This is a genomic window from Streptomyces roseirectus (assembly GCF_014489635.1).
GTDB classification, from domain to species: domain Bacteria; phylum Actinomycetota; class Actinomycetes; order Streptomycetales; family Streptomycetaceae; genus Streptomyces; species Streptomyces roseirectus.
Window position 1 is genome coordinate 630713 of record NZ_CP060828.1, and the last position, 56769, is coordinate 687481.

General features: G+C 73.1%; 50 protein-coding genes and 2 pseudogenes (1 of these 52 running past the window's edge). 24 read left to right on the forward strand and 28 right to left on the reverse strand.

From position 1 onward, the window contains the following. Positions 1-768, reverse strand: partial view of a TauD/TfdA dioxygenase family protein gene (locus IAG44_RS02370; RefSeq protein ID WP_187745473.1) — the 5' portion only. 159 nt of this gene lie to the left of the window's left edge; the window shows 768 of its 927 coding nt (coding positions 1-768); the start codon lies at positions 766-768; its stop codon lies beyond the left edge, outside the window. 101 nt (positions 769-869) lie between these two features. Here IAG44_RS02370 and IAG44_RS02375 point away from each other — a divergent pair, with 101 nt between their 5' ends. Then, a complete protein-coding gene (locus tag IAG44_RS02375) occupies positions 870-1289 on the forward strand; it encodes a cupin domain-containing protein (protein WP_187745474.1) in 420 nt (139 codons plus the stop codon). A 5-nt stretch (positions 1290-1294) separates the two neighbouring features. On the opposite strand, the gene IAG44_RS02380 is transcribed toward IAG44_RS02375, so the two are convergent. The 3 genes from IAG44_RS02380 to IAG44_RS02390 form a co-directional block, all read right to left on the reverse strand. Next, positions 1295-2077, reverse strand: a complete 783-nt coding sequence (locus IAG44_RS02380) for a phosphotransferase (RefSeq protein WP_246561386.1) — start codon at positions 2075-2077, stop codon at positions 1295-1297. A gap of 175 nt (positions 2078-2252) precedes the next feature. Further along, on the reverse strand, positions 2253-2717 hold the full coding sequence (locus IAG44_RS02385) for a peroxiredoxin (RefSeq protein WP_187745475.1): 465 nt from the start codon (positions 2715-2717) through the stop codon (positions 2253-2255). Between the two features lie 35 nt (positions 2718-2752). Beyond that, positions 2753-3514, reverse strand: coding sequence for an AraC family transcriptional regulator (locus IAG44_RS02390; protein ID WP_187745476.1), 762 nt, complete (start codon positions 3512-3514; stop codon positions 2753-2755). An 81-nt stretch (positions 3515-3595) separates the two neighbouring features. On the opposite strand from IAG44_RS02390, the gene IAG44_RS02395 reads away from it, so the two are divergent. Further along, positions 3596-4735 carry an MFS transporter gene (locus tag IAG44_RS02395; protein WP_187752458.1) on the forward strand — a complete coding sequence of 380 codons (1140 nt, stop codon included), beginning with the start codon at positions 3596-3598 and terminating at the stop codon, positions 4733-4735. Here the strand turns inward: IAG44_RS02395 and IAG44_RS02400 are convergent. The 5 genes from IAG44_RS02400 to IAG44_RS02420 all read right to left on the reverse strand — a co-directional run bounded on the left by IAG44_RS02400 (position 4696) and on the right by IAG44_RS02420 (position 8776). Continuing rightward, positions 4696-5196 (reverse strand): MarR family winged helix-turn-helix transcriptional regulator, encoded by a 501-nt coding sequence (locus IAG44_RS02400; RefSeq protein ID WP_187745477.1) that lies wholly within the window; start codon positions 5194-5196, stop codon positions 4696-4698. The genes IAG44_RS02395 and IAG44_RS02400 overlap by 40 nt on opposite strands. 46 nt (positions 5197-5242) lie before the next feature. Then, positions 5243-6418 carry an NAD(P)/FAD-dependent oxidoreductase gene (locus IAG44_RS02405; protein ID WP_187745478.1) on the reverse strand — a complete coding sequence of 392 codons (1176 nt, stop codon included), beginning with the start codon at positions 6416-6418 and terminating at the stop codon, positions 5243-5245. Beyond that, complete coding sequence (locus IAG44_RS02410) at positions 6415-6609, reverse strand: ferredoxin (protein ID WP_187745479.1); 195 nt, start codon at positions 6607-6609, stop codon at positions 6415-6417. The genes IAG44_RS02405 and IAG44_RS02410 overlap by 4 nt, the downstream gene beginning before the upstream one ends. 38 nt (positions 6610-6647) lie before the next feature. Next, positions 6648-7856, reverse strand: a complete 1209-nt coding sequence (locus IAG44_RS02415; protein ID WP_187745480.1) for a cytochrome P450 — start codon at positions 7854-7856, stop codon at positions 6648-6650. 158 nt (positions 7857-8014) lie between these two features. Beyond that, positions 8015-8776: a response regulator transcription factor gene (locus IAG44_RS02420; protein ID WP_187745481.1), complete on the reverse strand. Its 762-nt coding sequence runs from the start codon at positions 8774-8776 to the stop codon at positions 8015-8017. A gap of 172 nt (positions 8777-8948) precedes the next feature. On the opposite strand from IAG44_RS02420, the pseudogene IAG44_RS02425 reads away from it, so the two are divergent. From IAG44_RS02425 to IAG44_RS02445, 5 genes and pseudogenes are all read left to right on the forward strand, one after another. Beyond that, positions 8949-9896, forward strand: a pseudogene (locus IAG44_RS02425) (sensor histidine kinase). A gap of 125 nt (positions 9897-10021) precedes the next feature. Further along, positions 10022-10279: pseudogene (locus IAG44_RS02430) on the forward strand (response regulator); the annotation flags it as partial. Between the two features lie 194 nt (positions 10280-10473). Continuing rightward, complete coding sequence (locus tag IAG44_RS02435; RefSeq protein WP_187745482.1) at positions 10474-11250, forward strand: NPP1 family protein; 777 nt, start codon at positions 10474-10476, stop codon at positions 11248-11250. A 153-nt stretch (positions 11251-11403) separates the two neighbouring features. Next, on the forward strand, positions 11404-12339 hold the full coding sequence (gene hemC / locus IAG44_RS02440; protein ID WP_187745483.1) for a hydroxymethylbilane synthase: 936 nt from the start codon (positions 11404-11406) through the stop codon (positions 12337-12339). A 918-nt stretch (positions 12340-13257) separates the two neighbouring features. Then, positions 13258-14460, forward strand: a complete 1203-nt coding sequence (locus IAG44_RS02445) for an IS110 family RNA-guided transposase (RefSeq protein ID WP_187745214.1) — start codon at positions 13258-13260, stop codon at positions 14458-14460. Positions 14461-14633: 173 nt separating this feature from the next. Here the strand turns inward: IAG44_RS02445 and IAG44_RS02450 are convergent, their stop codons facing one another. From IAG44_RS02450 to IAG44_RS02465, 4 genes are all read right to left on the reverse strand, one after another. Beyond that, positions 14634-15170 carry a hypothetical protein gene (locus tag IAG44_RS02450; RefSeq protein ID WP_187752459.1) on the reverse strand — a complete coding sequence of 179 codons (537 nt, stop codon included), beginning with the start codon at positions 15168-15170 and terminating at the stop codon, positions 14634-14636. Positions 15171-15347: 177 nt separating this feature from the next. After that, positions 15348-16196 carry an ABC transporter permease gene (locus IAG44_RS02455; RefSeq protein ID WP_187745484.1) on the reverse strand — a complete coding sequence of 283 codons (849 nt, stop codon included), beginning with the start codon at positions 16194-16196 and terminating at the stop codon, positions 15348-15350. Continuing rightward, positions 16156-16974, reverse strand: a complete 819-nt coding sequence (locus IAG44_RS02460) for an ABC transporter ATP-binding protein (RefSeq protein ID WP_187745485.1) — start codon at positions 16972-16974, stop codon at positions 16156-16158. Before IAG44_RS02460 ends, IAG44_RS02455 begins: the two co-directional genes overlap by 41 nt. A gap of 54 nt (positions 16975-17028) precedes the next feature. Then, positions 17029-17487: a MarR family winged helix-turn-helix transcriptional regulator gene (locus IAG44_RS02465; RefSeq protein ID WP_187745486.1), complete on the reverse strand. Its 459-nt coding sequence runs from the start codon at positions 17485-17487 to the stop codon at positions 17029-17031. Between the two features lie 126 nt (positions 17488-17613). On the opposite strand from IAG44_RS02465, the gene IAG44_RS02470 reads away from it, so the two are divergent. After that, the gene (locus IAG44_RS02470) at positions 17614-18393 is read left to right on the forward strand and encodes a VOC family protein (protein WP_187745487.1); all 780 of its coding nucleotides are present in this window, start codon (positions 17614-17616) and stop codon (positions 18391-18393) included. Here IAG44_RS02470 and IAG44_RS02475 read toward each other — a convergent pair whose 3' ends face one another. Further along, on the reverse strand, positions 18394-18858 hold the full coding sequence (locus IAG44_RS02475) for a pep a2 (protein ID WP_187745488.1): 465 nt from the start codon (positions 18856-18858) through the stop codon (positions 18394-18396). A 298-nt stretch (positions 18859-19156) separates the two neighbouring features. Between IAG44_RS02475 and IAG44_RS02480 the strand changes: the two genes are divergently transcribed. Further along, positions 19157-21070 (forward strand): AMP-dependent synthetase/ligase, encoded by a 1914-nt coding sequence (locus tag IAG44_RS02480; protein WP_187745489.1) that lies wholly within the window; start codon positions 19157-19159, stop codon positions 21068-21070. Positions 21071-21085: 15 nt separating this feature from the next. Here IAG44_RS02480 and IAG44_RS02485 read toward each other — a convergent pair whose 3' ends face one another. Further along, positions 21086-21457 carry a PRC-barrel domain containing protein gene (locus IAG44_RS02485; RefSeq protein ID WP_187745490.1) on the reverse strand — a complete coding sequence of 124 codons (372 nt, stop codon included), beginning with the start codon at positions 21455-21457 and terminating at the stop codon, positions 21086-21088. A gap of 241 nt (positions 21458-21698) precedes the next feature. Here IAG44_RS02485 and IAG44_RS02490 point away from each other — a divergent pair, with 241 nt between their 5' ends. The 3 genes from IAG44_RS02490 (at position 21699) to IAG44_RS02500 (ending at position 26823) form a co-directional block, all read left to right on the forward strand. Continuing rightward, on the forward strand, positions 21699-23060 hold the full coding sequence (locus IAG44_RS02490) for an NAD(P)/FAD-dependent oxidoreductase (protein WP_187745491.1): 1362 nt from the start codon (positions 21699-21701) through the stop codon (positions 23058-23060). Between the two features lie 784 nt (positions 23061-23844). After that, positions 23845-26061, forward strand: coding sequence for an FUSC family protein (locus tag IAG44_RS02495; protein WP_246563561.1), 2217 nt, complete (start codon positions 23845-23847; stop codon positions 26059-26061). A 315-nt stretch (positions 26062-26376) separates the two neighbouring features. After that, positions 26377-26823, forward strand: coding sequence for a cyclic nucleotide-binding domain-containing protein (locus tag IAG44_RS02500; RefSeq protein ID WP_187745492.1), 447 nt, complete (start codon positions 26377-26379; stop codon positions 26821-26823). Between the two features lie 9 nt (positions 26824-26832). Here the strand turns inward: IAG44_RS02500 and IAG44_RS02505 are convergent, their stop codons facing one another. Together IAG44_RS02505 and IAG44_RS02510 are read right to left on the reverse strand one after the other, a co-directional pair. Continuing rightward, the gene (locus tag IAG44_RS02505) at positions 26833-28119 is read right to left on the reverse strand and encodes an MFS transporter (RefSeq protein WP_187745493.1); all 1287 of its coding nucleotides are present in this window, start codon (positions 28117-28119) and stop codon (positions 26833-26835) included. Positions 28120-28172: 53 nt separating this feature from the next. Then, a complete protein-coding gene (locus IAG44_RS02510) occupies positions 28173-28787 on the reverse strand; it encodes a LysE/ArgO family amino acid transporter (RefSeq protein ID WP_187745494.1) in 615 nt (204 codons plus the stop codon). Between the two features lie 69 nt (positions 28788-28856). On the opposite strand from IAG44_RS02510, the gene IAG44_RS02515 reads away from it, so the two are divergent. Beyond that, positions 28857-29744, forward strand: a complete 888-nt coding sequence (locus IAG44_RS02515) for a LysR family transcriptional regulator ArgP (protein WP_187752461.1) — start codon at positions 28857-28859, stop codon at positions 29742-29744. A 726-nt stretch (positions 29745-30470) separates the two neighbouring features. On the opposite strand, the gene IAG44_RS02520 is transcribed toward IAG44_RS02515, so the two are convergent. Continuing rightward, positions 30471-31184 carry a TetR/AcrR family transcriptional regulator gene (locus IAG44_RS02520; protein WP_187745495.1) on the reverse strand — a complete coding sequence of 238 codons (714 nt, stop codon included), beginning with the start codon at positions 31182-31184 and terminating at the stop codon, positions 30471-30473. A 111-nt stretch (positions 31185-31295) separates the two neighbouring features. On the opposite strand from IAG44_RS02520, the gene IAG44_RS02525 reads away from it, so the two are divergent. Next, positions 31296-32513: a saccharopine dehydrogenase family protein gene (locus IAG44_RS02525; protein ID WP_187745496.1), complete on the forward strand. Its 1218-nt coding sequence runs from the start codon at positions 31296-31298 to the stop codon at positions 32511-32513. Positions 32514-32517: 4 nt separating this feature from the next. Here IAG44_RS02525 and IAG44_RS02530 read toward each other — a convergent pair whose 3' ends face one another. Both IAG44_RS02530 and IAG44_RS02535 read right to left on the reverse strand, forming a co-directional pair. Then, positions 32518-33288: a L,D-transpeptidase family protein gene (locus IAG44_RS02530; protein WP_187745497.1), complete on the reverse strand. Its 771-nt coding sequence runs from the start codon at positions 33286-33288 to the stop codon at positions 32518-32520. A gap of 63 nt (positions 33289-33351) precedes the next feature. After that, positions 33352-34734 carry a M1 family metallopeptidase gene (locus IAG44_RS02535; protein ID WP_187745498.1) on the reverse strand — a complete coding sequence of 461 codons (1383 nt, stop codon included), beginning with the start codon at positions 34732-34734 and terminating at the stop codon, positions 33352-33354. 138 nt (positions 34735-34872) lie between these two features. On the opposite strand from IAG44_RS02535, the gene IAG44_RS02540 reads away from it, so the two are divergent. Further along, on the forward strand, positions 34873-35220 hold the full coding sequence (locus IAG44_RS02540; RefSeq protein ID WP_187745499.1) for a DUF488 domain-containing protein: 348 nt from the start codon (positions 34873-34875) through the stop codon (positions 35218-35220). A gap of 7 nt (positions 35221-35227) precedes the next feature. Here the strand turns inward: IAG44_RS02540 and IAG44_RS02545 are convergent, their stop codons facing one another. Both IAG44_RS02545 and IAG44_RS02550 read right to left on the reverse strand, forming a co-directional pair. Next, positions 35228-36901, reverse strand: coding sequence for an FAD-binding dehydrogenase (locus IAG44_RS02545; RefSeq protein ID WP_187745500.1), 1674 nt, complete (start codon positions 36899-36901; stop codon positions 35228-35230). Between the two features lie 13 nt (positions 36902-36914). After that, complete coding sequence (locus IAG44_RS02550) at positions 36915-37529, reverse strand: TetR/AcrR family transcriptional regulator (protein ID WP_187745501.1); 615 nt, start codon at positions 37527-37529, stop codon at positions 36915-36917. 151 nt (positions 37530-37680) lie between these two features. On the opposite strand from IAG44_RS02550, the gene IAG44_RS02555 reads away from it, so the two are divergent. Further along, a complete protein-coding gene (locus tag IAG44_RS02555; RefSeq protein ID WP_187745502.1) occupies positions 37681-38916 on the forward strand; it encodes a DUF4032 domain-containing protein in 1236 nt (411 codons plus the stop codon). On the opposite strand, the gene IAG44_RS02560 is transcribed toward IAG44_RS02555, so the two are convergent. Then, complete coding sequence (locus IAG44_RS02560; protein WP_187745503.1) at positions 38917-39771, reverse strand: universal stress protein; 855 nt, start codon at positions 39769-39771, stop codon at positions 38917-38919. Positions 39772-39902: 131 nt separating this feature from the next. Between IAG44_RS02560 and IAG44_RS02565 the strand changes: the two genes are divergently transcribed. The 7 genes from IAG44_RS02565 to IAG44_RS02595 all read left to right on the forward strand — a co-directional run bounded on the left by IAG44_RS02565 (position 39903) and on the right by IAG44_RS02595 (position 49395). Beyond that, entirely contained in the window at positions 39903-41579 is a 1677-nt protein-coding gene (locus IAG44_RS02565) for an NAD(P)/FAD-dependent oxidoreductase (protein ID WP_187745504.1), read from the forward strand. Further along, positions 41576-43018 carry an ATP-binding protein gene (locus IAG44_RS02570; protein WP_187745505.1) on the forward strand — a complete coding sequence of 481 codons (1443 nt, stop codon included), beginning with the start codon at positions 41576-41578 and terminating at the stop codon, positions 43016-43018. Before IAG44_RS02565 ends, IAG44_RS02570 begins: the two co-directional genes overlap by 4 nt. Beyond that, the gene (locus IAG44_RS02575) at positions 43015-43368 is read left to right on the forward strand and encodes a UBP-type zinc finger domain-containing protein (RefSeq protein WP_187745506.1); all 354 of its coding nucleotides are present in this window, start codon (positions 43015-43017) and stop codon (positions 43366-43368) included. The genes IAG44_RS02570 and IAG44_RS02575 overlap by 4 nt, the downstream gene beginning before the upstream one ends. 156 nt (positions 43369-43524) lie before the next feature. Continuing rightward, positions 43525-44733 carry a serine hydrolase domain-containing protein gene (locus IAG44_RS02580; RefSeq protein WP_187752462.1) on the forward strand — a complete coding sequence of 403 codons (1209 nt, stop codon included), beginning with the start codon at positions 43525-43527 and terminating at the stop codon, positions 44731-44733. 67 nt (positions 44734-44800) lie between these two features. Further along, positions 44801-46471: a CAP domain-containing protein gene (locus tag IAG44_RS02585; RefSeq protein WP_187745507.1), complete on the forward strand. Its 1671-nt coding sequence runs from the start codon at positions 44801-44803 to the stop codon at positions 46469-46471. Positions 46472-46617: 146 nt separating this feature from the next. After that, complete coding sequence (locus IAG44_RS02590; RefSeq protein ID WP_187745508.1) at positions 46618-48216, forward strand: serine/threonine protein kinase; 1599 nt, start codon at positions 46618-46620, stop codon at positions 48214-48216. A gap of 144 nt (positions 48217-48360) precedes the next feature. Then, on the forward strand, positions 48361-49395 hold the full coding sequence (locus IAG44_RS02595; protein ID WP_187745509.1) for a hypothetical protein: 1035 nt from the start codon (positions 48361-48363) through the stop codon (positions 49393-49395). 3 nt (positions 49396-49398) lie between these two features. On the opposite strand, the gene IAG44_RS02600 is transcribed toward IAG44_RS02595, so the two are convergent. Next, positions 49399-50382: an aldo/keto reductase gene (locus IAG44_RS02600; protein ID WP_187745510.1), complete on the reverse strand. Its 984-nt coding sequence runs from the start codon at positions 50380-50382 to the stop codon at positions 49399-49401. A 127-nt stretch (positions 50383-50509) separates the two neighbouring features. Between IAG44_RS02600 and IAG44_RS02605 the strand changes: the two genes are divergently transcribed. Next, complete coding sequence (locus IAG44_RS02605; RefSeq protein WP_246561390.1) at positions 50510-52183, forward strand: cholesterol oxidase substrate-binding domain-containing protein; 1674 nt, start codon at positions 50510-50512, stop codon at positions 52181-52183. 37 nt (positions 52184-52220) lie between these two features. Here IAG44_RS02605 and IAG44_RS02610 read toward each other — a convergent pair whose 3' ends face one another. From IAG44_RS02610 to IAG44_RS02625, 4 genes are all read right to left on the reverse strand, one after another. Further along, positions 52221-52781: a TetR/AcrR family transcriptional regulator gene (locus tag IAG44_RS02610; protein WP_187745511.1), complete on the reverse strand. Its 561-nt coding sequence runs from the start codon at positions 52779-52781 to the stop codon at positions 52221-52223. After that, complete coding sequence (locus IAG44_RS02615) at positions 52778-54283, reverse strand: MFS transporter (protein WP_187745512.1); 1506 nt, start codon at positions 54281-54283, stop codon at positions 52778-52780. Before IAG44_RS02615 ends, IAG44_RS02610 begins: the two co-directional genes overlap by 4 nt. 90 nt (positions 54284-54373) lie before the next feature. Beyond that, complete coding sequence (locus IAG44_RS02620) at positions 54374-55573, reverse strand: FAD-dependent monooxygenase (RefSeq protein WP_187745513.1); 1200 nt, start codon at positions 55571-55573, stop codon at positions 54374-54376. A gap of 87 nt (positions 55574-55660) precedes the next feature. Further along, on the reverse strand, positions 55661-56377 hold the full coding sequence (locus IAG44_RS02625; RefSeq protein WP_187752464.1) for a ribonuclease H family protein: 717 nt from the start codon (positions 56375-56377) through the stop codon (positions 55661-55663). Positions 56378-56769: the final 392 nt, after the last annotated feature.

Below are 56769 nucleotides of genomic sequence, written 5' to 3' on the forward strand. Positions count from 1 at the left end.
GAAGGCGACGCTGCCGGGTTCCCAGCGGAAGCGGACGGTGTATTCGGGGCGGACGGCTTGGTCGAGGAGGAGGTCGAGGAGGGCTCGGCTCTCGGTGCGGGAGAGGTCGTGGATGTGGTCGACGTAGTAGCCGTTGACGGAGAGGATCCGCTCGCCGGTCAAGGGGTGGACGCGGATCAGGGGGTGGACGGAGGCTACTTGGTGGTCCAGGAGGTGGCGGACGTAGGCGTCGTCGCCGGGGCGGGGCTGGTAGCCGACGCCGAGCCGGTGTTCGGCGCGCAGCCCGTCGACGAACCGGCGGACCGGCTCGGAGAGCCCGGCGTAGGCGGCGGCGAGGTTGGACCAGGTGGTGTCGCCCCCGTAGGGGGGAACCGTCTCGGCGCGCAGGATCGTCGCGGCGGGAGGGTCGATGCGGGCGCCGTGGTCGCAGTGCCACCCCCGCAGGAGGGTGTGCCGGCGCCGGTGGAGCCATTCCTCGTGGTCCATGCCGAAACTGCCGCCGAGTTCCAGCCGGTCGGCGGTGGTCTCGACCTCGGGGAAGCCGGCCGGCGAGGCGCTGCCGCGCTTGCGCAGGGCGACCGGCCGTCCGAACCGCCGCGCGAACGCGACGTGCGAGGCGTGATCGAGTCGCTGCTCGCGGAAGAAGACGACCTTCCAGCGCAGCAGCGCGTCCCGGATCCCCGCGACCGTCGCGTCGTCCAACTCCCCGGCGAGATCGACTCCGTGGATCTCCGCCCCGATGTGCCCCGCGACCGGCTTGACCTCCATGAACCCTCCAAGATCGGTTTACGGCCTCTCTACCCGGAATCCCCCTCGCCTGCCCCTGCCGTTCGATAGGGTCCGCCCGACACCCCCTCAGGAGGCCCTTCATGCGTACCCGTACCGTCCTCGCCGCCACCTTCGCCGCGCTCGTGCTCGGCACCTCGGCGGCCCAGGCCACTCCCCCCGGCCCGGGGGTGACCGCGAAGCTCCTCGCGCAGTGGACGATCGGTGACAAGGACTACTTTCTGCGCGAACTGACCATCCCGCAGGGCCAGTCGACCGGCTGGCACTACCACGACGGCATGGTCTACGGCCTGGTCGAGGAGGGCACGCTGAGCCACTTCGAGGCGACGTGCGCGTCCGACGGCGTCTACCACAAGGGCCAGGTCATCCAGGAGGGCCCGAACTACGTGCACATCGGCCGCAACCTGGGCGACACCCCGCTCGTGTTGAAGGCTCTGTACGTCCTGCCGCACGGCGCCCCGTTCTCGGAGGACGCCCCGAACCCGGGCTGCGACTTCCAGTAACCGGATCAGCCGGCGAGCAGGGCCCGCACCCACTCGTCCTCGCGCTGCTCGATGTACTCGGCGTCGCCGCGCCAGGCGTCGCCGTGGCCTTCGGCCCACAGTGTCGCCCAGGGCTGGACTCCCTGGGCGGCCCGGTCGCGCAGGAAGTCGTGCATGGCCCGCGTCCGGCGCCCCAGCAGCGGGACCGTGTGCCGGCGTTCGGCCTCGTCGAGGCCGTAGGCGTCGGCGAAGACCCGCAGTCGGCTCGCGGCGTCGGCGCGTCGCCAGTCGGGATGCGCGGACAGCGGAACGAACCCGTGCATGGCGTAGGCGACGTCCCACAGACGGGAGCCGGGGCCGGCGGTGTCCCAGTCGATGAAGGCCCACTGCCCCTCGTCGCCGGCCACGAGGTTCCACGGCGCCAGGTCCTGATGGGCGATGATGTCGCCGCCCTCGGCGGGCACCAGCACCTGCCACTGCGCGTCGGGCGGCGGCGTGAAACCCCGCACGGCCTCGTGGAAGTCCCGGATCAGCCGCGCCACGTCCGCCAGCCGCCGCTCGGCGTCCAGCAGGGCGAACCGGTCGGGCCAGACCACGTCTCCCGGCACGAAGGTCAGGACTTCCCGCCCCTGGTCGTCGGTGCCCAGCGGCCGGGGCGCCGCCCGGTACCCCACCTCGTACAGGTGGGTCAGCAGTGCGTGCACAGCCGGGGTCCACGGCCCGCTCGGGCGGCGGACGGTGTCCCCGACCCGGACGACACCGGCGCTGACGTTCCCACCGGACAACGGCTGTTCCTCATCACGCTGCACCGAGCCAGCATGTCCGACCAGCCCGCCCGCGCTCACCCGCCTTCGTCGAAAGCGTGGGCCCGGCACAGGTGATGAGGGCGAACTCACGTCGGACACCTCGCAGTTGAGCGTCCGGCCGCGTATCAGCCGGAGCCGGACGGGCGGTCCGCCGGGTCGCGGCGACAAGGCAGGGGGCTCAGCCCCGGGCGCGCAGGACCTCCAGCGCCCGGTCCGCGTGCTGGTTCATGCGCAGCTCGCTGCGGACGACCTCCAGGATCCGGCGGTCCTGCCCGATGACGAACGTGACCCGCTTGGTGGCCATGAGCGCGAACCCGCGCTTCACCCCGAACCGCTCGCGCACGGTGCCGTCCTCGTCGGACAGCAGCGGCATCCCCAGCGCGTGCTTGCCGACGAACTCGTTCTGCTTGTCGACGGTGTCCCCGCTGATCCCGACCGGGCGGGCGCCGACGGCCGCGAACTCGGCGGCGAGGTCCCGGAAGTGGCACGCCTCGGCGGTGCAGCCAGGGGTCAGGGCGCCGGGATAGAAGAAGAGGACGACGGGACCGTCGGCCAGCAGCTCGCTGAGACCGCGCACGGTTCCGGTCTCGTCCGGCAGCGCGAAATCGTCGACGACATCACCGGTCTCAGGGGCGCGGCTCATTGCCAGTCCCTCCTTCACATGGGTTGCGCGCGATGCTACTTGACCTCCGAACTCCCGCCCCCGGCGCCCCTCGCGTACTGTCCGGGCGTGATCCCGAAGGCCCGCCGGAACACGTCGACGAAGGCGCTCGCGGACGCCCATCCGCAGCGGTGCGCGACGGCCGTGACGGGTTCGCCGTCCGCCAGCATCCGCAGCGCGTGGTACAGCCGCGACTGCGTGCGCCACTGCGGGAAGCTCATCCCGAGGCCGGTGCGGAAGAGCCGGCTGAGCGTGCGCTCCCCGACGCCGGTCGCCGCCGCGAGCTGGGCCAGGGTGTAGGGGTCGGCCGGGTGCGCGTGGACGAGGTCGCAGACGGCCGCGAGCCGCGGGTCGGCCGGGGTGGGCAGCAGCAGGGGGCGCTGCGGGGAGGCGCGGAGCTGGTCGCGCAGGACGTCCAGGAGCCGGGCGCGCTCGGGGCCGTCGTCGGCGGGGTCGCGGGTGTAGGCGCGGATCAGTTCGCGCAGCAGGGGGGAGACGGCGAGGACGGTCGGGGTGGTGAGGCCGAGCGGGTTGTCGTGGGCGGGCAGGCCGACGAGGTGCAGGTCGAGGGTGCCGTGGGCGCGGTGGGCGTGGACGGTCCCGGCGGGGATCCACAGCGCGCGGGTGCCGGGCGCGAACCAGGTCCCGGCGTCGGTGGTGACGGCGAGGACGCCGGAGCCCGCGTGGACGATCTGGTGGTCGTCGTGCCGGTGGGCGTCGATGCGTTCGCCGGGGGCGAGGTGCCGGGCGGCGGTCGGGGCCTGGCGGATGTTCGACACGATCAGGCAGGTTATCGGAAGCGGGACAGGGGGCGCGGGCGCGAGGCTCGCGGGGTGTCCACACGCCGCACGATCACCCTCATGTCCCTGGCCCACGCCTGTGTCGACGTCTATCAGGGCGCCGTCGCCGCGCTGGTGCCGTTCTTCGTCGCCGAACGCGCCTACGCGTATGCCGCCGCCTCGGGCGTCGTCCTCGCCGCGTCCCTCCTGTCGTCGGTGGCGCAGCCGTTGTTCGGGCTGCTCACCGACCGGTGGGCGCTGCCGTGGCTGCTTCCCGCGAGCACGCTCGCGGCGGCGGGCGGGGTCGCGCTGAGCGGGGTCGGCGGTTCGTACGCGCTGACGCTCGCGGCGTTCGCGGTGTCCGGGGTCGGGGTCGCCGCGTACCACCCGGAGGCGGCGCGGGCTGCGCGTGCGGCGGGGGGTGACGGGCATCGGGCGATGGGGTGGTTCGCACTGGGCGGGAACGTGGGGTTCGCGCTGGCGCCGCTGCTGGTGGCGGGGGTGGTGGTGCCGTGGGGGCTGGCGGCCACGCCGGTGCTGGCGGTGCCAGGGGTGGTGGGGGCGGTGCTGTGCGGGGTGACGGCGAGGAGGCGGGGCGCCGTGGTCGCGCCGGCCGGTGATCACGCGCGGGGACGCGCCGACTGGCCCGCGTTCCTGCGCCTGTCCGGCGCCGTCGTCTGCCGTTCCCTCGTCTTCACCGGCCTCAGCACCTTCGTCGCCCTGTACGTCCGCGAGCGCACCGGTGGTGGGGCCGCGGCCGGGACGCTCGCGCTGTGCGTGCTGTACGCGGGCGGCGCGGTCGGCACGCTCGCGGGCAGCCGGCTGGCCGGGCGGTACGGGCGCCTCGCGGTGGTGCGGGCGTCGTACGCGGTGACGCTGGTCGCGGTGGCGGGGGTGCTGGTGGTGCCGGGGCCCTTGCTGTACGGGTGCGTGGCGCTCGCGTCGGCGGGACTGTACGTGCCGTTCTCGCTGCACATCACCCTCGGCCAGGACTGTCTGCCGGGGCGGGTGGGGACGGCGAGCGGGGTGACGCTGGGGCTGACGGTGAGCGTCGGGGGGATCGCCGCGCCGGCGCTGGGTGCGCTGGCCGACGCGACGTCGTTGCGGGCGGGGCTGGTGCCGTTGCTGGTGCCGCCCGTGGTGGCGTGGGTGCTGGTGCGTGGGGTGCGGGAGCCGGGGGGTCAGGGGGTGGCGGGTTCGGGGTCGTCGTCCGACGCGTAGGCGAGGAAGTCGTCGACCATGCGGTGGAAGAGGGTCGCCAGTTGTTCCAGTTCCTGGGGTGTCCAGTTCTGGAGGGCGAGTTGCATGCCCCGGGTGCCGGCGGCGCGGATCCGTGCGACGGCGCCCTCGCCGGCGTCGGTGAGCTGGATGCGCTGGGCGCGGCCGTCCAGCGGGTCGGGGACGCGGGTGACGTAGCCGGACTTCTGGAGCTGCTGGACGGTCCGCGTGACGTGGGACGCCTCGACGCCGAGCCGCTGGGCCAGTTCGCCGGGGCGCAGCGGGTCGGCGTCGGCGACCTGGCGCAGGAGGGCGACGGCGGCGCGGTCGAGGGGGACGCCCGCGACGGCCATCAGCCGGTCGTGCTGGCGGGCACGGGTGCTCAGGTACGTGATGCGGGTGAGGGCCCGCTCGATCTCGATGACTTCGGGGGAGGTCGAGTCGGGGAGCGGTTCGGTCGGCATGCGCGCCACTTTACCATATCGTTGCGTAACTCAAGTAAGTTACGGCCTACGTTTCCTTCCCCGTACCGCCCACGGACGACAGGAAGGGCGCACCCTTCGCGACGGCCTGCCGCCACTCCCGGATCACCTTCGGCGCCACCCCGACCCCGAGGACCCCGCTGACCCGGTCCCCGGTCCGGTAGACGGCGACGAACCGCCGCTCCGCCAGGTCCCCTTCGACGACCGCGACCTCCTCGTGGCCGCGCAGGTGCCCGAACGCCTGGATCTTCATGTCGTACTGGTCGGACCAGAAGTACGGCACGGGCGCGAACGGCTTGCGCGCCCCGGGGTTGAGGAGGTTGCGGGCGGCGGCCATGCCCTGCTCGGCGGCGTTCGTGCGGTGCTCGATCCGCATCGAGACGCAGAACAGCGGGTGGGTCCAGCGGGCGACGTCCCCGGCGGCGTACACCCCCGGCGCGGCTTCCAGATACTCGTCGCACAGCACGCCGTCGCCGACGCCGAGCCCGCTGCCGGCCAGCCACTCGGTGTTGGGCAGGGAGCCGACGGCCACCAAGGTCTCGTCGGCCGCCACCAGCTCGCCGTCCGCGAGCCGCACCCCGGCGCCGGTCACCTCGGCGACACTGACGCCGGTCCGCAGGGTGACGCCGTGTTCCTGGTGGGCCCGCGACAGCACGCGGCCGACCTCTTCGCCGACGGCGTGGGCGAGGGGGACCGGCGCCGGTTCGAGGAGCGTCACCTCACAGCCCAGGCCCCGGGCGACGGCCGCCGCCTCGGCCCCGAGGAACCCGGCACCCACGACGGCCAGGTGCCGTCCGGGGCGCAGCCCCGCACGCAGGGCGAGGGCGTCGTCGAGGGTGCGCAGAACGTGCCCGCCGCCGGGCAGCCGCCGGGGGCGCACGCCGGTCGCGACGATCAGGCCGTCGTAGGGGACGTCGGTGCCGTCGGCGAGGCGGACCGTGCGGGCGGCCGTGTCGAGGGCGGTGGCCTCGGTGCCCAGGCGCAGGTCCGCGTCGAGGGCGGTCAGGTCCTCGGGGCGGCGCAGGGTGAGGCGGTCCGGTTCCCACTCGGCGGCGAGGAGCTGCTTGGACAGGGGCGGGCGGTCGTAGGGGGCGTGCGGTTCGTCGCCCACGAGAGTGAGGGCGCCGGTGTAGCCCTCGCGGCGCAGGGTCTCGGCCGCCGCGAGTCCGGCGGCCGAGGCTCCGACGACGACGATCCGCCTCACTTCTCGACCAGCCGGATGGCGGCGGCCGGACAGACGGCGACGGCCTCACGGACGTCGTCGAGCTGGTCGGCGCCGGGCTCCTCGGCGAGGAGCACCACTATGCCGTCGTCGTCCTGGTCGAAGACGTCCATCGCGGTGAGCACGCACTGGCCGGACGCCACGCACTTGTCGGTGTCGAGTTCCACCTTCACGGCGGTTCTCCTTTCTGTGGGGGGAAGTTGGCGACAGGTCACCAGGTCACGGGCAGTTCGTGAACACCATAGATGAACGCGTCGTTCTTGAAACGGACGTCTTCGAAGGGGATCGCGGCCCGCAGACCGGGGAGGCGTTTGTAGAGGGTGCCGTAGACGACCTGGAGTTCCACGCGGGCCAGCGGCTGGCCCAGGCACTGGTGGACGCCGAAGCCGAAGGCGACGTGGCGGCGGGCGTCGCGGGTGAGGTCGAGGCGGTCGGGGTCGGGGAACACCTCGGGGTCGCGGTTGCCGATCTCGTTGACCAGGATCACGCCCTCGCCGGCCTTGATCGTGCGGCCCGCGATCTCGATGTCCCCGGTGACCGCGCGGCGCCGGCCGAGGTGGGTGATGTGCAGGTAGCGCAGCAGTTCCTCGACGGCGCCGGCGACGAACTTCGGGTCGTCGCTCTCCCGCAGGAGGGCGAGCTGGTCGGGGTTCCGCAGCAGGGCGAGGGTGCCGAGGGCGATCATGTTCGCGGTGGTCTCGTGGCCCGCGATCAGCAGGAGGAGCGCCATCTCGGTGGCCTGGCGGTGGTCGAGTTCACCGGCGGTGATCCTGGCCGCGATGCCGGAGATCAGGTCGTCGCGGGGGTCGGTGAGGCGCCTGCCGATCAGCTCGCCGAGGTAGCCGCCGATCTCCCGGCTCGCGGCGGCCCGCTCGTCCGGGGTCGCGGTCCGGCGGACCATCGTCTTCGTGTTGTCCTGGAAGAAGTCGTGGTCGTCGTAGGGGACGCCGAGGAGTTCGCAGATCACCAGGGACGGCAGGGGCAGGGCGAACGCCTCGACCAGGTCGGCCGGGTTGGGGCCGGCGAGCAGGTCGTCGATCAGGCCGTCCACGATGGTCTGCACGGCGGGGCGCAGGGCCTCGACCTTCTTGATGGCGAAGGGGGCGGTGACCATCCGGCGCAGGCGGGCGTGTTCCGGGTCGTCCATCATGACGAAGCTGAGCTTGCCCTCGCCGGCGGCGGGGGTCGCCTTCGTGGGGTAGCCGGGGGTGTCCGGGTCCGCGCTGACCCTGGGGTCGCCGAGCAGGGCGCGCTGCTGCGCGTACGTCGTGACCAGCCAGGGTTCGGTGCCGTCCCAGAGGCGGACCTTCGTCAGGGGGCCCTGTTCCCGCAGCTTCGTCAGCTCGGGCGGCGGGTCGAAGGGGCACTTCGCCGACCTCGGCATGGGGAACTCCGGGGCGGGCAGCGGCGTGTCGGCCATGGTTCTCCTCGGTGGGGGGAGTCGGTGGGGGGAATCGGTGGACGCATGCAAGCAGAGCGCTCTGACGCCGTCCGGTCAGGAACCTGACGTCTTCCTGACGTGGCCCGGATCACTCCTTCACGCCAACTCCCTTCTCTTGAAGGGTTGGTGAGGGGGCGTCAGCATTCACTCTCGGTCCGGCCCAGCCAGTACCCGAAACCCCGGCGCGTGTGCAGCAGCGGCCGGGCGCCCTGGTCCACCTTGCGCCGCAGCCTCGACACGAGCTGTTCGATCGCGTTCCCCTCCCTGAAGTCGCCCCACACGCACCGGCTGATCTGCTCCTTCGACAGCACGCGGTGCGCGTTGACCAGGAAGTGGCGCAGGAGGCGGTACTCGGCGGGGGTGAGGTCGAGGGGGCGGCCGGCGCGGACGGCGCGGCATGTCGCGTCGTCGAGCAGCAGGTCGTCGTAGCCGAGCGTGCGGTCCGCCCGCGCGGGGCCGGCCGCGCGCAGCAACACCCGGATCCGGGCGAGTACTTCGGCGACCCGCAAGGGCGTGGTGACGTAGTCCCGCTCCCCCACGTCCAGCGCGGGCAGGATCACGTCCAGCCGCTCGGGCGGCAGCAGATACAGCACCGGCGGCGTCCGCCCCACCGCAGGCCGCCCCCGCTCCGGCAGCCCCGGCAACCCCAGGTCCACCACCGCCAGCTCACACCCCTCCAACCGCCCCACCGCCTCCCCGAAACTCCCGGCCAGCCCCACCTTGTACCCCGCCAGCTCCAGGCTGACGGCCAGCAGTTCGACCACGGCCACCTCCCCCGCGGCGACCAACACCCGCTGCCCGGAACCCCGGACGAGAGCAGGCGGGGTGAGGGGGATCGGGGAGGGGGTGTGACAGAGGGGGCACAGCGGGGCGGGGGCGACAGGGGGGTGATGAGGCATTGGGGGGCCTCCTTGAGCGGGCAGGGGTGGCGGGCCCTGGTGGGGGTGCTCGGTGGGGGGACGTAAGAGGGGCATGGCGTTCAGCGTAGCGCGCTGGTTGCGTTACTCAAGCAAATCCCGATCACTTGCCTTACTCAAGTAACGCCCGAGCCCCCCGCCCCCAGGACCCCTCATGCTCGCGCCCCTCCGTCAGGCCGCCCGCGCCTCGGCCCACCTCGCCCTCGCAGCGGTCGTGGCGTTCCTGTCGTACCTCTTCGTCACGGTCCTCCTCATCACGGCCGTCTTCGTCGTCGCCGTGATCGGCGTCTGGATGCTGACTGATCTCGCTGTGGCCGCTCGGTCTCGCCGTGGACGGCGTGTGGTGCGGGCTCCTGCGGCGCCCCGCCGTTGTCCTGCCGCTGATCACACGACTCGCCGACCTGGAGGCGAGCTGGTCGGCGACGCTCCTGCGCCCCTCCCCCCCGGGGCCCTGCTCGAAGCGAGGGTGGAGCGGCTGACGGCGACCCGGGCCGACGCGGTCGCCGCGCACGGCGCCGAACTGCGCAGCATCGAACGCGACCTCCACGACGGGGCCCAGGCCCGCCTGGTCGCCCTGTCGATGCGCATCGGCCTGGCCCGGCGCGCGTACGAGGCGGACCCGGAGCAGGCCCGCAGACTCCTGGACGACGCCCTCGACCAGGCGGAGGAAGCTCTCGCCGAGCTGCGGCACGTCGTGCGCGGCATCCATCCGCCGATCCTCACGGACCGGGGCCTCGCCGACGCCGTCCGGGCGCTCGCGGGCGGCAGCGGCCTCACGGTCGACGTGCGCGCCGACGGCCTCGACGACGCCGTGCGCCCGCCCGCGGCGGTGGAGACAGCGGCCTACTTCGTCGTCGCCGAAGCCCTCACGAACGTCGCCCGGCACAGCGGTGCGAAGCACGCCGGGGTGCACCTGACCCGCACGCGGCGCGGCCTGCGCGTCGAGGTCCGGGACGAGGGCGCGGGCGGCGCCGACGAGCGCGCCGGGTCGGGCCTGGTGGGGATGCGGCGCAGGGTCGCGGCGCTGGACGGCACGGTCGCGGTCGTCAGCCCGCCGGGTGGTCCGACGACGGTGACTGCGGAGCTGCCGTGCGTGTGGTGAACCGGCTCGATCCGACGGCGACACCCGACGCCCACGTCCGCACGATCGACACCATGCCGGCCGTCCTGCTGTTCGCCGCGTTCCTCTTCGACAACGAACTCACCATGCCCCGCGCCGGACGGTCCGACGTGGCCCTGATGGACATCCGCATGCCGGGCACGGACGGGCTCGCGGCGACGACGGCGATCCGCGCGGACCCGGCGCTCGCGGACACGAAGGTCCTGATCCTGACGACGTTCGAGACCGACGAATACGTCGCCAGGGCCCTCAGGGCGGGCGCGAGCGGGTTCCTCGGCAAGGACGTCACCGCTGACGAACTCCTCGACGGCATCCGCACGGTGGCCGCCGGGGAGCGGCTGCTGTCCCGCTCGGCGCCCGCGACCGGGCCCAACTCGTCGTCATGGCCTACCGGTCGGGGCTGGTCACGGCGGATTTCCGGACGAACCACGCCTGAGCGCCCGCTGTTGGCCCGCGCTTCACCACGGATACACACGGCACCTCTTGGCGCGGGCGGGAAAAGCGGGGAAGCTGAGCTGCCCCTCACGACTTCCCCCCTCTCCCCCACCCGGAGGACGCCGTGTCGTCACCCAAGTCCCCCTCGCGCCGCAGGAGATGGCTCGCCGTCACGGCCGCCGCCGGCGCGCTCGTGCTCGCCGTCCCGACGGCCGCGTACGCCGCTCCCCCCAAGGCGCTGCCGCAGAACGCGGAGGCCGCCGAACTGACGTTCCTGCCGGCGTTCGACTACGACACCGACGGCTGCTACTCGACGCCCGCGATCGGCCCCGACGGGACGATCAACGGCGGGCTGAACCCGACGGGTCCGCTCAGCGGCGAGTGCCACGACGCCTCGGACCTGGACAACACGAACAGCTACTCGCGCTCCAAGTGCAACAACGGCTGGTGCGCGTACATGTACGGCCTGTACTTCGAGAAGGACCAGGCTCTCGCGAACAGCAGCATCGGCGGGCACCGCAACGACTGGGAGCACGTCGTGATCTGGGTGCGGAACGGCGCGGTCGAGTACGTCGCGACGTCCAACCACGGCTCGTTCACGATCAGTCCGGCGTCCTCGGTGCGGTTCGACGGGACCCACGCGAAGGTCGTCTACCACAAGGACGGGATCAGCACGCACTGCTTCCGGCTGGCGGGCGCGAACGACGAGCCGCCGGAGAACGACAAGCACACCTGGCAGTACCCGCCGCTGGTCGGCTGGAACGGGTATCCGGCGGGGCTGCGGGACAAGTTGAGCGCGTACGACTTCGGGAGCGCCAACTTCGGCCTCAAGGACGGGAACTTCGTGAACCACCTCACGAAGGCGAAGCCGTCGGGCATCGCGTTCGACCCGGCCGCGTGACGTCCCGGTGAGCGTCCCCCTCGAACCCGGGTCCATCCGGGTTCGAGGGGTGGTCGAAGCGTTCCGGGGCCTTGCGGCCGTGACCTGCGGGGACGTTCCGGCGGGTGGAACCCGCGTCCGTCCCGGGTGTCCCGAGGGGCTATCGTGTCTCACATGTCGGTACCCGAACTGATCCGTATCGTCTCCCGCGACTCGCCCATGGCGCTGGCCCAAGTGGAGCGCGTGCGCGCCGAGTTGGGCGCCCTGCATCCCGGGGTGCGCACCGAGGTCGTGCCGGTGAAGACGACCGGTGACAAGTGGATGGGCGACCTGGCGCAGGTCGAGGGGAAGGGCGCGTTCACCAAAGAGGTCGACGCGGCGCTCCTCGCCGGAGAAGCGGATCTCGCCGTCCACTGCGTGAAGGACGTGCCGGCCGACCGTCCGCTGCCGGCCGGGACCGTGTTCGCGGCGTTCCTCAAGCGGGACGACATCCGGGACGCGCTGGTGCACCCCGGCGGGCTCACGCTGGACGAGCTGCCCGAGGGGACACGGATCGGCACCTCGTCGGTCCGCCGGATCGCCCAGCTCGCGGCGACCCATCCGCACCTGGAGTGCGTGCCGTTCCGGGGCAACGCCAACCGGCGGCTGGAGAAGCTGGCGGCGGGCGAGGCGGACGCGCTGCTGCTGGCGGTGTCGGGGCTCGAACGCATCGGCCGTACCGACGTGATCAGCGAAGTCCTCTCCCCCGAGGCGATGATGCCGCCCATCGGCGCGGGCATCCTCGCGCTGCAGTGCCGCGAGGGCGACATGGACCTCATCGACGCGGTCAGCGGTCTCGGCGACCCCGCGACCCATCGCGAGGCCACCGCGGAACGCATGTTCCTCCACGTCCTCCAGGGCCACTGCAACAGCCCCATCGCCGGCTACGCCACCGTCGACCGCACCGGCGAACTCTCCCTCCGCGCCTGCGTCTTCACCCCCGACGGCAAGACCCGCCTCAACGCCCACGAATGGGCCGGCCCCCTCGACCCCGCCACCCTCGGCACGTCCGTCGCGGTGACCCTCCTCCGCCAGGGCGCCCGCGAACTCATCGACGGCATCCCCCACTGAGCTGAGCCCTCCGGGGGAAAGCCGGGAAACAACACCGGCGCAGCCGGGCAGCGACGGTGAGAGGCACCCAGCGGAGGGACCGGGCCGGAGGGAAGCCGGCATCCGGCGGGTGAGACCCTGCGGGTGCCAGCGGGGCAAGGCGCGGTGAGAAGCCGGCGCCGGGGGCATGCGGGCAACGGCGAGGCTCGGCATCGGACAGCGCGACAGCGCGACAGCGCGACAGCGCGACAGCGCGACAGCGCGACAGCGCCCCATGGTGTCCCGTCGGGAGGGCTGGCCATCGGGGTCCGGCTCCGCCGGGAGCCGAGGCGACGCCGCCCACTCCTCATCCGGCAGCCGGGCCGTGCGGTCCGCCGTCTGCCGACGGCCCGCCTCCCGGAGCGCTCGCCGCGCGGCCCACCGGGAACGGTCCCGGGGTCGGTGACCGCGGCTGACCAGGAGCAGGCTCCACCCAACCCCGCCCCCGGCCGCCCGACTCAGGCTCCACGCCCCTCGCCCGGCGCACCCCGCAGAACCTGCCCCCGCCGGAACTCCCCCGCACACCCGACGCCGCCCCTCACACTCCCCGCCCCGTCCACCCGGCTCGCCAACTCCCCCCGGCTCCCCCGGAGTCCGCCCCCGCGCCCCGCATCCCGCCTCAGCCGGCGAACCACCGTAGGCCCGCCCGCGCCACTCCCCCCCATTACCGTCTTCGTAGCCCCGCAACGGGGTTACCGGCCTTCGGAGTTGGCATGACTACCTCCCCTTGTCGAGTGCATGGCCTTGGGGGGTGGTGTCACCAGCTCCGGAGGCACTGACAGACCGCTGATTAGGGGCATAACCACCGACTTCTTCGCAGGTCGGGAGGCTCTTCGTAATGTGGATGTGGCGATCAGTGCCGTGGCAGGGCCGGGTGAGTACGACCGGAGGACTCCGCACGTGATCGATACCGGCGGCATCGACGTCTACCTCGGCCTGGACGTCGGCAAGGGCGAACACCACGCCACCGCACTCACTCCGGCCGGGAAGAAGACCTTCGACCGCAGACTGCCCAACAGCGAGCCCAAACTCCGCGAGGTCTTCGCCAAACTGCAGGCCAAGCACGGCACCGTCCTCGTCATCGTCGACCAGGTCGCCTCCATCGGCGCCCTGCCCCTGGCCGTCGCCCGCGAGCTCGGCTGTCATGTCGCCTATCTGCCCGGCCTGACCATGCGGCGGATCGCCGACCTCTACCCCGGCGAGGCCAAGACTGACGCGAAGGACGCGTTCATCATCGCCGACGCGGCCAGGTCGATGCCCCACACGCTGCGGTCGGTCGACCTCGACGACGAGACGATCGCCGAGCTGCAGATGATCGTGGGGTTCGACGACGACCTGGCGTCCGAGGCAACTCGCCTGTCCAACCGGCTGCGGGGCCTGTTCACACAGATTCATCCGCACCTGGAAAGGGTCCTGGGCCCGCGCATGCAGCACCCGGCCGTCCTCAGGCTGCTGGACCAGTTCGGCTCGCCGGCCCAGATACGCAAGGCCGGACGCCGACGGCTCGTCACCCTGATCCGGCCGAAAGCGCCCCGCATGGCGGAGCGGCTGATCGATGACGTGTTCACCGCGCTGGACGAGCAGACCGTTGTCGTCCCGGGCACGGATGCGGCCGCGCTGATCGTTCCCAGCCTCGCCTCCTCGCTCCAGGCAGTGCTCGACCAGCGCAAACTGCTGGCCCACCGGATCGAGGAACTGCTGGAGGCCCACCCTCTTTCCAAGGTCCTGATGTCCATGCCGGGCATCGGCATCAGGACCGGAGCCCGCATCCTCATCGACGTCGGTGACGGCACCGCGTTCCCGTCCGCCGCCCACCTTGCCGCCTACGCCGGCCTCGCCCCGGCGACCCGGACCTCCGGGTCGTCCATCCGCGGCGAACAGCCCTCACGGAGAGGAAACAAGCAGCTCAAGCGGGCCTTCTTCCTCTCCGCGTTCGCCGCACTGGCCGACCCGGCCTCCCGCACCTACTACGACAAGAAGATCGCCCAGGGAAAGCACCACACCCAGGCCATCCTCTGCCTCGCCCGACGCCGAGCAGACGTGCTCTTCGCGATGCTCCGCGACGGCACCTTCTACCAACCACCAACCCCAGTTGCCCCTTGACCGAAGTCATAGGGGCACCCCCCCGAGGGCCCCTCGCCTCCTGCCCGACCGTCCGCCCCGCGTAGGGACGCCCGCCGCTCCTGCGCGACACCTGGGGGTTCACCGGCGCGGGTCCGCCCCGCCTCACCTCGGCCTGCTAGGCAACCCGCCCGCGCGGGCGCCCCGCCGGTTTCTCAGACCGTGCCCTCGCCCGCCTCCGTCTGTTCGCGGAGGAAGTTGCTGACCTGGCGGGCGAGTTCGCCTTCGCGGCCGGTGCAGGGGGTGGTGTCGAGGCGGTCCTCGCCCTCGCAGAGGTCCAGCGCGCCGGTCCACAGGCGGCGTTCGGTCCATTCGTCGTCGACGCGGAGCTGGACCTGGATGTCGACGCGGTCGAGGGAGGTCTCGGGCCCGGCGGCGTGGAGGACGGCGGTGACGCGGCGCAGGGGGTAGACGTCGAAGCCCTCGACGAACTGGGAGTTGCGCCAGTCGACGAACGCGCCCTCGCCGTCGGCGCCGACGCGGACGTCGATCTGGCCGTCCTCGAGGTGGACGCAGTACTTGGACTCGCCCCGGTTCTCGACGACGACGCGCAGCCTGAAGTACGTCAGGCCCTCGGCGGCCTCGTCGCGCCCGCGGGGCGGCTCCGCGCGCTCCAGTCGGCTGACGCGCAGACGCAGACCGGAGTACGCCTCGTACTCCTGCCAGTCTCCGACCACGTTCGGCTCGTACACGGCCCACCTCCCGACGTCCACCGGCTGAGTCCTATCCGTGCGCTCAGTGCACTGTCAAATGAGCGGAATACGCCGTGGCCTGGGCGATCGTCCCTTTTGATCGTTGATCAAGCCGTGCCCAGCGGGAATCACCGAAACGCTCAGGTCACGCCTTGTGCAAACGTGCCGCACATCACGTCACCGGGCGAGCCGGCCGAGCAGCGCGGAGGCGGTGAGCACACCGAGCGCGGCGGCCACCGCGAGCACCCCGAAGTCGACGGCGAGACGCGCCGGCGTACCGAGCAGGAGACCCCGCAGCGCGTTCACTTCGTAGCTGAGCGGATTGACCGCGCTGACCGTCCGCAGCCAGTCCGGCATGATCGACACGGGGTAGAGCGCGTTGGACCCGAAGAACAGCGGCATGGTGATCGCCTGCCCGATCCCCATGAGCCGGTCCCGGCTGAGCACGATGCCCGCGATGGTCATGGACAGGCAGGCGAAGAACGCGGATCCGAGGACGACGATCGCGAGCACCCCGAGGATCCGCAGCGGGTTCCAGGTGAGCGCGACCCCGAGGAGCGCGGCGATGACGAGGACGACGACCGCCTGGACCACGGACTTCACGCCGGCCGCGAACGCCTTGCCGGTGATGAGCGCGGCGCGCGGCGTGGGTGTGACGAGGAGTTTGCTGAGGACGCCCGCGTCGCGCTCCCAGATGATCTGGATGCCGTAGAAGATCGCGATGAACATGGCGGACTGGGCGATGATGCCGGGCGCGAGGTAGTCGACGTAGGGGAGGCCGCCGGTCGGTATCGCGTGGAGGCGGCTGAAGGTCTGGCCGAAGATCAGCAGCCACAGCGCGGGCTGGACGGCCCGGGTGTACAGCTCGGTGCGGTCGTGCCGCAGTTTCTGGAGTTCGACGACGCACATCGCGCCCACGCGCGCGGGCACGAGCCGCCACCCGGTGCGCGGCGCGGGCGGCCGCAGGAGGAGGGAGCGGGCTGGGTCAGCCGACGCGGTGGGCGGTGCGGCGGGTGCTTCGGACATCTCGGAAGTCTCCTGAGTTCTCGTCGAGGAACCCGCCGGCGACGTCGCGGAAGACGTCCTCCAGGGTGGGCGGCGTCCGGCTGCCGAGGCGGGCGGCGAGCCCCTGGCGCAGTTCCTCCGGTGTGCCGAGCGCGCGGACGCGTCCGTGGTGCATGAGGGCGACGCGGTCGCAGTGCTGGTCGGCCTCGTCCATGTAGTGGGTGGTGACGAGGACGGTCATCCCGGTGGCCTCGCGCACGGCGCGGATGTGTTCCCAGACGCCGGTGCGGGCGAGGGGGTCCAGGCCGATGGTGGGTTCGTCGAGGATGAGCAGCCGGGGCGCGCTGACCAGCGCCTGGGCGAGTTCGAGGCGGCGGACCATGCCGCCGGAGTAGGTTCCGGCGAGCCGTCCGGCGGCGTCGGTGAGTCCGACGGCGGCGAGCGCCTGTCCGACGCGCTCGGCACGTTCGCGGCGGGGGACGTCGAAGACGCGGGCGAACAGGGCGACGTTCTCGCGTCCGGTGAGCCCGGCGTCGGCGGACAGCTGCTGGGGGACGTAGCCGAGGAGGCGGCGGACGGCCATGCGGTCGCCGGCGGCGTCGTGGCCGAAGACGCGGACCGTGCCGGCGGGGACGGGGAGCAGGGTGGTGAGGCAGCGGATGGCGGTGGTCTTGCCGGCCCCGTTGGGCCCGAGCAGGCCGAAGACCTCGCCCTCGGCGACGGTGAGGTCGAGCCCGTCGACGGCCCGGGTGTCCCCGAAGGTGTGAGTGAGTCCGGTGCAGGTGACGGCGTCGGTCATGGGGCGTCCTCCTGGTGAGGGGGTCGGACAGGGGGTGCCGGGCGAGGGGGGCGGTCAGGGACTGTCGTCGGGTTCCTCCTGGAGCTGGACGGCGAGGGTGCGCAGCGCGGGCAGTGCGGCCCGCAGCGCGTCACGGTCGGCGGCGTCGAGGCGGGCGATGTGCTGCTCGACGAGTCGCGCGCGGCGTGCCCGCCAGTCGCGCAGCCGGGTCTCGGCGGCCTCGGTGAGGCGCAGGCGGGCGGCGCGCCGGTCGGCGGGGTCGGTCTCGCGGACCAGGTACCCCTCGGCGGCGAGCCGGTTCACCAGGGTCGAGACGGAGTTGCCGGCGAGGTACAGCTCTTTGGCGGCCTCGGAGACGCCGATGCCGGGGCGGGTGCCGACGAGCCGGAGGAGTTCGGCCTCGCCGCCGCGCAGCCGGGGCCGGTCGAGTCCGGCGCGCAGCCGGCGGCGCAGGAGCCGCTGGACGCCGGTGAGGGCGTCGGCGAGTTCCTGCGGAAACGTCTCGTCATCCATACGGTGAGATTATCTCTTTAGCAGAGGTAACATCCTCAAGAGTGAGTCAAGAGGCGGCCTGCGCTCCGTGCGGCCGACACTGGGTACGACCGCTGCCGGATGCGACAGAGCAGGACGCGAGCGCCCATGAACCACCGCCCCGAGGTCGTCACCACCCGTTCCGTGTTCGGGGCGCCCTGCTGGGTCAGCCTCACCACGCGCGATCTGACGGACACCCAGGACTTCTACGCGGCCGTGTTCGGCTGGGAGTGGCGCCAGGGCTCCCTGGGCGACCACTTCCGGGTCGCCTCGGCGGACGGCGTCCCGGTGGCCGGTCTCGCGGGGGTCGCGGCGATGTGGCAGATGGCGGTGGCGTGGACGCCGTACTTCGCGGTGATCGGCGCGGACGAGGCGGTGGGCCGGGTGCGTGAGCGCGGCGGCACGGTCGCGGTGGGCCCGGTGTCGCTGCCGCCGGGCCGGGCGGCGCTGCTGGCCGACCGGGACGGCGCGGCGTTCGGCGTCTGGGAGGGCCGGCTGTCCGGCGACTGGGAACTGTGGCGCAGCGCGGCCCCGGCCCTGGTCCGCCTCCACACGCGGGACGCCTTCGCGTCGGCGATCTTCTACGGCGAGGTCCTGGACTGGGCGTCGGACCGGCCGGGGAGCTGCGAGGTGCACTATGAGGACGGCGAGGTCGTCCTGCGCAGCCGTGGCGCGGCCGTCGCCCGGATCGGCTCCGGCGCCCTGGAGGCGGCCCCCGATCCGACCGTGCGCCCGCACTGGCAGGTCCACTTCACCGTCGCGGACGTCGCGGCGTGCGTGCGGGCGGCGGAGCTGCACGGCGGGAGCGTGCTGACGAAGTCGGCCGAGCAGGTCGTCCTGCGTGATCCGGACGGCGCGCAGTTCACGGTGTTCGAGCGCCGCGACTGACTACCCGGCGGCCGGCAGCGCCCTGGGCAGGTCGAGGCCGGTGCGCAGGGCGGGCAGCGGGGCGACGGGGACGAGCGGGGCGCGGCGGCCGGTGCGGGCGCGCTGGGTGAACCAGATGACCTTGGCGCCCTGGGCGGTGGCGCAGCAGCCCCAGCCGTCGCTGGTCGCGGCGAGACGGGCGAGGCAGGCGCGCAGGTCCTGGTCGGGGCGCAGGTCCGGGTCGTGCTCGGCGACGGCGGTGATGAGGTGGTGGCCGTTCCACCACATCTCGACGGTGGCGCGTTTGTCGACGGTGTGCCGGTCGATGGCGCGGAGCAGGAGTTCGGCGCCCGCGCCGACGGGGTCCGCCAGGGTCTCCAGGCCCCAGTGCCGCAGGTGGGCGGCGAGGATCCGGCGGACCTGGCCGGCGCGTTCGGGGCTGATGTCGACGTCGAGGTGGTAGCTGCGGGGAGCGGCGGTCTTCATCGTCGTTGGCTCCTCACCGACTGTGCTCCACGGAGCGTGACTGGCGTTCGCTTCCGCGTCACTTCCACAGTGCGGGCGTTGCTCCGTCCGTGCAACACGATCACCTCGCGTACCCGTGATCGCCACAGTTATGCCAGTGGAGAAGACCTGGTGGAAAAAGTGGTCACGATGTCGTGGATCAGTGCTGTTTACTTGCCCGTTCGTGGTCACAAGCGGCTGCGGCTGAGCTAGATTCGAGCACCCCGGTGACCGCTTCGGCCTGGGGTGTTCACCGTCCGTACGTCTCAGGAGCCAGCGCATGCGCGACGTCGCACTCGCTCCCCCGGCCGCCGTCTCGCCCCTGACCGGAGGGCTCGCCGACAGTGTCTTCGACGCCGCCGCGCGCACGCCCGCCCGGCCGGTGCTGGCGCGGCGCTCGGCGGCCGATCCCGAGGTGTGGGAGGAGGTGAGCGCCGAGGGGCTGCGGGACGAAGTCGTGGCGCTGGCGCGGGGGTTCGTCGCGTCGGGGATCTCGCCGGGGCACCGGGTCGCGCTGATGGCCCGCACCCGCTACGAGTGGACGGTGCTGTGCTACGCGCTGTGGGCGGTGGGCGCGGAGATCGTGCCGGTGTACCCGACGTCGTCGCGGGACCAGGTGGAGTGGATCCTGCGGGACTCGGGCTGTGTCGGGGTGGTCGTCGAGGACGAGGCGACCGTGATGACGGTCGGTTCGGTGTGCGCGGGGCTCGAAGGGCTGCGCCACGTCTGGCAGTTGGACGCGGGCGCGGTGCGGCAGCTCACCGCGGCGGGCGAGTCGGTGCCGGTGACGACGGTGGAGTCGCTGCGCCGGATCGTCCTGCCGGACTCGACGGCGGCGATCCTCTACACCTCCGGCACCTCGGGCCGCCCGCTGGGCTGCGCGCTCAGCCACGAGAACCTGGCGAGCCCCTGCGACACGCTGCTGGCCGGCTGGGGCCACACGGTCGCGCCCGCGGGCAGGCGCCCGGCGGTCCTCGCGTTCCTGCCGTTCTCCCACGTGTACGGGCTGATGATCCAGGGGCTGTGCCTGCGCGGCGGCGTCCTGATGGGGCACGAGCCGGACATGAGCGAGGCGGCGCTCACCTCGGCGCTGCGCACGTTCCGTCCGACGTACCTGTACGCGGTGCCGTCGGTGTTCGAGAAGATCTACAAGAACGCCCTGCGCACCGCCCAGCAGGCCGGGCGCGGGGGGCTGTTCGAGCGGGCGGCGCAGACGGCGCGGGAGTTCGCGGCGGCTCTCGAACGCCAGCGCCTGGGCCGGGGTTCGGGGCCGGGCCTGGACCTGCGGATGCAGCACGCCGTGTTCGAGCGGACCGTGTACCGAAGACTGCGCGCCGCGCTCGGCGGCCGGGTCACGCGGGCCACCTCGGGCGGCTCGCCCCTCAACCGCGACCTGTCCCTCTTCTACGACGGCATCGGCATCCACGTCCACGACGGCTACGGCCTCACCGAGACCGGCGGCGGTGTCACCATGCAGCCGCTGGGCCGTGAGAAGTCGGGCACGGTCGGCCGGGCGCTGCCCGGCACGGACGTCCGGGTCGCGGACGACGGCGAGATCCTGGTGAGCGGCCCCTCGGTGTTCCAGGGGTACGTGGGCGACGAGGCGGCGACCCGCGCGGTCCTCGACAACGGCTGGCTCGCCACCGGGGACCTCGGCCACCTCGACTCGGACGGCTATCTGACGATCACCGGCCGCAAGAAGGACGTCATCGTCACGACCAGCGGCAAGAGCGTGTCGCCCGCGCTGCTCGAACAGCGGCTGCGGATGCACCCGTTGGTCCACCAGGCGGTCGTCGTCGGCGACAACCGGCCCTGTGTGGGCGCGCTGATCACCCTCGACCCGGAGTTCCTGGCCCACTGGCGGGCCCGTCTCGCCCTCCAGGGCGACGTCCCGAGCCGTGAGGCCCGTGAGGAGAACGCGCTGCGCGAGGAGATGGGGCGCGCGGTCGCCGCCGCCAACAGCGCGGTCTCCCGCGCGGAGTCGATCCGGGTCTTCCGGGTCCTGCCCCGCGCCTTCGACCAGGCGGGCGGGCTGCTCACCCCGTCGATGAAACTCCGCCGGGACTCCATCGTCGACCACTGGTCGGCGGAGATCGAGGCCATGTACCAGGCCCGCGCCCCGATCCCCCGCTACAGCCCGCCGTCCGTCCTGAGCTGGGACGACGCGGACGACGTGTTCCGGCAGACCCGCTGAGCCGCAGCGCCCGTGTCAGGCGGGCGCTGCGCCGCGCGGGGTGAGGGTCAGGTAGTAGGCGCCGACCGTCGCCAGGTAGCGGGGGTCGCGGGTCTCGCTGTCGGTGCGGAAGCGCGGGGCGGCCTTCACCTCGTCGCGGGTGCAGGTCAGCAGGACGCGGCGGCCCGTGTCGTCGATGCCGGCGACGGTGCCGGCGGGGACGACCGCGCTGCGGCCGAAGACCCACATGCCGGTCTCGACGACGAGGTGGCGCATCCCCTGGGGGCCGGCCTCGCGTTCGACGCGGCCGACGGTGCCGTCCGTGGCGACGACGGTGTAGCCGGTCAGTGCCCGACCCTCGGTGTGGCCGGTCTCCGGCGCGTACGTCCAGATTCTCTCGCTGGTCAACACGGCTCCCTCCCTTTCACCCCGTGGACGGTCGCGCGCCGCCGTCCGTACAGCTCCCCCATACCCGCCCTGGGCCCCGGTGACGCGGCATGTCCGCGTGCCGTACGGCACGCATGGAACCGTGTGGCGGGGGTATTGCAATGTGACTATCGGGCCGGGGTCGTCAACATGCCTCTCCCGGCTGGCGCGAGCGCTCCCGGCACGGTGGGATCGGTGTGGTGCCGTAGAAAGGGAGACCGACATGGCTCGACCGAAGATCCTGGTGGTGGGCGCGGGCTTCGCGGGCGTGGGCTGCGTGCGGAGGCTGGAGCGGGGGCTGTCCCCCGGCGAGGCGGACATCACGCTGGTGACGCCGTTCGCGTACCAGCTGTATCTGCCGTTGCTGCCCCAGGTCGCGTCGGGGGTGCTCACCCCGCAGTCGATCGCCGTGTCGCTGCGCCGCAGCAGCAAATACCGGACGCGGATCATCCCTGGCGGGGCGATCGGCGTCGACCTCAGGGCGAAGGTGTGCGTGGTGCGCACGATCACCGGTGAGCTGGTGAACGAACGGTACGACTATCTCGTCCTCGCGCCCGGCAGTGTGACCCGCACGTTCGACATCCCCGGTCTCACCGATCACGCGATCGGCATGAAGACGCTCGCCGAGGCCGCGTACGTGCGCGACCACGTGATCGCACAGCTCGATCTGGCCGACGCCAGCGACGACCCCGCCGAGCGGGCCTCGCGGCTCCAGTTCGTCGTCGTCGGCGGCGGGTACGCGGGCACGGAGACGGCGGCCTGCCTCCAGCTCCTCACCCACAACGCGGTCAAGCGGTATCCGCGGCTCGACCCGAAGCTCATCAAGTGGCATCTCATCGACATCGCGCCCAAGTTGATGCCGGAGCTGGGCGACAAGCTCGGGGCGAGCGCGCAGGAGGTGCTGCGCAAGCGGGGCGTCGAGATCTCGCTCGGCGTGTCCATCGCGAAGGCGGGCGCGGAGGAGGTCACGTTCACGGACGGGCGGGTGATCCCGACGCGGACGCTGATCTGGACCGCCGGGGTCGCCGCGAGTCCGCTCATCGGGACGCTCGGCGCGGAGACCGTGCGCGGGCGGCTCGCCGTCACCCCCGAGATGTCCCTGCCGGGCCACGACGGCGTCTTCGCGCTCGGGGACGCCGCCGCCGTGCCCGACCTCGCCAAGGGCGACGCCGACGCCGTCTGCCCGCCGACCGCGCAGCACGCGATGCGTCAGGGCAAGGTCGTCGCGGACAACGTCATCGCGACGCTGCGGGGCGCGCCGGCGAAGCCGTACCGGCACAAGGACCTCGGTCTGGTCGTCGACCTCGGCGGCACCGACGCCGTCTCCAAACCCCTCGGCGTCGAGCTCCGCGGCCTCCCCGCCCAGGCCGTCGCCCGCGGCTACCACTGGTCCGCCCTCCGCACCAACGTCGCCAAAGTCCGCGTCCTCACCAACTGGACCCTCAACGCCCTCGCCGGCGACGATTTCGTCCGCACCGGCTTCCAGTACCGCCGCCCCGCCCGCATGAAGGACTTCGAGTACACGGACACCTACCTGACCCCGGAACAGGTAGAGGCCCACCTCAAGGAGACAATGGGCGACTGAACGGGGCCGGGCGAAGTGAACGGGGTCCGGCGGAGGCGGGCCTGGCCTCCTGGCCCCGGTCACGCCGCCCGCCGGCCGGACATCGGGCGGCGCGCTGCCGGGTAGTGCGGCCGACCCGCCGATGAACCGTGCGGGCCGCCCGGAAGGCGCCGGGCGCCGGGCCCGTACCCACCGCCCGGCGAGACCCAACCGGATCCACACCCCCGCGCGTGCCGCACCACACCGCCACCTGCCAGCGCCCTCGCCCTCCCCAGCCCCACAACCGACGGCGTGTCCCCTGCCCCACCGCACGGCAGGGCTCCCGCGCCAGTGCGCCTCCCGCTCCTCACCGCCCGCCCGAGACTCACCCCGGCCACCGCCCCACCCGGCGCCGCAACCCCCATCCCCCGCTCGGCCATTCACGCGCTCCCCCTTGCCGCCCGGCATCACGCCGCCACGCGTCGGCAACCTCGCCCCAGCGCCACCACCATGGCCCCGCCCCGGACACCCACATCTCCACGCCGAGGCTCGCCCCAGCCCACGCCGCCGCAAGGCAGACCTCCCGCGTCAGAGCACCGCCCGCCCCTCACCGCCCGCCTGAGCCACACCCAAGACTCCCCCTGGGCTCCGCCCACCCGACGCCGCAACGCCCAGCTCCCGCCAACCACTTCGCGTCCTCCCCCGTCCCGGCCAGCCCCTCCGCTCTCCCCTTGCCGCCCAACGGCCCGCCACCGCCCCTCCCCACAACACCCCCGTCCCCCCTCCCCCAACTCCCGCCCCGCATAAAGTACGCCGCGTGAACACAGTGGTCAGGCGGGTGTGGGACAGGGTCGCGGCGTCGGATCCGGGGTTGTTGCGGCTGGCGGCGGGGCTGCGGACGACCGGGGCGATCGCGTTGACGCTGGGGGTGCTGGCGCCGTGGGGTGTGGGGGTGTCGCATCTGGTCGCGGGGGCGATCACGGCGATGGTGGCGACGTTCGCGATCCAGGAGAAGCGGCGTGGCCCGCAGGGGGTGACGCTGGCGCTGGGCCTGCCGGTGGCGTCCGCGTCGGTGGCGCTGGCGACGCTGCTGCACAACCTGGTCGTCGCCGGGGACGTCTTCTTCGTGGTGCTGATCTTCGGCGCGGTGTACGGGAGAAGGTTCGGCGACCGGGGCCACGCGCTGGGGATGATCGCGTTCCAGACCCACTTCGTCGCCCTGTTCGTGGGCGTGCGGACCGGCAACCTGCCGGGTTTCCTCGGCACGGTCGCCGTCGCCTTCGCGTGCAGCGCGCTCGCGCGGTTCGTGCTGGTGCCGCAGACCTCGGCCGGCATCTTCCACCGTCTGCGCAGGGCGTTCCGCGCGCGCCTGGCGCAGCTGATGGACGCCCAGCTGGAGCTGTTGGACGCCGGTCCGCAGGACGTCGAGCGGGCGCTTGCGCACCTGCGTGAGCGCACCGCGCGGCTGCACGAGACGGCGTTGATGATCCAGGGCCGGCTGGAGGAGGGCACCCCGGACGCGGCGTCCGCCCGCCTCGTGCAGCGGCGTGTCGCGGACGCGGAGATCACCGCCGAGCGCCTGGGCCTGCTCCTGCTGACCGCCCGCAGCGTGGAACGCGCGGACACCCTGACCCTGCACCTGCCCGGCGCCCCCGTCCCGGAGGGCGGCCGCCTCCCGGTGCGGGACGCGGCCAGGGACACCCTGCGCCGCGACCTCTCGGCGCTCCAGGTGCTCGCGCGCGAGCCGGACGCCGCCGGTTCCTCCCGCGCGTACCTGCGCAACCGTCTGCTCGGCTACCGGGACGAGGAGAACCTGCCGGACGGTCCGACGGCCGTGCAGGACGTGTTCCGGGGCATCGGCGAGGCGGCCCGCGCGGTGCTCGGCCTGCGGATCGTGCTGGACGGCGCCCGGGACGACGCGGACGACAGCGCGGAGACGGCCCGTTCCCGCGAGGAGCTGGACGCGGAGGACGCGGCGCTCGAAGCGGAGGAGGAACCCGAGCAGCGGGGCCTCGCCCGGCCGACGACGCGCGCGGCGCTCCAGGTCGCCGTGGGGTCGTCGCTGGCGATCGTCGGCGGCGAGTTCCTGTCCTCGCAGCGCTGGTACTGGGCGGTCCTGACGTGCTGGATCGTCTTCATCAACACCGCGTCGACCGGCGAGATCCTGGTCAAGGGCTACCGCCGGCTCCTTGGCACGGTCCTCGGCGTCGTCGCGGGACTCGTCCTCGCGGGTCTGGTGGGCCGGCACACGTGGACGGCGTTCGGTCTGGTCCTGCTGTGCGTGTTCGCGATGTTCTACACCGCGCCCCTGTCGTACACGCTGATGTCGTTCTTCGTGACGGCCGCCCTGGGCGTCCTCTACACGCTGCTGCACACCTTCAGCCTCTCGGTGCTGGTGCTGCGCGTGGAGGAGACGGCGCTCGGCGCGGCCTGCGGGGTGATCGCGGCGGCGCTGGTGCTGCCGGTGCACACGGACCGGCGCACGAACGAACTCCTGGAGGCCGTCCTCGACCACCTCGCGGACGTCACCTCGGGCGCCCTCGACCAGCTCAGCGGCGCGCGGGCGGACGACCTGCTGGAGCGGGCCCGGGAGCTGGACCAGGCGCTCGCCGACCTGCTGGGGGCGACGCAGCCGCTGACGCACCCGGTGTCGCCGCTGCGCGGCCGCAAGGACACGGCCCGGTACGTCGTCGCGCTGCTGGAGACCTGCGCGTACCACGCGCGTTCCCTCGCGGCGACGGCCGAGCTGCTGCCGACGCACCCCTCGATCGCGGCGGATCCCCGGCTGCGCGGGGCGGGGACGCGGATCGTGGAGAACGTCGGGGCGGTCGCGGCGCACGTGCGGGGTGAGCCGTCCGCCGTCCGCACGGGGGCGAGCATCGCCTCGCTGCTGCGGCCCGGCCGGTACGGGACGCCGCGCTACGGCCGGGTCACGGACCGGGTGCTGCGTCATCTCCAGCGGCTGGACGAGGCGGTGGTGGGGCTCGCGCGTCCGCTGAAGGTGCCGGTGAAGGCCGAGACGGGCGACGCGGCGGCTTCGTGAAACCTGTGAACTTCCTTTGAATCGGGCCGACTTGAGGGGGTTCCCGGGAAAGATGAAAGTGAAACGGGTCACTCAACCCGCTTGAGAGTACGCGAAATCTCCCGCAGTGGTTTACGGTTCATACATACGGGGTCGACGTGGTCGAGGTTCACCTCCCATAGACGATCCCCTCCGTGACTGCCCTGGCTGGCTTCCCCCGTCCAGCCAGGGCTTTCCCCTTTCTTCACACCCGCCGAGGTGCCCCCGGCGCCGCCGCACGCTCCAATGGAGCACAGGGAAACCCCCGAGAAGCCCCGCGCCGAGGAGCCCCGCGCCATGACCCGAGCGACCAAACTCCTGACCGCCCTCGCCCCGCCGCAGCGCGAGCGCCTGATGTCCCTCGCCCAGGAGGTGTCCTTCCCGGAGGACACCCGCATCTTCGAGGCCGGCGGCCACGCCGACCGCTTCTGGGTCGTCCGCTCCGGCGCGGTGAGCCTCGACCAGCAGGTCACCCCGCAGCAGCGCGTCACCGTGGCGAGCCTCGGCGCCGGCGACCTCCTCGGCTGGTCGTGGCTGTTCCCCCCGTACGAGTGGGACTTCGGCGCCGAGGCGTTCAGCCCGGTGCGCGCCTACGAGTTCGAGGCGGGCCCGGTCCTGAGGCTCTGCGAGGAGGACCCGGCGCTGGGCATGGCGTTGGTGCGGCTGGTCGCGGAGATCCTGGCGCACCGGCTGGAGCTGACGCGGGGGCGGCTGCTGGAGGCGCACCGCAGAGGCGACCTGTGACACGGGCCCTCAGATGCGGTAGCGCCTGAGCGCGGGCAGCGCCGCCGCCAGCACCAGCATCACCACCACGACCAGCACCCCGCCTCCCGCGACGGCCGCCCGGGGCCCGAACGCGGCGCCCGCCGTCCCGTGCAGGACGTCCGCGAGGCGGGGCCCGCCCGCCACGACCACGGTGAACACGCCCTGCATCCGCCCGCGCATCTCGTCCGTGACGGCGGACAGCAGGATGGCCCCCCGGAAGACCATGGACACCATGTCCGCGACCCCGGCGACGATCAGGAACGCCACCGAGAACCACAGGTTGAGGCTGACCCCCACGAGCGCGATGGCCGCGCCCCAGGCGACGACGGCCCCGATCACCATCAGCCCGTGCCGCCGCACGCGCGAGAACGTCCCCGAGAACAGCCCGCCCAGCACGGCCCCGACCGGGATCGCCGCGAACAGCAGCCCCAGCGCCAGCCCCTCCCCGTACGGCGCGTACGTCTCCGACGCCAGCTGCGGGAACAGCGCCCGGGGCATCCCGAACACCATGGCGATCACATCGGCGAGGAACGACAGCAGCAGCACCTTGTGCCGGGAGATGTACGCGAACCCCTCGGCGATCTCCCGCACCCCGGCCCGCCGCGCGGCCCCCGCCGCGCCCAGCGGCGGCAGCGGGGGCAGCCGGTACACGGCCCACACCGTCACGCACAGCGCGAGCGCGTCGATGAGGTACAGCTCCGCCAGCCCGACGACCGGGATGAGCGCCCCCGCCAGCAGCGGCCCGGCGACCAGCCCCGTCTGCATGACCGTCGACCCCAGCGCGTTGGCCGCGGCCAGCTCCTCGGCGGGCACCAGACGGGCGATGGACGCGTTGCGCGCGGGCGAGTTGAGCCCGAAGAACGCCTGCTGCACGGCGAGCAGCACCATCAGCACGCCGACCGAGCCGACCCCGGCGAACGCCTGCACCCAGAACAGCAGGGACGTCACGGCGATCCCGGAGTTGGTGATCAGCAGCAGCCTGCGCCGGTCCATCGCGTCGGCGACGGCCCCGCCCCACAGCGCGAACACCACCATCGGCACCAGCCCGGCGAGGCTCGCGTACCCCACCCACGCCGACGACCCGGTGATGTCGTACACCTGTTTCGGCACGGCGACGGCCGTCAGCTGGCTCCCGACGGCCGTGACGATCGTCGACGACCACAGCCGCCGGTAGGCGGGCCGCCGCAGCGGACGCGTGTCCATCGCCCACCGCCGCCACCCCTTGCGCACCGGGGCCTGCCCGTCGAGCGGGGGACTGCTCTCACCGGTTTCCACACGCACCCTCTTCCGTCGCCGGGGATCAGTGTGGCAGCCCGCCGGTACGACGATCAGCTCCCCGCGATCAGCGTGACCCCCAGCACGATCATCGTCAGGGCGACGAACCCGTCCAGCACGCGCCAGGCGGACGGCCGGGTCAGGAACCGGCCGAGCAGCCGCGCCCCGAACCCGAGCGCGGCGAACCAGCACAGGCTGGCGAGGGCGGCGCCGAGCCCGAACGTCCAGCGCAGCGAGCCCCGGTCGGCGGCGATCGAGCCGAGCAGGAAGACGGTGTCGAGGTAGACGTGCGGGTTGAGCCAGGTCAGCGCGAGGCAGGTCAGCACCGCCCGCTTCACCGACCCAGCCGCCGCACCGTCGGCCGCGAGCGCCCCCTCGGGCCTGATCACCCGCCGGACGGCGAGCGCGCCGTACCCGAGCAGGAACGCGCCGCCGACCCAGCCGACGGCCGTCAGCACCCCCGGCCACGCCACCACCAGCGCGCCCACTCCCCCGACGCCGAGGGCGATGAGGACGGCGTCGGAGAGGGCGCAGATCGCGACGACCGGCAGGACGGCGGCGCGGCGGACGCCCTGGCGCAGGACGAAGGCGTTCTGGGCGCCGATGGCGACGATCAGCGAGAGGCCGGTACCGAAACCGGCCGCGGCGGCGGTGAGAGCGTGAGGCACGGTGTCCACGCTACGAAGCGGATCACCGCGCGTACAGCTAAAGATTCTTACGTATCATTAGCGTCTATGATGACGGATCTCCCCCTCGACCAGGTGCGCACGCTGCTGGCGGTCGTCGACGAGGGCACCTTCGACGCGGCGGCCACCGCCCTCCACCTCACGCCGTCCGCCGTGAGCCAGCGCGTCAAGGCGCTGGAGCAGCGCACGGGGCGCGTCCTGCTCCTGCGCACCAAGCCGGTACGGCCCACCGAGTCCGGCGAGATCGTCGTCCGCTTCGCCCGCCAGCTCGCCCGCCTCGAACGCGACACGCGCTCCGAGCTGGGCATGAGCGCCGAGGGGGAGGCGACGCGGGTCACGGTCGCGGTGAACGCGGACTCCCTGGCGACCTGGTTCCTGCCCGCCCTCGCGAAGGTCCCCAGGGAGCCGCGCCTGTCCTTCGAACTCCACCGCGAGGACGAGACACGCACGGCCCAACTCCTGCGCGAGGGGCTGGTGATGGCCGCGGTGACCGCCTCGGCGGACCCCGTGACGGGCTGCTCGGTCCGCCCCCTCGGCACCATGCGCTACCTCGCCTGCGCCCACCCCGACTTCGCGGCCCGCCACCTCACCGGCCCGCTCGCCCCCGCCCTCGCCGAGGCCCCCGTCATCGTCTTCGACCGCCGCGACGGCCTCCAGGACACGTTCGTCCGACGCCTCGGCGCGAGCGGCGCGAGCGGCATCCGCAACGCCGTCCCCAGCTCCGAAGGCTTCCGCGACGCCGTGGTCGCCGGCCTCGGCTGGGGCATGCTCCCCGAGCCCCACGCCACCCCCCTCCTCCACACCGGCCACGTCATCTCCCTCGCCCCGTCCCACTCCCTCGACCTCCCCCTCTACTGGCAACAGTGGAAACTCGACTCCCCCGCCCTGGCAGCGGTCGCGGACGCGGTGACGACGACGGCGCGGGCGTTCTTGCGCTGAGAACACGAACCGGCAACCACCACCCGACCACCCCCACGCCGAACCGGCTCGCCCCGCGTCACCCGACCGCCCCCACGCCGACCGGCCCGCCCCCGCGTCGAGGGCCGCCCCGCGCCGCCCGGCCGCCTTGCATCGGCCTGCTGCCCACGCGGGTTCGTGTGCGCCTGTGGGCGACGGCACGTGCCGATCGCCGCCCGCCGGGAGGGCGTCCCGCCAAGTGGCGTGACCAGGCCGCCTGTTCACCCCGCACGGAGTCGGGGCAGCGGCTGCCGCCCAGGCCGCCCGGCCGATCTGCCGAGTCGCAGGCCCTCCGCCGCACCACTCGATGGGGCACCGCGCGCGCAGGTCCGCGCTCCGGCACCGACCGGCCCGCCTCCCTCGGACCGCCCCGGACGGGCCGGCGCGCCTCGGCTCAAGCGTCCCTGGCCGGCCGTCGAGCCCCGCTGCCGCTCAAGCCTCCGGGCCGACCGACGCGGTCCGCCTCCACGACGACGCCCCGGGCCTGCTGACGCGCTCCGCCCCGCGACGACGACCCGAGCCGAGCGACCGGTCCCGCCCCCGACCACCCCGAGCCGACCGGCCCTCAGCCTTCACACGCCGCCAGCGCCTCCGCGTTCCCCCGGCTCCGCCCCCGCCCGTCCCAGGCCGGCCGGCCACCAGCCTTCGCACGCCGCCAGCGCCTCCGGGCCCGCCCAACCCCGCCCCGGGCCGGCCGGCCACCGGCCTTCACGTCCCGTCCGTCCCCGCCCCCAGCCGTGACTCCGCGCTGTCCAGCAGCATCTCCAGGGCCGTCGGGTACGCGCTGGTCACCATGTGGGTCGTGAGGAGGGGGGCGGCCTCGGCGATGCGGGGGTGGGTGGTCGGCGGCAGGCGGGCGTACGTGGACTGCCACTTGGCGTCGTCGGCGCGTTGGGAGGCGCGAGGGAGGGCGAGGGACGCGGCGTCGAGGGCGGCGAAGCCGAGGGTCTGGTCGATGAAGGCGTGGTAGATGCGGACGGTCTCGGGGAGGGGGAAGCCGGCGCGGCGCAGGATGTCCAGGACCGCCTCGTCCGCGGCGAGTTCGTTCGCGCGGCCCGTGACACGGCTGGCGGTGAGCTGCGCGGCCTGGGGGTGGGAGACGTACGCCTCGTAGATGCGCAGGCCGACGGCGTGGAGGTCGGCGCGCCAGTGCCCCGTCGGCCGCCAGCCGTGCAGCGCCTGCCCCATGAGCGCGTCGCCGATCGCGAGCGTGAGGTCGTCCATGCCCCGGAAGTAGCGGTACAGGGCGCTGGGGTCGCAGTCGAGGGCGAGGCCGAGCCGGCGGGCGGTGAGGCCGGCGCTGCCGTGTTCGCGCAGCAGCCGCAGCGCCGCGTCGACGATGAGCCCTTCGGACAGGACGGTGCCGCTCTTGGTGGGCCGGCGGCGCCGGCGCTTCTCCTCGGGAACGACCTGCTTGGCCACGGAACCGATCCCTCCTTATGCCAACGCCATTGACCTTACGGCACCCGGGAACGTTTGATGCGGGACAAGACGCGCGCACCCCTGTACCGACATATCGACAGGAGCCTTGTCATGCGTGTACTGCTCGTGGGAGCCGGTGGCGTGGGCACCGCCATCACCCGGATCGCGGCCCGGCGCCCGTTCTTCGAGGCGATGGTGGTCGCCGACTACGACCCGGCCCGCGCGGCGGCGGCCGTCGCGGCACTGGACGGCGACGACCGCTTCACGGCGGTGTCCGTCGACGCCGCCGACCGGCCGGCCGTCCGCGACCTGCTGGCCCGCCACCGCTGTGACGTCCTGCTCAACGCGACGGACCCCCGCTTCGTGCTCCCCCTGTTCGACGCGGCCCTCGCGGCGGGCGCCACCTATGTCGACATGGCGATGTCCCTGTCGCGCCCGCACCCGGACCGCCCCTACGAGGAGTGCGGCGTGAAGCTGGGCGACGCCCAGTTCGCGCGCGCCGGGCAGTGGACGGACGCGGGCGCGCTGGCGTTGGTCGGCATGGGCGTCGAGCCCGGCCTCTCGGACGTCTTCGCCCGGTACGCGGCCGACGAACTCTTCGACGAGATCGAGGAGATCGGCATCCGCGACGGCGCGAACCTCACCGTCGACGGCCTGGACTTCGCGCCGTCCTTCAACATCTGGACGACGATCGAGGAGTGCCTGAACCCGCCGGTGGTCTACGAGGCCGGCCGGGGCTGGTACACGACCGCGCCGTTCAGCGAGCCGGAGGTGTTCGACTTCCCGGAGGGCATCGGGAAGGTCGAGTGCGTCAACGTCGAGCACGAGGAGGTGCTGCTCGTGCCGCGCTGGGTGGACGCGCGCCGGGTGACGTTCAAGTACGGCCTCGGCAAGGAGTTCGTCGACACCCTCAAGACGCTGCACCGCCTGGAGCTGGACCGCACGGCCCCGGTGACCGTGCCGACGGCCGGCGGCCCGGTCGCGGTCTCGCCGAGGGACGTCGTCGCGGCCTGCCTGCCCGACCCGGCGTCCCTGGGCGGGCGGATGCGCGGCAAGACGTGCGCGGGCACGTGGGTGCGCGGCACCAAGGACGGGGCGCCGCGCGAGGTGTACCTGTACCACGTCGTCGACAACGAGTGGTCGATGGCCGAGTACGGCAGCCAGGCGGTCGTCTGGCAGACCGCGCTCAACCCGGTCGTCGCCCTCGAACTCCTCGCCTCCGGCGTCTGGTCGGGCGCGGGCGTCCTGGGCCCCGAGGCGTTCTCGGCACGCCCGTTCCTCGACCTGCTCGGCGTGTACGGCTCGCCGTGGGGCCTGCGGGAGCAGTGAGCGTTCAGACGGCGAGGGAGGCCCGGTCGCCCATGACGATCACCGGCCGCCACGCCGGGTCGAGGGCGCGCAGCAGGTCCCGCATGTGTTCCTCGGAGAGCCCCACGCAGCCGTGCGTCGGACCCCCGTGGTCGACGTGCAGCCAGATCCCGCCGCCGCGCCGCGCCCCGAGCGGCCGGTCCGCGTCCAGCGGCGAGGTGCCGGGGTCGCGGTTGTAGTCGATGGCGACGACGTAGTCGAAGGACCCGGCAAGGCTCTCGCCCTCGAACCCCGTGCCCGGCGCGGTGAACTTGCCGGAGCGGTGGTAGGGCAGCTTCGTGCCCGGGTCGGCGAGCAGGCCCCCGGCGTCGTGGAGGGTGAAGACGCCGACCGGTGAGCGCAGGTCGTCCAGCATGTGGTGGCCGCTCCAGCCGCGCAGCGCGTTGTGCGCGGGCCAGGCCGGGCCGGCCGTCCAGCCGGTGGCCGTGCGCCGGTACAGGACGACGGTGGAGTCCGGGGAGTCGCGGTCCCGGCCGGTGACGACGAGGGCCTGACGGGTTGTCGGGGGGATCTGGGCGAGGGTGCGGGGGCCGAGGCCGGGGATCGCATCGGCGGGAGCGGGGGCGTGCGCGGGCGTCTCGGCGGGGTTGTGCGCGGGCGTCTCGCCGGGCTCTCCGGCGGCCTTTTCGGCGGGCGTCGCCGGTGTCGCGTGTGTCGTGGCCACCGCGCCCCCGCTGCATCCGGTGAGCAGCAGGGACGCGGTGAGCAGGAGGGTGCGGGACCGTGCGGTGATCATGGTCCGACCCTGTCCGAGGGAGTTGAGGAAATCGCCATGTTCCGGCAAGTTCCCCGGAACCTTCTAGGAAAGCTTCGGCTTGCCCGCCGTGTAGAGCCAGGTGCGGAACAGGGGGCCGAGGTTCTTGCCGGACGTGCGCTCGGCGAGGCGCTGGAACTGGGCGGTGGTGCCGTGGTCGTCGCGGTGCTGGTCGGCCCAGGCGCGCAGGATCCGGAAGAAGGCTCGGTCGCCGACGGCCTTCCGCAGGGCGTGCAGGGTCATCGCGCCGCGCGTGTACACGGGCTGCCCGAAGATGTGCGCCCCGCTGCCGGGGTTGCCTGGCGGGAACGCCCACAGTCCGTCGCTCGCGGGCCTGGCGTACTGCGCGTCGAACGTCTTCTGTGCGCTGTCGCCGCCGTGCTGCTCGGCGTACAGCCACGACGCGTACGTCGCGAAGCCCTCGTTGAGCCAGATCTCCTTCCAGGACGTCAGCGAGACGGAGTTGCCGAACCACTGGTGAGCGGTCTCGTGGACGAGGGTCGACAGGCTCGGCGCCCGGTCGTACACGGGCCGTGTCTGGGTCTCCAGGGCGAACCCGACCTGCGGCGCGCGGTCGACGATCGATCCGGCCGCGCGGTAGGGGTAGGGCCCGAACAGCCTGCTCGCCCACTCCAGGACGGCGGGCAACTGCCTGGTGACCGGTTCCGCCGCGTTCGCCTCGCGCGGGTCGATCGCGTCGTACACCTTGATGCCGCTCTTCGTCGTGTACTGGCGGACCTTGAAGGTGCCGACGGTCGCGGTGGCGAGGTAGGCGGCCATGGGTTCGGGCTGGTGCCAGCGGAAGGTGGTGCGCCCGTTCCTCGTCCACCGGCCGGTCAGGACGCCGTTGGCGACGGCCGTGCGGCCCTGCGGGACGGTGAGGGTGAAGTCGTACGCCGACTTGTCGAGCGGGTGGTTGTTCGCCGGGAACCAGGTCATCGCGCCCTGCGGCTCCCCGGCGACGAACGCGCCGTCGTCGGTGGGGATCCAGCCGTCGGGCGAGCCGTCGGGGTCGGTGACCGGGCCCGGGGTGCCGTTGTAGGCGACGGCGACCTTGAAGGGCTGGCCCTTGCGCAGGGCGCGGGGTGGGGTGACGACGAGTTCCTGGCCGGAACGCCGGTAGGCGGCCTTGCGGCCGTCGACGGTCAGGCCGGTGACCTTCAGGCCGGTGAGGTCGAGGTTGAACCGGGTGAGGTCCTGGGTGGCGCGGGCGGTGAGGACGGCCCGCCCGTCGAGGTGCTTCCTGCCGGGGTCGTAACCGATCGTCAGGTCGTAGTGGGCGACGTGGTAGCCGCCGTTGCCGGCCAGCGGGAAGTAGGGGTCGCCGACGCCCGCGTTCCCGACGGGGCCCGCCGAGGCGGGGCTCGCGCCGATCAGGACGGCGGCCAGGGCGGCGGAGACTGCGAGAGCGGGACGTCTTCGGGGCACGGACGCTCCTTGGTGGGGTGTGGTCGTGAGGTGTGGTCAAACGTCCTTCACATTAGGTAAGAAGCGCCTGCTGTCGCTCTCTGTTTTAGGTCGTCCCACGGAATGTGATCATGCTCCGGGGGGCCTAGGCTCGCTCGTATGAGCGTCCGCGTCCGCCGTGTCTACGAACCTCCCTCGCCGGACGACGGCCTGCGCGTCCTCGTCGACCGCCTCTGGCCGCGCGGGCTGACCAAGGACGCCGCCCGGGTCGACGCGTGGCCGAAGGACCTGACCCCGTCGACCGAACTGCGCCGCTGGTACCACGCGGACGAGGGCTCCTACGAGGAGTTCGCGCGGCGGTACGAGGGCGAGCTGGCCGAGCCCGGGGCGGCGCGGCTCCTGGAGGAGGTCCGGGAGTCGGCCGCCACGGGGACGGTGACGCTGCTGACGTCGGCGAAGGTGCCCGAGGAGAGTCACGCGGCCGTGCTGCTGCGCCTCCTGGGCTGACGTCGGCTCACCGCGTCTGCTCCGCCGCCGCCCTTCCCGCCGCGCGCCCCGAGAACAGGCAGCCGCCGAGGAACGTGCCCTCCAGCGCGTTGTAGCCGTGCACGCCGCCCCCGCCGAACCCGGCGACCTCGCCGGCCGCGTACAGGCCCGCGATCGGCTGCCCGTCGGTGCCGAGCGCGCGGGAGTCGAGGTCGGTCTGGATGCCGCCGAGGGTCTTGCGGGTCAGGACGTGCAGCTTGATGCCGATGAGGGGGCCGGAGGCGGGGTCGAGGAGGCGGTGCGGGGTGGCGACGCGGCCAAGGCGGTCGCCGATGTAGCGGCGGGCGTTGCGGATGCCCTGGACCTGGGCGTCCTTGCTGTAGGGGTTGGTCATCTGGAGGTCGCGGGCGCGGATCTGACGGCGCAGGGTGTCGGCGTCGAGGAGGGGCTTGTCGGTGAGGCCGTTCATCTTCTCGACGAGCCGGTCGAGGGTGTCGGCGATGACGAAGTCGGCGCCGTGGTCGAGGAACGCCTGCACGGGGGCGGGCGCGCCCTTGCCGAGGAGCCGGTCGCGCAGCACGGCTTTGCGGTCCTTGGCGGTGATGTCGGGGTTCTGCTCGGAGCCGGAGAGCGCGAACTCCTTCTCGACGATCTTCTGGGAGAGCACGAACCAGGAGTGGTCGTGGCCGGCGATGTCCTCGGTGGTGCGCAGGTGCCTGAGCGTGCCGAGGGTGTCGTAGCCGGGCAGGCAGGGGTCGGGCAGGCGGCGGCCGAGCGCGTCGAACCACATCGAGGACGGTCCGGGCAGGATGCGGATGCCGTGGCCGGGCCAGATCGGGTTCCAGTTCCGGATGCCCTCGGTGTAGTGCCACATGCGGTCGCGGTTGACGAGGCGGACCCCGGCGTCGGCGCTGATGTCGAGCATGCGGCCGTCGACGTAGGCGGGGACGCCGGTGACCATCTCGGCGGGCGGGGTGCCCAGGCGTTCGGGCCAGTACCGGCGGACGATGTCGTGGTTGCCGCCGATGCCGCCGGAGGTGACGATCACGGCCTGCGCGGTGAGCTGGAACTCGCCTATGGCGTCCCGGTTGGAGGCCACCCCGCGCGCGGAGTCGTCGGGCGCGAGGACCGTGCCGCGCACGCCGGTTGCGGCGCCGTCCTCGATGACCAGTTCGTCGACGCGGTGGCGGTGGTGGAAGGTCAGCAGCCCGTCCCTGGCGGCCTGTTTGGCGTGGTGGACGAAGGGTTCGACGACGCCGGTGCCGGTGCCCCAGGCGACGTGGAAGCGGGGGACGGAGTTGCCGTGGCCGTCGGCGCGCAGGTCGCCGCGTTCGGCCCAGCCGACGGTGGGGACGAAGGTGATGCCGTGCCCGGCGAGCCAGGTCCGCTTCTCGCCGGCCGCCCATTCGACGTAGGCGCGCGCCCAGCGCACCGCCCAGGAGTCCTCGTCGTCGGTGCGGTCGAACCCGGCGCTGCCCTGCCAGTCGCTCCAGGCGAGGTCGAGGGAGTCCTTGACGCCGAGGCGGCGCTGTTCCGGGGAGTCGACGAGGAAGAGCCCGCCGAAGGACCAGTACGCCTGGCCGCCGAGGTTGGCGGCGTTCTCCTGGTCGACCAGGGCGACCCGGCGGCCCCTGCTGGTCGCTTCGTGCGCGGCGACCAGCCCGGCGAGTCCGGCTCCGACGACGATGACGTCCGCGTCCATGGCGCCCGTCCCTTCATCCGTTGGTGTCGCTGCCGTCCGTCAGCAGCGCGGTGAGCAGTTGTTTCAGCCAGGCGCGGGCGTGTGCGACGTCCTTGTCCAGCAGGAGTTGGGTGGTGACGCCGTCGTAGGCGGCGATCACCGCGTGGGCGGCGGCGGGGGCGGTGCCGAGGGCCTGCGGGACGGGGGTGTCGGCGAGCCGGTCGGTGAGGGCGCCCCTGAGGCGGGCGCGGTGTCCGAGGAGGCTCTGGGCGACCTCGGGGTCGCGGGCGGCGTGCACCAGGAAGTCCGTCTTGACGAGCAGCCAGTCCAGGTCGAGGAGCAGGACGTCGGTGACGCGGTCGACGGCTGCGGGCACGTCGAGCCCGGGGCCGTCCTGGGCGAGGGCGCCGGCGACCTGGTCGGCGATGAGGTCGGCGCGTTCGCGGTAGAGGGCGAAGAAGAGTTCGTCGAGGCTGGCGAAGTTGGAGTAGAAGGCGCCCCGGCTGTATCCGGCGGCCTCGCAGACCTCCTCGATGGAGACCCGGCCGAACCCCTTGGCGGCGAAGACGGTGAACGCGGCGTCCAGGAGCCTGGCGCGGGTGCGGACGCGGCGCCGGGTGACGCGCGGGGCGGGCACGTCGTCGGCCATGGCGGCACCTCCTTTCGCACCTGTGTTCCATACGCGAATGTATCGGATACACCGATGTATCGAACAGGGTCTTGCCGCTTTCTCACCCGTACGGGTGTTCGACGCCGGTGCCGGGCGTCGGGCGTGCGGGCAGGCCGTTTAAGGTCAGGCCATGGCTTTGCAGATAAGTGCGACGACTCCGGAGCATCCGGCCCTCCTGCTGGAGCTTCCGTGGGACGTCCCGCTGGAGGAGTGGCCCGAGGAGGTCCTGGTTCCGCTGCCGCGCGGCATCTCGCGGCACGTCGTGCGCTACGCGCGCGCGGGTGACGAGGTGATCGCCGTCAAGGAGCTGGCCGAGCGCCCCGCCCTGCGCGAGTACGAGCTGCTGCGCGACCTGGACCGCCTCGGCATCCCGGCCGTCGATCCGCTGGCCGTCGTGACGGGCCGTACGACGGAGGCGGGCGAGCCTCTGGAGTCGGTGCTGGTGACCCGGCACCTGGGCGGCTCGCAGCCGTACCGGTCGATGTTCGAGACGACGATGCGGCCCGCGACGATGCACCGGCTGATGGACGCCCTCGCGGTGCTCCTGGTGCGGCTGCACCTGGCCGGGTTCGCGTGGGGCGACTGCTCGCTGTCCAACACGCTGTTCCGGCGCGACGCGGGCGCCTACGCGGCCTACCTGGTGGACGCCGAGACGGGCGACCTGCACCCCCAGCTGTCCCCGGGGCAGCGGGAGTACGACGTGGACCTCGCGCGCGTGAACATCAGCGGTGAACTCCTCGACCTGGAGGCGTCGGGCGCGCTGCACCCGTCGATCGACGCGATCGAGTTCGGCCAGGAGATCTACCGGCGCTACGGCGAGCTGTGGGAGGAGCTGACGCGGACCTCGGTGTACCCGGCGGGCAAGTACCACTACATCGAGCGGCGCATCCGGCGCCTCAACGAGCTGGGTTTCGACGTCGCGGAGATGCAGATCGAGCACTCCTCCAACGGCGACACGGTGACGTTCGTGCCGAAGGTCGTCGACGCCGGCCACCACCAGCGGCAGTTGCTGCGGCTGACGGGGCTCGACACGGAGGAGAACCAGGCCAGGCGGCTGCTGAGCGACCTGGAGTCGTGGATGGCCACCCAGGACGACTACGCGCCCGGCGACCCCCTGGCGGCCCGCCCCGAGGTGCTGGCACACCGGTGGGTGCGGGACGTGTTCCGGCCGACCGTGCGCGAGGTGCCGCTGGAGCTGCGCGGCCAGATGGACCCGGCGGAGATCTACCACGAGCTGCTGGAGCACCGTTGGTACCTGTCCGAGCGCGCGCAGCACGACATCGGGCTCGACACGGCCGTCCAGGACTACATCAAGAACATCCTGCCCAAGGCGCGCGAGACGCTGGAGCCGACGCTGCCCGAGTGATCAGGCGTGCGGCACCACGGCCACCGGGCAGGGCGCGTGGTGCAGCACGCCGTGCGCGACGGACCCGATGCGCGCGCCCACGGCCGTGCGCCGCGCCCTGCGCCCGACGACCACGAGCTGGGCGTCCCCGGCCGCCGCGAGGAGCACCTGTCCGGCGCTGCCCATCTCGATGTGCTCGGTGACGGGCACCTTCGGGTGGCGCTCGCGCCAGGGCCGTACGGCGTCGGCGAGGGCCTTCCGCTCGTAGGGTTCGGGCCCGCCGACCTCGTCGAGGAGCCGGAGGGAGCCGGGGCTGTAGGCGAACAGCGGGGGCAGCGTCCAGGCGCGCACCGCGCGGACGCCCGCCCCGCGCGCGGCGGCCGTCTCGAACGCGAACTCCATGGCGGCGGCGCTGTCCTCGGGGTCGCCCTCCTGGCCGACGACGATGTCGCGCCCGGCGGCCTCGTGCGCGGCGCCGTCGCCGGCGCGGACCAGGACGACGGGGTGGGCCGCGCTCGCGAGGACCTGCTGACCGACGGAGCCGAGGAGGAACCCGACGACCGCGCCGTGCCCGCGCGAGCCGAGCACCAGCAGGTCCTCGGCGGCGGTGAGGGTGTCGACGACGGGGCCTTCGACCGAGTCGGTGACGACGTCGAGGCCGGGGTGACGGTCGGCGGTCTCGCGGGCGGCCGCGGCGACCGCGTCGCGGGCCCATCCCTCCTGCGTGGCGTGGTCGACGGTGGCGTCCGGGTGGACCTGCCAGGCGTGCAGGATCCTGAGCGCCCTGCCCTGCCGGACGGCCTCGCGGGCCGCCCAGGACAGGGCGGCGCGGCTCTCGTCGGTGCCGTCGAAGCCTGCCGTGATCGGGGCCGTCATGCGGTCGCCTCCCTCGGTCGTGGCCCGCGGGGTGCCCGCGAAGCCGAGCGGTCGTTCCCCTCCGACCCTACGATGACGGCAGTCGGCGAGGGCGGCGGGCCCTGGGCCTGGACACTCGGGGTGGGAGACGTATGACACAGGCCGCCGAAACGGCGCGGACGGTCATCCTGACCGTGGACGACGACCCGGGGGTCTCCCGTGCCGTGGCCCGCGATCTGCGGCGCCGTTACGGCGCCGGGCACCGGATCGTGCGGGCCGAGTCCGGGGAGGCCGCGCTGGAGGCGCTGCGGGAGCTGAAGCTGCGCGGCGACCTGGTGGCGGTGATCCTCGCCGACTACCGGATGCCCCAGATGAACGGCATCGAGTTCCTGGAACAGGCCCTGGACGTGTACCCGGGCGCGCGCCGGGTGCTGCTGACGGCGTACGCGGACACGAACGCGGCGATCGACGCGATCAACGTCGTCGACCTGGACCACTACCTGCTGAAGCCCTGGGACCCGCCCGAGGAGAAGCTGTACCCGGTCCTGGACGACCTCCTGGAGGCGTGGCGGCGCAGCGACCACCGGCCGGTGCCGACGACGAAGGTGGTGGGCCACCGCTGGTCGGCGCGCTCCTCCCAGGTGCGGGAGTTCCTGGCCCGCAACCAGGTGCCCTACCGCTGGTACTCGTCGGACGATCCTGAGGGCCGTCGGCTGCTGGCGGCGGCGGGCGCGGACGGGGAGCGGCTGCCGCTGGTGGTGACCGCTCAGGGCGCGCCCCTGGTGGAGCCGGACGACCGGGAGCTGGCCGCGCGCGTGGGCCTCGCGACGACCCCGGCGGCCGACTTCTACGACCTGGTCGTCATCGGCGGCGGCCCGGCGGGGCTCGGGGCGGCCGTGTACGGGGCGTCGGAGGGGCTGCGGACGGTGCTGGTGGAGCGGTCGGCGACGGGTGGGCAGGCCGGGCAGAGTTCGCGCATCGAGAACTACCTGGGCTTCCCCGACGGGGTGTCCGGCGGTCAGCTCACCGACCGGGCGCGCCGCCAGGCGGCGAAGTTCGGGGCGGAGATCCTGACCGCGCGCGAGGTGACCGGCCTGGAGGTGAGCGGGTCCGCGCGCGTGGTGCGGTTCGCGGACGGCTCCTCGGTCGCCGCGCACAGCGTGATCCTCGCGACGGGGGTGTCGTACCGGCAGTTGGAGGCGCCGGGGACTCAGGGGCTGACCGGGCGCGGGGTGTTCTACGGGTCGGCGCTCACGGAGGCGCCCTCCTGCCAGGGGCACGACGTGTACATCGTGGGCGGCGCGAACTCGGCCGGGCAGGCGGCGATGTACCTGTCCAGGGGTGCGAAGTCGGTGACCCTGCTGGTGCGCGGGCCGGACCTGTCGGCGTCGATGTCGCACTACCTGATCCAGCAGATCGAGCAGGCGCCGAACATCTCGGTGCGGGCGCACACGGTCGTCGAGTCGGCTCATGGCGAGGACCACCTGGAGCAGCTGACCCTGCGGGACGTGGTGAGCGGGGCGAGCGAACTGGTCGACGCGCAGTGGCTGTTCGTGTTCATCGGGGCGGCGCCGCTGACGGACTGGCTGGATGCGGCGGTGCTGCGCGACGCGCGCGGGTTCATCCTGGCCGGGCCGGACCTCGCGCCGGACGGCCGGCCGCCGGCGGGCTGGGAGCTGGAGCGGCCGCCGTACCACCTGGAGACCAGCGTGCCCGGTGTGTTCGTCGCGGGCGACGCGCGCGCGGAGTCCGCGAAGCGGGTCGCGTCCGCCGTAGGAGAGGGAGCCATGGCCGTGATGTTCGTCCACCGGTACCTGGAGCAGTCGTGAGCGGCGTCGTCCTGCCGTGCGACCCGGCGGAGATCGCGTCGCTGTTCCTGTTCGAGAAGCTGTCCCCGGACCAGTTGGGGCGGCTGTGCGCGGCGGGCCGGGTGGAGCGGTTCGAGCCGGGTCCGGTGTACGGCGAGGGGGAGCCGGCGACCTGCTTCTACGTGATGATCGAGGGCACGGTCGTGCTGTCGCGGCGGGTCGGCGGGGACGACGTGGAGGTCAGCCGGACCTCGCAGCCCGGCGTGTACTCGGGGTCGATGCAGGCGTTCCTCGGGGACCGGGTGCCGCAGGTGTACGCGGGGTCGATGCGGGTGACCGAGCCGACGCGGTTCTTCGTGATGCCGGCCGAGGCGTTCGCGGCGATGATGCGGGACTGGTTCCCGATGGCCGTGCACCTCCTGGAGGGCATGTTCTTCGGCTCGCGCAACACCCAGCGCACGGTGGCACAGCGCGAGCGCCTGCTGGCGCTGGGCTCGCTGTCGGCGGGGCTCACGCACGAGCTGAACAACCCGGCGGCGGCTGCCGTGCGCGCGACGGCGTCGCTGCGGGAGCGGGTGGCGAAGATGCGGCACAAGCTGGCCCTGATCGCCTCCGGGCCCTACGACCACGAGGCGCTGACGCGACTGATCGAGATCCAGGAGCGGACGGCCGAGCGGGTCGGCAAGGCGCCCGCGCTGAGCCCGCTGGAGGCGTCCGACCGGGAGGATTTGATCGCCGACTGGCTGGACGAGCACGGCATGGCCGAGGGCTGGCAGATCGCGCCGGTCTTCGTACAGGCCGGGCTGGACACCGACTGGCTGGAGCAGGTCGCGGCGGCCGTCGGCGAGGAGATCCTGCCCGGGGCGGTCGCCTGGCTGAACTACACGGTCGAGACCGAGCTGCTGATGTCCGAGATCGAGGACTCCACCACCCGCGTCTCGCACCTGGTCGACGCCGCCAAGCAGTACTCCCAGCTCGACCGCGCGCCGCACCGCGACGTCGACGTCCATGAACTTCTCGACAGCACCCTCCTCATGCTCTCCGGCAAGCTCGGCAAGCAGATCACCGTTGCCAAGGAGTACGACCGGACACTCCCGGAAGTTCCCGCGTATCCGGCGGAACTCAACCAGGTGTGGACGAATCTCATCGACAACGCCGTCCACGCGATGGACGGCGCGGGGACGCTGACGATCCGTACCGCGCGCGAGGGCGACCAGGTGCTCGTGGAGTTCCGCGACACCGGTTCCGGGGTCCCGGACGAGATCCGCGACCGGATCTTCGACCCGTTCTTCACGACCAAGCCGGTCGGCGAGGGCACGGGGCTGGGACTCGACATCTCGTGGCGGATCGTCGTCAACAAGCACCACGGCACCCTGCGGGTGGAGTCGGTCCCCGGGAACACCCGGTTCCAGGTGCTGCTGCCGCTGACCGCACCGCCCGCCCAGGAGGACCCGTCATGACCGAACTCGCCGGTGTCGACCCGAGCGTGCCGCCCAGCGGGCCCGGGTGCGTGGACTGCGACGCGGTGGGCGGGTGGTGGTTCCACCTGCGGCGCTGCGCGCAGTGCGGACACGTCGGCTGCTGCGACTCCTCGCCGGGACAGCACGCGACGGGCCACTACAAGGCGACAGGGCATCCCGTGGTGCGCAGTTACGAGCCCGGGGAGGGCTGGTTCTGGGACTACGCGCACGACCGGGTGCACGAGACGGGGCCCGACCTCGCGCCGCCCCTGAGCCACCCCGAGGACCAGGCGGCACCGGGCCCCGAGGGGCGGGTCCCGGCGGACTGGGCACGCTCCCTGCACCGCTGACACCGCGCACGCGCGTGCGTCGTCCCCCGCTGACACCGCCCGCGCGCGGGTCATCGGTTTCCGCGTCTCGCACGGCGATACTGAGGCACATCAGCGACGCACGGTCACGTTTTCGTGACCGTGCGTCGGTCGTGACGAGGTGTGACAGCGGAGGAAATGGTGACGTGCGTGAAGTGGAGACGGCTCGCCGGCGGAGCGCTCACGGGAGCCGTGGTCCTGTCCCTGCTGACCGGCCCCGCGCAGGCCGCGCCGGCCGCCCCGGCACCTGACATGACGGGGCTGCGCGGTGCGCTGAAGACGGCGCAGCGCCAGGGCGCGCCGGGCGCGATGGCCCGGATCGACGACCACGGCACGGTCCGCCAGGCCGCCGTGGGCGTCGCCGACCGCAAGACGCGACGGGCACTCAGCACGGCCGACCGGTTCCGGATCGGGAGCGTCACCAAGGTGTTCTCGGCGGTCGTCCTGCTGCAACTCGCCGACGAGCGCAAGCTGCGCCTCGACGCGCCCGTGAACCAGTACCTGCCGAAGCTCCTGCCGGACAACCGGATCACCGTCCGGCACGTCCTGAGCCACCGCAGCGGCCTGTACGACTACAGCAACGACATGTTCGCCCGCTCGGTCTCCGGGTTCGAGGCGGTGCGCACGAAGGTGTTCACCTACCGCCAGCTCGTGGCCCGTTCGCTGCGCCACGCGCGCACGACGAAGCCGGGCGGCCCCTACCGGTACTCCAACACGAACTTCGTCGTCGCCGGGATGCTGATCGAAAAGCTCACCGGGCACCCGGTGGCGGCGGAGTACCAGAAGCGGATCATCAAGCCGCTGAAGCTGGCCGACACCGCGTACGTGCACCCCGGCACCGCGCTGCCGGGCCGCCATACGCGCGGGTACCTCACCCCCGACAAGGCGGGCGCGCCCCTCGTCGACGCGACCCGGCAGACCGTGTCCTGGGCGCAGAGCGCGGGCGCGATGATCTCCAGCGCGAAGGACCTCGACACGTTCCTGTCGGCCCTGATGCGCGGCAAGCTCATGTCGGCCGCGCAGTTGGGGCAGATGCAGCGCTGGGTGCCCGCCGGGACCTCCCAGGCGTACGGTCTCGGGCTGCGCCGGCGCACGCTGTCGTGCGGTGTCTCGGTGTACGGGCACACCGGGGCCGTACAGGGCTACTACAGCTACGCGTTCACCACCAAGGACGGCCGCCGCAGCCTCGCCGCCCTCGCCAACGTCTCCAACAGCGGGCGCGTCCACACCACGATGCTGCGCACCCTCGAATCGACGTTCTGCGGCAGGAGCGCGCTCTCCCGGGTCTCCCCCGCACCGGTGACCGAACGCTACGACGACCTCGCGCCTGAGATCCCGCTGGACTGACCGGCGGGAACCGTGACGCTCGGTCACCCGTTGTCGGGGCAGTACGGAGCGACAGCGGGGCGGCACGATGAACGAACTGGTACCCGGGGGCAACACGGCCCTCCCGAGCGGCGCGTGGACCTTCCGGGTACCGGGCCCCTTCGACGTCAGCGCCCTGATCACGGACGACGGCGGCACGGTGCGCGGTGACGCGGACTTCGTGTTCTTCAACCAGCCTGCGGCCCCCGGTGCCCGGCTCCAGGGCGACACCCTCACCCTGGACCCGGCGCGCCTGCGGGCGGGCGCCGCGCGCGTGACGCTCGTCGTCAGCCCCGCCGGCCCCGGCACCCTGCTCGCACGCCTGCCTTCCCCCACGCTCCAGGTCACCGACGCCCGCGGGCGTGTCCTGGCCCGCTTCACACCCCCTCCCGTGCGCGCCGAGACGGTCCTGCTGCTCGCCGAGGTCTACCGGCGCACGAACACCTGGAAGGTGCGGGCCCTGGGACAGGGGTACGCCGACGGACTCGCGGGACTGGCGCGGGACTTCGGGGTGGACGTCGAGGAGGAGGCACCCGAGCCGGCGGGCCGCACCCCCGGATCCGCACCGGCCGGCGCGCCACACACACGCGGAGCCGCCACCGGAACCCGGCCGGGAACCCGCTCACCGTACGACCGCCCCACCCACGCGGGCCCGCCGTCGGACGGCCGCCCCACCCACGCGGGCCCGCCATACGACAGCCGCCCCACCCACACCGGCTCCCCAACCCCCGGTCGGCCCCCACACACCCGGCCCCCGTTCCCCGGCCAGGCCGACCCCGCCGCTCCCGGACACGCCAGTCCCCCGGCCCCCGGTCACCCGGGCCACACCGGCCGCTCGACCCCCGGCGGCCTCACGCCCGCAGGCCCGCCGCACCCCGGCCGCCCCCACCACCCCGGACCCTCGATCCCCACCGACCCCACCCACGCCCGCCCACCCCGCTCCGCCCACCCCGCACCCGCCGACCCCGACGGCTTCCTCGCCCTCGTCAACCCCGCCCGCGCGCAGGCCGGTTCACCGCCGGTCGTCCTCGACCCCGCCCTCGCCTCCGCCGCCCGCGCGCACGCCTCCGCCATGGCCGCCGCCGGGAAGCTCGGTGTGGAGGGGCGGGACGGGATGTCGGTGTTCCAGCGGGTCACCGGGGCCGGGTTCGCGTACCTCACCGTCGGCGAGCACCTGGTCTCCGGGCCGCACACGCACGCCGAGTTCGTCGAGTACTGCCTGAGCACCGACCGGACCCGCCGCATTCTCCAGGACCCGGCGTTCACGCACGCGGCGGTCGCGAGGGACGGCGCGTACTGGACGGCGCTGTGGGCGGCGCCCCTCACCCCGGCGGGGCTCGACGGGGTGGAGGCCGAGGTGCTGGCGCTGACCAACCGGGAGCGGGCGAGGGCGGGCCTGCGTCCGCTCGCGCCGGACGGTCCGCTGGCGCGCGCCGCCCGCGCGTACTGCGTCGACATGGCGGCCCGGGGTTTCTACTCGCACACCTCGCCCGAGGGCACCCAGCCGTGGGACAGGGCAGCGGCGGCGGGATCGGCGAAACGGTCGATCGGGGAGAACATCGCCTGCGGGCAGCGTTCGCCCGCCGAGGTGGTGGAAGGCTGGATGAACAGTCCGGGACATCGCGCCAACATCCTGAAGGCGGATTTCACCCACCTCGGTGTCGGTTTCGCGGGCGGCGGCCCCTCGGGCACGTACTGGACCCAGCTATTCGGGGCCTGAATTCCCTCGCACACGCGTTTCCCTCTGCGCGCCGCTTTTGAATGAAAGACGGATCCGCTCCGGAAATCTCGATTCCATTGAACGCACCGCGCCCCGCGCGCCGTACCTGTGGGAAAGGGAGCGAAACTCCGGGGGTTCAGCGAGGGATGACCATGGTCAAGGCGCACGTCTCCACGCACGAGTTGATCGCCGGCAGATACCTCCTCCTCGACGTCGTCCAGCGGGAGACGAACCGCGTCAGCTGGTACGGCCAGGACGCGGAGGACGGCAGGCCCTGCCTGGTCACACGGATCGGGCTGCCGCTGGGCACCACCGAGGAGGACGCGCGCGCCGCCGCGCGGGGCGTGCGGCGGATGGCGGCGACGATGACCCGGCTGTGCCCGGGACGGATCGCGGCGGTGCTCGACTCGGTCGCGGAGGACGGCTCGCTGTGGACGGTCACCGAGTGGATCGACGGCCTGCCGCTCGGCCAGCTCATCGACCAGCAGGGGTCGTTCCACCCGGCGCGGGCCGCCGCGATCGGCCTGGAGGTGCTGGACGTCCTGGAGGCGGCCCACGGCGAGGGCATCACGCACGGCGAGCTGAGCCCGGGACAGATCTTCGTCCGGGACCGGGGTCCTGTCGTCCTGACCGGGTTCGGTCTTGTCGGCGCGACGCTCGCGCCCCGGATCGCGGCCCCGTCGTACGCCTCGCCGGAGCAGGCGCGCGACGAACGGATCGGCCCGGCGGCGGACCTGTGGGCGCTGGGCGCGATCCTCTACACGCTGCTGGAGGGCCGTCCCCCGTTCCGGGACCGCGACCGGCCCGACGCGACCCTGCGGGGCGTGGACCGGCTGCCGCTGCGCGCCCCGCTGCGCGCGGGCCCGCTCGCCGGGACCGTCCAGGGTCTGCTGCGCAAGGACTCACGTGAGCGGCTGACGCGGGTGGTGCTGCGGCAGTCCCTGACGCGGACGCTGGACGAGAACCCTCACCTGGTCCCGGCGCCCCGGCTGCGGCGCGCGTACGCGGTGCTGCACACGACGCCGCGGTGGCGCGGGCGCGCGATGGCCGCGGGGACGGCGCTGGCGGTCGTCACGGTGGCCGTCGCGGCGCTGGCGGCGACGAACCAACTGCCCGGCACGCAGGGCGCGGGCACGGACACCCGGCCCCGGCCGTCGTCGACCGCCGCGGCCCCGCCCGCCGACGCCGGACAGAGCGCCCCCGCGACGCCCGCCCCCACGCCCACGGCCTCCTCCCCCGACACCGCGCCCCCGTCCCCGTCGCCGTCCGCGCCGCCCCCGCCGGACGAGGAGTTCCAGGACTACCGCGCGCCGGAGGGGTTCACCATCGAGCTGCCCGAGGGGTGGGAGCGGCAGGAGACGTCGAAACAGGGCGACCTGGCGTACCGGATCACGTTCGGCGCGAAGGGCGACGGCCGCACGCTCGCCGTCACCTACAGCACACAGCTCGGGCCCGACCCGGTCGCCGTGTGGCGCGACACCGTCGAGCCGGAGCTGCGGCGGGCGGAGGGGTTCCGGCGGATCGGGGAGATCCGGGCGACGACGTACCAGGGATACACGGCCGCCGACATGGAGTGGGTCGTGAAGGACGGGCACGGCATGCCGCTGCGCACCTTCGGGCGGGGCTTTTTGACCGGCGGGCACTCCGGGTTCTCGCTGCGCTGGACGACGCCGGAGGCGGACTGGGAGAAGGACGCCAACGTGGACGCGCTGAAGACGTTCTTCAGAACGTTCCGGCCCAGCTGAGCGAACGTTCCGACCATCCTGAAGGGACGTTTCCGCCGAGCCCCGCGCGCCCGCGCGGGTCTTGCCAAAGCCGTATCAACAGGTCGATATAGGCTGCCGGTCTGCATGTTCCGTACGCCCAGCAGTTCTCTTGAGGAGTCTTCCGTGACCCTGGCGATCGACCCGTCCGAGATGCCCGCCGAGGTGGAGTTCGCCGTGCTCGCCGACGCCGTGGTGCGTGACGCGCGGGAGTTCGGCGCGTACGCGCGGACCGGTGGTTGGGCCTTCGGGCTGAAGGTGGCGCGCAGTGTGCGGCCCGGCGGCCAGGCCGCGGGCGAGAACGACAAGGTGTCGGCGAAGGAGTTCGCCGAGCTGGCCGAGTGCTCCCCGGAGCGCGTGATGCGCTACTACAAGGCGTGGGACAAGGCCGCCGACGACGGTCTCGTCCCGCACTTCGAGGAGCTGGAGCCGGGGCAGGACGTCGAACTGCCGGACGCGGACGTCTGGCTGAGCTACTACGTCTCCCGCTCCAGCGCCACGTCCGAGCGCGGCACCGCGATCTCCGAGGCCGCCGAGGCGGAGGGGATCCGGCCGACGAAGGCCCTGGAGGTCGCGGAGAACCCGACCGCCCTGCGCGCCGCGATCCTCGCCGACCCCTCCACCGCGCGCGCGGCGCGCGCGGCCCTCCTGGACCGCATCAAGGAGGACCCGACGCTCCAGGCCGAGCTGGCGCGGGACGTCGTGCGCACCGACGACCTGAAGAAGGCCGTCGCGACGGAGAGCCGGTCCGCCGACCGCATCGGGTACGTCCGGCAGATCGCCGAGTCCGGCCAGGTGAAGACCCCGGCCGGACAGATGATCGACGCGCCGGTGTCGCTGCGCGAGGAGGCCGAGCGCCACCTGTCCCTCATCGACGAGCTGGACGACGGCGAGGACGCCGGCGAGTGGGCGACCGAGGCGTACGACACGATGAAGAACCTCGTCGTGGAGACCGTCGAGGCCGACCCGGAGCTGCGGGTCCAGGAGCGGCGCACGAAGTTCTACAGCAGCCTCCAGCGGGCCACGAAGGTCTTCGAGGAGCTGACGTTCGACGACGCGCAGGACTTCTACGAGGACGACATGGTCAAGCAGTTGGAGGAGCTTCAGGAGGCGATCGGAAGCTGCATCGCCTCCCTCCGCAAGGCGCGCGGCGCCGAGTAGCCGCTACCAGCGGTGCTCGACCTGGTCCTTGATCCGGCGGTCGTACAGGTCCCGGATCGAGGCCAGGGTCGCGGCGTCCAGCTCGGGCAGGTCTGCGGCGCTCGCGTTGGCGCGGGCCTGGCCGGGGGTGCGGGCGCCGGGGATGACGGTGGTGACGCCGGGCTGCTGGAGGATCCAGCGCAGGGCGAGCTGGGCGGGGGTGACGCCCTCGGGGGCGAGGCCCGCGAACTCGACGGCGGCCTCGACGCCGGTCGCGTAGTCGACGCCGGAGAAGGTCTCGCCCTGGTCGAAGGCTTCGCCGTGCCGGTTGTAGGTGCGGTGGTCGTTGTCCGGGAAGACGGTGTCCTTCGTGTACTTGCCGGACAGCAGGCCGGAGGCGAGGGGCACGCGCGCGATGATCGCGACGCCGGCCTTCTCGGCGGCCGGCAGGACCTCGGCGAGGGGCTTGAGACGCAGCGGGTTCAGGATGATCTGGACGCTGGCGACACCGGGGCGGGCGATCGCGGTCAGCGCCTCGGCGCACGTCTCGACGCTCACGCCGTAGTGCGCGATGCGCTCCTCGGCGACCAGGGTGTCGAGGGCGTCGAAGACCTCGCCGCTGGCGTAGACCGGGGTGGGCGGGCAGTGCAGCTGGACCAGGTCGAGGCGGTCGACGCCCAGGTTGCGCCGTGAACGGTCGTTCCAGGCGCGGAAGTTGTCCAGGACGTAGTTCTCGGGAAGCTGCTCGACGCGGCGGCCCATCTTGGTGGCGACGAAGATGTCCAGCTCCGGGCGGGAGCGCAGGAACGTCGCGATGGTCCGCTCGCTGAGGCCGTCGCCGTAGACGTCGGCGGTGTCGAAGAAGGTGACGCCGGACTCGACGGCCGCGTCGAGGACCGCGAGGGCGTCCTTCTCGTCGACGTCGCCCCAGTCGGCGCCGAGCTGCCAGGTGCCGAGGCCGATGACGGATGCGGACCGACCGGTCCGGGTAAATGCGCGCTGCTCCATGGCGGCAGTCTGTCATCAGGGCCGGTGGGGACGGAAACGGGGGCGCCTCGCGGGGGCCTGTCACTCGTCCGGGTGATCTGTTCGGCCAGACGGCCGAAAAGCGGACGTTCGTGCGTACCGTGATCTTGTGACCGATCGCCGTGTGAACCTCCCCAGCCGCCGTGGCTTCCTCGGCGGTGCCGCCGCCGCGCTGGTGCTGCTGGCCGCCGACCCCGCTGCCGCCGCCGAGGAGCTGCCCGGCTTCCCGCCGGGCGTGGAGGTGCGCCGCACCGCCTACCGCAACTGGGACGGCACGATCGTCACCGTCGGCCTGTGGGCCTGCGTCCCCGCGACCCCGGCGCAGGCGGTGGACGCCGTCAACTGGGCGCACGCGCACGGCTGGACGGTCCGTCCGCGCGGCGCCTCGCACGGCTGGGCCCCGCTGACCCTGGCCGAGGACACCCCGGCGGACGCGCGGATCCTGCTGCTGGACACCTCCCGCTTCACCGGCCTCGCCCTCGACTCCCCCACCGCCGTCCGCGCGGGCACCGGCGTCCCCATGGAGACGCTGCTCGGCTTCCTGGAGGACCACGGCCTCGGCGTGACCGCCGCTCCGGCGCCCGGCGACCTCACGCTCGGCGGGGTCCTCGCGATCGACGGGCACGGGACGGCCGTCCCGGCATCCGGCGAGAGCCGGCTCGCGGGGCAGACGTACGGGTCGCTGAGCAACCGGGTGCTGGAGCTGACGGCGGTCGTCTGGGACGGCGAGGCGTACGCGCTGCGGACGTTCCGGCGCGAAGAGGCCGACTGCGCGGCGCTGTTGACGCACCTCGGGCGCGCGCTGGTCGTCGAGGCCGTGCTCAGGGTGGGCGCGAACAGCGACCTGCGGTGTGTGAGCCGGACGGACATCCCGGCGAAGGAACTGTTCGGGGACAGCGGGCGGACATTCGCGAGCTTCGTGGAGTCCACCGGGCGGGTCGAGGCGATCTGGTTCGCGTTCACCGAGTTCCCGTGGCTCAAGACGTGGAGCGTCGAGCCGGTCAGGCCACTGCTGTCGCGGCGCGTGAACTCCCCGTACAACTACCCCTTCTCCGACACCCTCCCCACCCTCGTCGCCGACCTCGCCGGGCGGCTCGTCGCGGACGCGGCCTGGTACCTGGCGCCCGTGCTGGGCAACGCGCAGCTCGACGCGGCGGTGCTGGGGCTCACGGCGACGCTGTCCGCGGACCTCTGGGGGCCGTCGAAGAACACGCTGCTGTACGTCAGGCCGACGACCCTGCGCGTCCACGCGAACGGGTACGCGATCCTCACCTCACGCCCTCAGGTGCAGCGCGTCGTCTCGGAGTTCGCGGCGTTCTACCGCGGGCAGCTCGACGCGTACGCCGCCCGGGGCGAGTTCCCGATCAACGGTGCCGTCGAGATCCGCGTGACCGGTCTCGACGCCCCCGCCGACGCCGAACACCCCGGCGCCCGGCCGCCGTCGCTCTCCGCGCTGAGCCCGGTCCCGGACCACCCCGAGTGGGACGTCGCAGTCTGGCTCGACATCCTCACCCTGCCGGGGACTCCCCACTCCGACAAGTTCTACCGGGAGTTGGAGCAGTTCCTGCTGGCGTCGTTCGACGGGACGGACGCGCTCGCGCGGGTGGAGTGGTCGAAGGGGTGGGGGTACACGGACGCATCGGCATGGGCCGATCCCGAGGTGCTGGGGACGGTCGTACCCGAGTCGTACGGGGCGGCGTGGGCGGAGGCGGCGGGGGTGCTGGAGCGCCTGGATCCGCACGGGGTGTTCAGAGCGCCGCTGCACGACCGGCTGTTCGGCTAGGGCACGGGTGCGAGGGGAGCCGAGGGTGCGAGCGGAGCTAGGGCGTGAGAAGGGCCTGCACCATCGGCCCGTAGCGCCCGACGATCTCCTCCACCGGCGTGGCCCGCACCGCCTCGCCCCGGGCGATCCCGTTCATCACCCCGAGTCCGAGCAGCGTGGCGAGCGCGAGTTCCGCGCGCAGGGCCGCGTCCGGACCGGACAGCCGTGCGGTGAGACGGTCGACCACCTGGGCGCGGAAGTTGGCCCGCAGTTCGTCGCCGTGCTCGCCCTGGACCGGCGCGAAGACGATCCGCAGGACGGGATCGGCCCCCTCCTCGCGCTGCCCCCGCACCACCCGCCGGACCATGTGCCGCCCCAGCTCCTCCAGCGGCGCGTCCAGCAACGCCTCGGTGTCGGCCTCGAAGGACATCACGCGGGCGAACAGCGCGTCCTTGTTGCCGAAGTACTTCAGCACCAGCGGCGCGCTGACCCCGGCCCGCTCGGCGACCGCCTTCAACGTGATGTCGGCCCGCGCCTGGCGCGCGAGCAGATGCCGGGCGGCCTTGAGGATCGCCGCCTTGGTGGTCTCGGCGTCCCGCCGTGCGAAAGCCGTGCTCATGCGCCCTCCTTCAGCCCTTCCCGCCCGGCCCGGACCCTCCGCCCAGCCCGGCCCTCCCGCGCCGCCCGCATCCCCCGAGCCCCCTCCCCCGTCGCCCCGTCCCGGGGAATCGTCAACGCCACCGCACTCGCCGCGAGAGCCACCGCCCCCGCGACGCCGAACGCCACCAGGTACCCGTGCAGCGTGGGCACCGGCAGCCCGCCCACCGGCGTCGTGTGGCGCACCAGCACCGCCGCGACCGCCGCGCTGGACACCGCCTGCCCGATGGTCCGCATCAGCACGTTGACCCCGTTCGCGGAGGCGGTCTGCCCGGCGGGCACGGCCCCCAGGATCAGCGAGGGCAGCGCCGAGTACGCGAACGTCGTCCCCGTCGCCACCACCGCCGCCCCCACCATGATCATCACCAGCGAGTGGCTGTCGGCGATCCGGACGGCGTACCCCAGCGCGATGACCACCGCCCCCAGCGCCAGCGTGACCCGGGCCCCGCGCGCCGCCGAGATCCGGGCGGACACCGGCGAGAGCAGCAGCATGATGACGCCGCCCGGCAGCAGGCACAGCCCGGTCTCGACGAGGGACAGCCCGAGCCCGTACCCGGTCGCCTCCGGCGCCTGCACCAGCTGCGCGGTCACGAGGGAGTTGGCGTAGAACGCGAACCCGGTGAGCAGCGCGGCCACATGGGGCAGCCCGACCCGCGCGCTGGTCACCAGCCGCAGGTCCACCAGCGGCCGTTCGGTCCGCCCCTGCTGCCACCACCACAGCGCGAGCACCACCCCGGCGGCGGCGAACAGCCCCACGATCCGCCCGCTCCCCCACCCCCACTGCCCGCCCTGCGACACCGCGAGCAGCAGGCACACGAGCCCGGCGGCGAGCCCGAGCGCGCCGGTCACGTCGAACCGTCCGGGCTCGCGCAGCGACGACTCCGGCACCGCCCACCGGATCAGCCCGAGCCCGAGCGCCCCCAGTGCGCCGGTCACCCAGAACATCACGTGCCAGTTGAAGTACTGGACGACGACGGCCGCCGCCGGCAGCCCGAGCGCGGCGCCGATCCCGACGGTGGAACTCATCAGCGCGACCGCCGATCCCCGTTTCTCCGGCGGGAGTTCGTCGCGCAGGACGCTGATGGAGAGCGGGACGACGGCGGAGGCGGCACCCTGGAGCGCGCGGGCGGCGATGAGGATGCCGATGTCGGAGGTGAGCGCGCAGATCACCGAGCCGACGGAGAGCATCGCGAAGGACAGCAGCAGCACGCGCCGTTTGCCGTACATGTCGCCGGCGCGGCCGAGGACGGGGGTGAGGACGGCGCCGGAGAGGAGGGAGGCGGTGACCATCCAGGAGACGGCGGAGGCGGAGGAGTTCGTCAGCCGGGGCAGGTCGGGCAGGAGGGGCACGACGACCGTCTGCATGACGGCCATGAGGATGCCGCCGAAGGCGAGGGCCGGGACGGTGAGCCGGCCGCGGAGGCCGTCGGGCCTGGTGGCGGGTATCGGGACGGGCGACCCCATGGGCACTCCAGCGCGGGGAGAAGCGAAAAGAAAAAAGGTGAATAGCGATTCACCGTAACAGTGAATCGCCATTCACCACAGCGACCGCCCCTACTTCCGCGAGGTCAGCACCCGCGCGTGCACACTCCGCGCCACCCTCGGCCCCAGCCACCGCTTGAACCGCCGCAGCGCCTCCAGCGACCCGGCCGCCTGGTCGAGCCGGTAGTACAGCTGGGGCGGCACGTACGGCAGGAGCGGCGAGTGCCGCTGGCCGAGCAGCGCGAACATCTGCTCCGGCGGCAGGTCGATGTACCGCGACAGGTTCTCGTACCACTGGGCGCTGTAGCGCGCGGCGCTCTGCGTGGACAGCAGCGCCGCCTTGCGCTCGCCCTCGTACGCGGCGAGGGCGTGCGGGAGGTCGCCGGGGTGGGCGTCGAGGGCGTCGGCGAGGGCCATCGCGTCCTCCAGGGCGAGGGTGGTGCCGGCGCCGATGGAGTAGTGGGTGGTGTGGGCGGCGTCGCCGAGGAGGACGACGTTCCCGTGGTGCCAGGTGCGGTTGGTGAGGGTGCGGAAAGTGGGCCAGGGTCCGGGTTCGCGGCCGGTGAGGGGGTGGCCGTCGAGGATGTGCGCGAACAGCTTCTCCAGCGCCGGGAGGGCGTCGGGCCCGTCGAGGCCGAGGCCGGTGACGGTCTCGGGGGCGCATTCGATGACGCAGGTGCTGTGGCCGTCGTCGTAGGGGTAGCCGTAGCACCAGACCCAGCCGTGGCCGGTCTCGACGAACGCGAAGGTGAAGGTGGGGAAGACCTGGGTGGTGCCGAGCCAGACGTAGGCGTTGCGGCCGTCCTTCAGCTCGGCGCCGAACCGCTCGGCGTGCCGGGTGCGCAGGGCGCTGTGGACTCCGTCGGCGGCGACGACGAGGTCGGCCTCGGGGAGGTCGTCCGGGGTGATCGTGGACTCGAACTCCAGGTGGACGCCGAGTTCGCGGGCGCGGTCCGCGAGGATCGCCAGCATGCGGTGGCGGCCGATGCCGTGTCCTTCGTCGCCGGGCCGGCGGGCGGCGGTGTCGCGGATGTGGGCGACGCCCTCGGTCCAGCGGACCGAGGCGGCGTCGATCGCGCGGGCGGACTCGGGGTCGTGGTGGTGGAGCTTGTCGAGGAGTTCACGCCAGTAGGTGACTCCCCAGCCGTAGGTGGAGCCCTCCGGGTTGCGCTCGTGGACGGTGATGTCGGACGACGGGTTCCGTCGCTTGAGCAGGATCGAGAGATACAGGCCGGCGGGCCCGCCACCGACGCAGGCGACCTTCACGCACACCTCTGAAATTGACCGAACGTGGGCAAGAGACGACGCAGGGTAGCAGTCGGTGAGCGTCGCTCAGCGCACGTTCGGCTGGTGTCCCCGTCAGCCGGTAGCCTCCGCGCGGCACTCCGGGTGACCCCAGCCCTGGGCGTTCTTCGCGATGTCCTCGCCCGCCGCGTAGGAGCGCCCGCACAGGCAGCGGCCGGGGAACTTGGCCTTGATGGTGCGCGAGGAGGAACCGCCCGCCTTCCGGGCGGGCTTGCCCCCGCGCCGCGCGCCTCCGCCTCCACCTCCGGAGGAGGAGGACGGCGTCATGGACGACGGCGGCGGCTCCGGCGAGCCGAGCGCGCTGCTCGCCGGTTCCTGGACGACCGCGGCCTGGCTCGCGGCGCGGTCGGCGAAGTCGTTCAGCGGGTCGCCGTCGACCTGGTGGGCGGCGACGTAGCGGAACTCGACGGTGCGGCCGCCGAGGAGTTCGTCGATGCGGACGACGAGGTCCTGGTTGGCGACGGGCTTGCCGGAGGACGTCTTCCAGCCGTTGCGCTTCCAGCCGGGCAGCCAGGTCGTGACGGCCTTCATCGCGTACTGCGAGTCCATCCGCACCTCAAGGGGCACGGTCGGGTCGGTGGCGGCCAGCAGCCGTTCCAGCGCGGTGAGTTCGGCGACGTTGTTGGTCGCCTTCCCGAGCGGGCCGGCCTCCCAGCGGGCCGGCGTCCCGCCGTCGTCGGAGACCACCCACGCCCACGCCGCCGGTCCGGGGTTGCCCTTGGAAGCGCCGTCGCAGGCGGCCACAACTCGTTCACGCATGGACTCGATCATGCCACGTCGGTCAGGGCCGGCGGCTCCCCCTCCGTCGTCGTCACGTCGATCACCGAGGCCCGCTTCAGGGCGGCGTCGCAGTCGTCCACCGTGAAGGAGACGTTGACGTACGCGGGGCCTCGGGCGGGAACTCCTCGCCCATGCGCATACGGCCCAGCAGTAGGCACCGGGCACGGCGACGGCCTCGAAGCCCTCGTGGGTGCCGGCCTGCCAGATCCCGAAGACGGCGCCACCGGGGTCGCGCGCCAGGCACATGGTGCCGAAGTCACCGACCTCCATGGGCTCCATGAGGATGTCGCCGCCGCTCGCGCGGACCTTCGCGGCGCTCGCGGCGGCGTCGTCCGAGCCGAGGTACAGGCACCACTGCGAGGCACCCTCCTGCCCCGGCATGG

Coding starts and splice junctions, on each gene's coding strand:
- IAG44_RS02610 (WP_187745511.1), bottom strand. CDS start 52,781: ATGAGCACGGCTTTCGCACGGCGGGACGCCGAGACCACCAAGGCGGCG.
- IAG44_RS02555 (WP_187745502.1), top strand. CDS start 37,681: ATGGCTTTGCAGATAAGTGCGACGACTCCGGAGCATCCGGCCCTCCTG.
- IAG44_RS02525 (WP_187745496.1), top strand. CDS start 31,296: ATGCGTGTACTGCTCGTGGGAGCCGGTGGCGTGGGCACCGCCATCACC.
- IAG44_RS02585 (WP_187745507.1), top strand. CDS start 44,801: ATGAACGAACTGGTACCCGGGGGCAACACGGCCCTCCCGAGCGGCGCG.
- IAG44_RS02480 (WP_187745489.1), top strand. CDS start 19,157: ATGCGCGACGTCGCACTCGCTCCCCCGGCCGCCGTCTCGCCCCTGACC.
- IAG44_RS02615 (WP_187745512.1), bottom strand. CDS start 54,283: ATGGGGTCGCCCGTCCCGATACCCGCCACCAGGCCCGACGGCCTCCGC.
- IAG44_RS02385 (WP_187745475.1), bottom strand. CDS start 2,717: ATGAGCCGCGCCCCTGAGACCGGTGATGTCGTCGACGATTTCGCGCTG.
- IAG44_RS02565 (WP_187745504.1), top strand. CDS start 39,903: ATGACACAGGCCGCCGAAACGGCGCGGACGGTCATCCTGACCGTGGAC.
- IAG44_RS02560 (WP_187745503.1), bottom strand. CDS start 39,771: ATGACGGCCCCGATCACGGCAGGCTTCGACGGCACCGACGAGAGCCGC.
- IAG44_RS02470 (WP_187745487.1), top strand. CDS start 17,614: ATGAACCACCGCCCCGAGGTCGTCACCACCCGTTCCGTGTTCGGGGCG.
- IAG44_RS02515 (WP_187752461.1), top strand. CDS start 28,857: ATGACGGATCTCCCCCTCGACCAGGTGCGCACGCTGCTGGCGGTCGTC.
- IAG44_RS02400 (WP_187745477.1), bottom strand. CDS start 5,196: ATGCCGACCGAACCGCTCCCCGACTCGACCTCCCCCGAAGTCATCGAG.
- IAG44_RS02600 (WP_187745510.1), bottom strand. CDS start 50,382: ATGGAGCAGCGCGCATTTACCCGGACCGGTCGGTCCGCATCCGTCATC.
- IAG44_RS02375 (WP_187745474.1), top strand. CDS start 870: ATGCGTACCCGTACCGTCCTCGCCGCCACCTTCGCCGCGCTCGTGCTC.
- IAG44_RS02420 (WP_187745481.1), bottom strand. CDS start 8,776: ATGCCTCATCACCCCCCTGTCGCCCCCGCCCCGCTGTGCCCCCTCTGT.
- IAG44_RS02500 (WP_187745492.1), top strand. CDS start 26,377: ATGACCCGAGCGACCAAACTCCTGACCGCCCTCGCCCCGCCGCAGCGC.
- IAG44_RS02545 (WP_187745500.1), bottom strand. CDS start 36,901: ATGGACGCGGACGTCATCGTCGTCGGAGCCGGACTCGCCGGGCTGGTC.
- IAG44_RS02530 (WP_187745497.1), bottom strand. CDS start 33,288: ATGATCACCGCACGGTCCCGCACCCTCCTGCTCACCGCGTCCCTGCTG.
- IAG44_RS02575 (WP_187745506.1), top strand. CDS start 43,015: ATGACCGAACTCGCCGGTGTCGACCCGAGCGTGCCGCCCAGCGGGCCC.
- IAG44_RS02455 (WP_187745484.1), bottom strand. CDS start 16,196: ATGTCCGAAGCACCCGCCGCACCGCCCACCGCGTCGGCTGACCCAGCC.
- IAG44_RS02490 (WP_187745491.1), top strand. CDS start 21,699: ATGGCTCGACCGAAGATCCTGGTGGTGGGCGCGGGCTTCGCGGGCGTG.
- hemC (WP_187745483.1), top strand. CDS start 11,404: ATGTCGGTACCCGAACTGATCCGTATCGTCTCCCGCGACTCGCCCATG.
- IAG44_RS02625 (WP_187752464.1), bottom strand. CDS start 56,377: ATGATCGAGTCCATGCGTGAACGAGTTGTGGCCGCCTGCGACGGCGCT.
- IAG44_RS02465 (WP_187745486.1), bottom strand. CDS start 17,487: ATGGATGACGAGACGTTTCCGCAGGAACTCGCCGACGCCCTCACCGGC.
- IAG44_RS02580 (WP_187752462.1), top strand. CDS start 43,525: ATGGTGACGTGCGTGAAGTGGAGACGGCTCGCCGGCGGAGCGCTCACG.
- IAG44_RS02475 (WP_187745488.1), bottom strand. CDS start 18,858: ATGAAGACCGCCGCTCCCCGCAGCTACCACCTCGACGTCGACATCAGC.
- IAG44_RS02540 (WP_187745499.1), top strand. CDS start 34,873: ATGAGCGTCCGCGTCCGCCGTGTCTACGAACCTCCCTCGCCGGACGAC.
- IAG44_RS02460 (WP_187745485.1), bottom strand. CDS start 16,974: ATGACCGACGCCGTCACCTGCACCGGACTCACTCACACCTTCGGGGAC.
- IAG44_RS02415 (WP_187745480.1), bottom strand. CDS start 7,856: ATGGCCGACACGCCGCTGCCCGCCCCGGAGTTCCCCATGCCGAGGTCG.
- IAG44_RS02395 (WP_187752458.1), top strand. CDS start 3,596: ATGTCCCTGGCCCACGCCTGTGTCGACGTCTATCAGGGCGCCGTCGCC.
- IAG44_RS02590 (WP_187745508.1), top strand. CDS start 46,618: ATGACCATGGTCAAGGCGCACGTCTCCACGCACGAGTTGATCGCCGGC.
- IAG44_RS02550 (WP_187745501.1), bottom strand. CDS start 37,529: ATGGCCGACGACGTGCCCGCCCCGCGCGTCACCCGGCGCCGCGTCCGC.